The sequence below is a fragment of the Granulosicoccus sp. 3-233 genome (assembly GCF_052681095.1).
In genome coordinates this window covers 173,015-230,685 of sequence record NZ_JBQYLE010000005.1, presented here as the reverse complement: position 1 = coordinate 230,685, position 57,671 = coordinate 173,015, and the positions used below count along the sequence as shown (strand labels likewise).

Genomic DNA, 57,671 nt, shown 5'->3' with positions numbered 1-57,671 from the left:
CACCCGCCTGATTGATGAAGCTGAAGGCGTCCTCGTTGTGGATCGTGACGCGCGGGTCGTCGAGGCTGTGCTCGTTCATCTCGGCCAGCATGGGCAGGGTGCGACTGATGCGCGTCATCTCCGGGTCGATATCGACCAGGTCGATCTGCTGCACATCGTCGTATTTCAGCAACTCGCGAATGGCCAGACCATCGCCGCCACCGAGCACCAGAACACGTGCACGACTGCCCGGAGCACTCATGACGGGATGTACCAGAGACTCGTGATAGCGGTATTCATCGCGCGATGAAAACTGGATATGCCCGTCGATGAACAGGCGGGTATCCTGATGGGATGCCGATTCGGTCACGACGATGCGCTGGTACTGTGTCTGCTTCTGGTAGATTATCTGGTCGAAATACAGGTGCTTTTCGGCGAAACTGCTGAGCTGGCTGCCGAACAGGGTGAATGCAACCAGCAGAATCAGTACGGCAAGGCTCAGGAAGGTCATCAGTCGCACTGATTTCAATTGCCGGCGAAAGAACCAGATATTGATCAGAGCCGTGAATATGCTGATCAGGCCGATGGCGAAGGACGAGCGAATCAGACCCAGATGCGGCAGCAGGAACAGAGGGAAGGCGACAGCACCGATCAGTGCGCCAATGTAATCCAGCGACATGACATTGGCAATGGAATCACGAATGCCCTGCTTGTGCGTCAGGATGCCGGTGAGTATCGGGATCTCCATGCCGACCAGCGCACCGATGATGAAGATCAGGCTGAACATGGTGGTTTCGTACAGCGCACGGGCGAACGGAAACGCCAGCAGCAGCAGCAGGCTGCAGACGCCGCCGACCAGTGATATGGCGATCTCTATCGCTATGAAATTCGCGAGAAGATCCTCACTGAGCATCTTGGACAGGTAGGAGCCGACGCCCATCGCGAACATGAAGAAGCCGATGGTGAGGGAAAACTGGTAGACACTGTTACCCAGCAGATAGCTGGAGACCGTACTGATGATCAGCTGATAGGCAATGCCGCACAGGGCGACGATCAGAATCGACAGGAGCAGTACGGAGGTCTGGCGGGCACTGAAGCCGGCGTATTCGGGTTGGGTCACGTTGAGTTTGAAACGATGAGGGAATGATGAGCGAGGCCTGCGCCAGGCGAGTCGTATTTCGGCGCCGCAGGAGGCGCGTCGTCGCCCTCGTCATCGCTCCATCGGTAATCCGGTGTGGGGGAGAACCACAAGGGAAGGTGCCGGGCAGAGTCTTCCGACACGCTTGGCCTGGCACCTTCCTGCAGACGATCGATTACTTGCCGACTGAATGGCTGCCAGACCCGGCACGCGAGCGAGCGCTCGGCGCTGGACCAGCCTTGCGTGAGGCCGGGTTGACGCCGGCACTGCGCTGTCGACTCAGCATGTTGCCCAGCATCATGCCCATGAACAGCCCACCCATCGAAAAGCCACCCCCTTCCTGCACCACGCCTTCCGAAGATGCCAGCAGTCGATTGTTTTCCGTGTCCACTTCCACCTTGAACAGCTCATTCTCGCCACCGTCGTAAACGCTGTCACTGTCGGCGTCATTGAAGCCCAGCAGGGATCCATCTTCCTGTGGGACAACCCCGATGTAGCCGTCATACAGTGGCGGTTGGGCATCGTTCAGGTCGTAGCCGAGCAGGACCGAGAACTCATCCATCGCATTCTCTTCGTTTACATCACTGGCACGGGCGTCGAAGCTGTTCATGGTTTCGCCAGCGATACTCATGACGCGATCGAGATCGACGCGTGGCTCGGCTGTGGATTGCACGCCGCAACCAGCCAGCACCATGGAGGAAAAAAGAGCAATGGCGGTCAATTTGCCGCCGATAGCTGATCTAGTCATGTCCGAGTAGCAATTCCTGAGGGAAGTTGTAGGTGTAGTGTTGTTCGTGAATACCGTCTTCGAAATAGTCATCGAGTACTCCTGAGTTTCGGAAACCGGCGGCGAACAGCCGTTGATCGATATCCTTGTAGTCTGACGGAAAAGACAGGAAGACGGCGCGTCCGTGGCGTTTTTTCACCTCCTGCAAGCCGAGTTCCACATCTTCGACGGAAAAGAGTTTCTTGCCGTCATCGCTCCAGCCAAAACTGAAAGCGCCGTCAGTCTCGGCAATCTCGAATACGGCATTGAATTGTACAGGCCGTGCCTGCAGCAATGGCGACGTTCCGAGGTTTGAAAAGGTGGCGTCACCGAAATCGGCGTCCTTGAAGCCGGCATCGCCTTCTTTCAGGCGCAGGCCCAGCACGATCATGGCCTCGCCAGCGTCATAGTAGTCCTTGTGCGTCAGCTCGATGGCAAAGCCCATGCTCTGATAGAGGTGCAGGGCGGCAGCGTAGGTCTCCACTCGTTCACCCGATTCATCGATCTCGGCATAATCACTGACCTTGACGAAGACCTTGCGACCGCCCATATCCTTGAGGTGTTGCAGCATGTCATCAAGCATGCGCCGGCCGTGCCCCTGGTTGACATGATCGTCGTGGATGTAGGTCCAGGACAGCCAATGGGTCTGATCGCAGGCAGGCGGTGTCCGAAAACCACTTACCCCGATGATCTGGCCGTCGATTTCCAGCACAAAGTAGTCGTCGATACCATCGCTGCCGGTGAAACCGGCTCGTGCGTCCTCGGCGTCGTCTTCATCGTGGCTGTCTATCAGGTTCACCACGGCATCGATATCGGCCGTTCGCATGGCTCTGAGCAACTTCATGAGGCAGTCCTCTGGTTGCCGGTAGACGAGTCTGACGCGGGATTGGCCGCAGCCCCGCGTTGATGCGTGCTGAGCTGAATGGTGTCGGTGCAGAAGGCCCGGGCGAAGACGGGTACGGTCTCGTGCGGATGTGTCTCGCCACACATGAAGACATCCAGGGCGGCATAATCCCGTTCGGGCCAGGTGTGGATACTGATATGGGATTCAGCGAGTACCGCCACCCCCGACACACCGCCATTGGGGGTGAAGTGATGCAGATGGATATGCAGCAGGGTAGCGCCACTGACGGCAACAGCTTCACGCAGGGTGGCTTCGATGTGGGCAATATCGTCCAGACGGCTCGCCTGCCAGCAATCGATCAACAGATGGGTGCCGGCAAAGTCGGCTTCGCCAGCTGCCACATCTGCAGTCGCACTTGCAGTCGCACTCGTTCTGTTCAGGTCAACATGTCTTGGCCAGTCTGTGCTGCTGTCATTGCTCATATCGGAATCGATTGACTCATCTGTGTCGAGTAGGTGGGTGCCCATGTCTTGTACGATTGAACGTCAACTCGGGATTGCCTGAACCGGGTCCGGGAATGGTGGAAGTTTGCGGCTGCATGCCTGCAGACCGCAGTTCCCCATGGTAGCTGAAAAGCGTTGATGTCGTGAAGATACAGTCATCATTCGAGAGGTTGCGACAGTACATCCCAGCAGGCCCCCATGGTGTGATAATCGGTTTTTCCCAGCGGGGATTTCCGGTCATCGATGGCGGAGCCATCCCGGTTGCGCACGCGGAACCAGGCACCGTATCGGTGATCCACCAGATGTTCCCAGCTCCACTGCCAGATTCGGCGGTAGTCGTCGAGAAATCGCTGTTCTCCGGTCAGCCTGTAGAGCCGCCAGGCTGCGGCAAACGCTTCGGACTGCACCCAGAAGTATTTCTCGGCCGCACAGAAGTCGCCATCGGGGGCTACGCCATAGACCAGGCCACCGTGCTGTGTATCCCATCCCGAGCTCATGGCTCCGTCGTACAGATCGCGTGCCCTGGGTAGCCACTTCTCATCGGGTCGTTCGCCGTCCAGAATCAGCAACAGCTTGCTCCATTCCACCTGATGACCGGGCTGAAATCCCCAGGGCTTGTATCGGTCGTTCGGCTTGTCGATGTTGTACTGCATGTCGACCTGCCAGTTCTGGTCGTAGTGCTCCCAGATCTGACCACCTGACTGACTGGCCAGATCCAGGGCAAAACGTTCGGCCAGTCGTTCGGCGCGGTCGAGAAACGAGCTGTCCGCCGTTGCCTGCCAGGCTGCCAGCAAGGCTTCACACATGTGCATATTGGCGTTCTGACCACGGTAGTCGTCAAGTTGTTCCAGGCTTGCATTACGCTCGTCCGCATAGGCACAGGCCGTGTCATCCCAGAAATACCGTTCCATGAATGCATGCACCTCGTAGAGCGTCTGCCTGGCGCTCTCGACACCGGCGCGCAGGCAGGAGGCCGCAGCCAGCAGGACAAAGGCGTGTCCATAGGCCATGACACGATCGTCGACAACCTCGTCCTTCTCCAGCAGCCAGGCATAGCGGCCGTTTTCCTGCCGATGTACCTGGGTCAGGTAGTCCAGTCCGCGCTCAGCCCACTGCCGATGGTTGGTCTTGCCATACAGTCGATACGCGGTTGCGTAGTTCACCACGTAGCGGGCAGAACCCACCAGTTGCCGGCTATGCGGATCGAAACAGTCACCGTTGTCCAGAAAGCAGGAGCGCAGACCGGCTTCCGGGCCGATGACTCGGGGTTCGTAGAAATCCAGGATTGAGCGGATGTGCTGCTGCAGGAAATCCGGACTTTCGAAAGCAGGCGAATCTGGTATCGACATATCGGTAGGTGGGGATGCTTGGCTGAACGATGGGAATGGCTGCCAGCGTTGTCAATGCCGGTAGTGCGGGTATCGGCAGGCAGGGTGAGGGACAACACGAATCCAGGGGGACTTTTCACTGTGTTGATGCGCCCGATGCTACCAGAGCCATTGGTCACCGGTAAGCCGGTCATGCGCAAGACGGTTTGCCGGCCTGCGCCGGCCTGCAGTTGACAGGGATCGGTAATTCTTTATAATGGGAATCAGTATTCTCAAATATGGGAAAACCGGTGTCCAAGAACTTTGTCAGAATCCTCAGGCTGGCTGAATCCCTGTCCGATGCTCCCAGCAACGGATTCAGCAAATCCGAAATCGTCGAGCGAGTGGGCTTGCCTTCTTCCACGGTCTATCGACTGCTGAGCGAGATGGAACAGACCGGCTATGTGTACGCCACGCCGGAAGGCCGACTGCTGCCGAATTTCTCGTTTGAGAGGCGCATCGGCATCGGCAATATCTCGCCCATTCAATTGCGCCAGGCCTGTGCATCCATTTCAGCCAGTCTGGAATCGGCTTCGGAAATCATCCTGTTGCGCGGTCACAGCCTGCTTTGGCATGTCACCGATGAACACCCGCTGCAGCCGATCAAATTGCGTGCGCATCCCGGTTATGTGCGATCCACCTACGAACTGGATTCCATCTCGCGTCTGGCCCTGGCCTATTGCCGAATCGAGGACATCGAGAGTAGCTGGGATCTGTCCAGCTTTCACGAGGTGGGTGTGCAGGGCAAACGTCTGGACTGGGGCGAAGCCCGGCAACGCATCCTCGACACGGATCGACAGGCCATGCAGTTCGACATGCTCGGCAATGCCAAGGGCATACGACGTTTTTCCATCGCGATAGCGTCACCGGGGGGCGAGCTGGTCTCGCTGCTGACGGTGGCGGAAGCAGCAATTCCCGTGCGAGATGAGAAAGAGCATATCGCCCGAATACGGGAGACGCTGGAAAGTACCCGCAAGGAGCTGGAGTTGGTCAGTGCCAACAGCCAGCCACATGCGGGTTTGCAGTCTGTCTCCTCACCAAAGAAGACTGGCTAGTCTCGTTCACCCATTGGAGGAACTCATGAGGTTCTTGAAGAAAAGTTCTATCGCTCTTGCCACCGCGACGACCCTGCTGCTGAGTGGAGTCTCCGTTGCCGATGATCTGGTGCTGTCCATCGGCTCTCGTGGTTATGGAGCTGCGGTCGGTCCGGCCATCGAGAGTTTCGAGGCGGACAACCCCGACATCAAGGTCGAATGGTTGAAGATCTCCGACGTGCCCAGCGAATCGAGAAAGCTCTATGTCACCAGTCTGATGGCGCGCAGTTCGACCCCTGACGTTTTCGCGGTGGATGTCATCTGGCCCGGAGAGTTTGCCCAGCGCGGCTGGATCGCACCGATCGGAGACGCCTTCTCGGAAGAGGAACTGGCGAATTTCAATGCCTCGTTTCGGGAAGCCGCCACCGTCGATGGCCAGCTCTATGGTGTACCACTGTATGTCGATGGCACGCAGTTCTTCTATCGCAGTGACTTGCTGGAAAAGTACGATCTCGATGTTCCGTCAACCTGGGAAGAGGTCATCAGTGCCTCCAGAACCATTCTGGATGGCGAGAACAATCCGGACCTGACAGGCTTTGTCTCCATGTGGGCCAAGATCGAAGGACTGTTCATGAACTGGCTGTCATTCACCTATGGCAATGGGGCGACATTTTTCGATGAAAACGGCAATGTCAACGTGAATTCGCCGGAAGCCATCGCGGCCACACAGACCATGGTGGATATGCTTTACAAGCATCAGATCGTGCCCGAGTCCATACTCAACATGCGCCCTGACGATGCGCGTACCCTGTTTCAGCAGGGCAGAGCGGTGTTCATGATGGTTCAGGATTTCGTCTATGCACCGCTCAGTGCTGACGACAGCCCGGTGAAGGGCAAGTTCGATTTCACCCGAAACCCCTATTTCGAAGGGCATGAAGATGCGCCGGCTACCGCCATGGGTGGTTTCCTGCTGGCGGTAAATGCCAATACCGAGAACCGGGATGCCGCGATCAAGCTGCTCAAGCACATGACGAGCTATGAGATGCAACTCTCAGCTGCGGTCAATGCCTCCAAGAGCCCCGGGCTGATGAACGTCTATGACGATGCAGCCATGCAGGATGATGAAGTGCTGCAGAAGTTCGGCAAGGCCTACGCGGCGGGTGTTGTTCGACCCTCTGCCGGTACCGGCAGCCTCTACCCCAAGGTCTCCGATGTCATGCAGGTAGCCATCACCAGTGCCCTGCATCAGTCGAAAACCGTTGAAGAAGCCCTGAACGATGCACAGGCCAGCCTCGAGAAGCTGTTGGCGAAGTGAACCCTGAACCCTCTGTCCGGGCGTGTCTTGCGCCCGGCAGTGGGTCTGTGACAAGTGCCTTGCGGAACGGACCTCCGCTCCGCCTCAAACCCGTTCGCCTTCATTGGCGGACCCTTACCCGGGACCTGTTGCCTTGAACGCATTCAATACCCTGGAACGACGAACCCAGTTCGTCGGCATTGGCTTCGTGACGCCGACATTCCTGATCATCGCTCTGATACTGGTCTATCCGGTTGTGCAATCGATCGTGCTGAGTGTCGGTCAATCGAGTGTCGACGGATTCGAACCCTATCGATTTGTCGGACTGGAGCATTACGTGACGCTGATGCAGGAAGATCGCTTCTGGCGTTCTCTGTCGGTGACCCTGATATTCACGGCAATCTCGATTCCCCTTGAGTTGATTCTGGGAGTAGGGCTTGCCTTGTTGATGAACGAGTCCTTTCACGGAAAAGGCCTGGCTCGACTGGCCGTACTGTTCCCCTGGGCGTTACCGACAGCCCTGAATGCGCTGATCTGGCGCTGGATGTACAACGCCGATTATGGCCTGTTCAATGCCATCGGTCTGGAGTCCGGCATTGTCAGCGAGCCGGTCAACTGGCTGGGAGACGAGACGCTGGCAATGGCGTCCATGGTGATCGTTTCGGTCTGGAAAACCAGTTCATTCATGGCCCTGATCATACTCGCTGGTCTGCAATCGATTCCCCGCGACCTGTATGAAGCCGGGCGCATGGACGGCATGAGTCGCTGGCAGGAGTTTCGCGAAATCACCTTGCCACTGTTGAAGGGCTCCATCATGGTGGCCTTGATCATTCGCTCCATGGATGCGCTCAGGACGTTCGAACTGCCCTTCAGTCTGACCGATGGCGGTCCGGACTCCGCTACCGAAACCCTGTCCCTGTATGCCTACAAGGTGATTTTCGAATTTGTCGAGTTCAATGCCGGCTCAGCCATCGTGGTCGTGCAGTTCGCTGTCATCTTCTCGCTGAGCCTTCTCTATATCTTCACGCTGCGGAGCAAGGACTGAATCATGAGCAATCGTCCACGCATCATTCTGTATTCACTGGTCGGCCTGTCGGTGGTGATCTCGTTTTTCCCGATTGTCTGGCTGATACTGACGTCGCTGAAGAATACCGCTGGCATCTATTCCTGGCCGGTTCAGTACTGGCCCGATCCGCTGACCTTTCAGAACTACTGGTCCATTTTCACCGAAACGCCGGAGTTGCTGCGTTATGTGCTCAACAGCTTCATCGTCGGTGTCGGCTGTACCGTACTGACCTTGTCGGTGGGTGGACTGGCAGGCTACGCCTTGTCGCGCCTGCGCATGCGCTTTGCCGGGGTGCTGATGGTCATCATCCTGTCGGTGTCGATGTTTCCACCCATTGCCTTGTTGCCGGCGTTGTTTCAGACCTTTCTGAATCTGGGTCTGCTGAACAGCTTTACCGGGCTGATCCTTGCCCATACCGGACTGTTCCTGCCCTATACCGTCTGGATGCTGGCCAGCTACTTCCGCACTTTGCCGGTGGAGATCGAAGAGGCGGCAAGGCTGGATGGCATGGGGTTTCTGCGCATCTTCTTTTCCATCATCCTGCCACTGTCCTGGCCCGGCTTCGTGGCTACGGGGTTGATCGTGTTCATCTTCTCCTGGAACGAGTTTCCGCTGTCGCTGGTGTTGATGACGCAGGACGCCATGCGAACCGCGCCTGTCGGCATTTCGCTGTATCCCGGTGAATTCGCGTTTCCCTGGGAAACCATTTCGACCGCCACGGTCATCGCAATCATTCCGGTTCTCGTCATCACCGCGATTTTCCAGAAACAGATCCTGGGCGGCCTCACGGCCGGCTCGGGCAAGTAGGAGTTCAGCTAATGGCAAATGTTTCACTTCAGCAGATCGGCAAATCCTATGGCGGCAGTGTGGCGGTCGAGGCCTTCAATCTGGAAATCCGGGACGGCGAGTTTCTGGTATTGCTTGGACCTTCGGGCTGCGGCAAGTCCACCACTCTGAGAATGATTGCCGGCCTGGAGAGCATCACCAGCGGTGAGCTTCTCATCGGCAATACCAGGATGAACAATGTCGATCCGAAAAATCGCGGTGTGGCGATGGTTTTCCAGAACTATGCCCTGTACCCGCACAAGACGGTTTCCGAAAACATGGGCATGGCCCTGAAGCTGCAGAAGATGCCCCGGGCGCAGATCGAGGAGCGTATTGCCGGTGTCGCCGACATGCTGGGTCTGACCGACTATCTGGATCGCAAGCCGGGTTCACTCTCCGGTGGGCAACGTCAGAGGGTGGCGATCGGTCGCGCCATCGTGCGAACTCCCGAGGTCTTTCTGTTCGATGAGCCTCTGTCGAATCTGGATGCCAAGCTGCGTGTCAAGATGCGCATGGAGCTGCAGGAGCTTCACGATCGCCTGGGTGTGACGTCGGTCTATGTCACGCATGATCAGGTGGAAGCCATGACGCTGGCAGATCGCATCGTCATCATGGAGGGTGGTGTCATTGCCCAGGTGGGTACACCACGAGAAGTCTATGACAAGCCTGCCACCGAATTCGTTGCCGGCTTCATCGGCAGTCCGGCAATGAATTTCATGACGATGCAAGCGGGCACTGATGGCAGCTGGCGTTCGACCGACTCGGAACTGGAACTACCCGGACTGCCGGGTTTCGATACGAAGGGGGCTGACACCGTACGGGTAGGCATCCGCCCCGAGCACCTGACGATTCTGGAGGCCTCGGCTACGGGTGATGACCCCTGGGTGCTGCCGGGCAAGGTCATGCTGGCGGAGCTGCTGGGAGCCGATGCCTTGCTGACCCTGTCGGTGTGCGGAGAGATCATGACCGCGCGCGTCAATGGTGTCGACTATCCCGAACAAGGTCAGCAGTTGGCCGTCCGGTTGAACCCCGAACAATTACATGCGTTTGATCGCGAGAGCAAAAAGGCACTGCAGGTATGAGCAAGCAACCCAATATCGTTTTCATCATGGCCGATGATCACGCCTCCAAGGCGATCAGCTGTTATGGCGCGGGTATCAATCAGACGCCCAATCTGGATCGTCTGGCGAACGAAGGCATGCGCTTCGACCATTGTTATGTCAGCAACTCCATCTGCACCCCGAGTCGGGCGGCGATACTCACGGGCACCTACAATCATGTCAATTGCGTGTCGACGCTGGATACCCATATCGACAATCGCCTGCCCAATGTGGCCAAGCATCTGCGCACCGGTGGATACCAGACGGCCATCATCGGCAAATGGCATCTGGGCGAAGGTCGACAGCATGAACCCACTGGCTTCGATTTCTGGTCGGTATTGCCGGGGCAGGGCGAGTACTTCGACCCCCTCATGATCGAAATGGGGGAAGAGATCGAGGTGCCCGGTTATGCCACGGATGTCATCACCGACAAGAGCCTGAACTGGCTGGAGCAACGGGATGAGTCGAAACCCTTCTTTCTGATGTGCCACCACAAGGCACCGCACCGAGAATGGGAGCCGCATCCGAAGAATCGGGGCCTGTATCAGGATGATATCGAGATTCCGCCAACCTTCGATGATGATTACAGCCATCGGGCGAAGGCGGCCGCGGAGGCGAAGATGCGTATAAAGGACGACATGAAATATGCTGACCTGGGGCTGGTGCAACCCGAAGGTGGCTCCGAGGTGGGAGAGCGCACCATGCGCAGCAGTACCAATCGCAAGATACCCAATCCCGAGGATGTCTCGGGTTTGCGGTTGATCGACAAGGATACCGGTGAAGTGTTCACCTTCGAGTCGCAGCAGGAACTCAGCCATTTCAAGTATCAGCGCTACCTGAAACGCTATCTGCGTACCATCGAGTCGATCGATGAAAGCGTTGGCCGGGTACTGGATTATCTGGAAGAGAACAATCTGGCTGACAATACCATTGTCATCTACACCTCTGACCAGGGCTTCTTTCTCGGCGAACATGGCTGGTACGACAAGCGATTCATGTACGAAGAATCCTTCCAGATGCCATTTCTCATTCGTTACCCGGACAAGATCAAGGCCGGTGAAGTGTGTGAGAACATCATCTGCAACGTGGATTTTGCCCCGACTTTTCTCGACATGGCAGGTCTGACCATACCCAGCTACATGCAGGGCAAGAGCATCCAGCCTCTGCTCGAAAGTGAAACTCCGCAGGACTGGTCCGAGCTGGCCTACCATCGCTACTGGATGCATCGCGATCCGGATCACAACGCCTATTCGCATTACGGCGTCCGAGACCAGCGTTACAAGCTGGTCTACTGGTACAACGAAGGGTATGAGCTGCCTGGTACCAACCATGGCGGGGAAGACCGCGAGTGGGAACTGTTCGATTGCGAGAAAGATCCGCTGGAACTGTTCAACGTCTACAACGATCCTGCCTACGCCGAAGTCGTGCAGGACATGACACGCAAGCTGGAGAGGAAGATGGCGGAAATCGGTGATGAGCCGGAGCACCCACGCGCTGCCTGAGGGTCGACGCTGCGCCGATTCGCTGTCCTGCGATCGGCTCAGCGTCGATTCGCCAGTGTCTGCCAGGCAGTGCTGCCGGAGCTCGAAGTGTGCATGGACCGATGATGGGCGACGCGGTATCCGGCATGGGGCAGCGTAAAACAATGTCAAGTGTGAACTTGATGCGGCTGCATGAAGGGTCGGATCGACTCTGCTGTTGGACCCTGCCCATCATTGTTCGTTAGAATCGGTCCGCGCGATGCGCCCTGGTTGCGCTGATGATCGCAGCAGAGCCTTTCGGCATCGCCTTTTTCCCATTGGCTGGACTCCAGAAGCATGAATACGCGTAAATTTTACATTGATGGCCAGTGGGTCGATCCCATCCTCGGCCAGCCGCTGGATGTCATCAATCCGTCCACCGAAGAGGTGTATGCCACGATCAGTCTGGGTAGTGAGGCCGATGTCGAAGCCGCTGTCACCGCGGCCAGGCGGGCCTTTGTTGACTGGTCGGTGACGGACAAGACCGAGCGCCTGGCCCTGATGAGACGCATCCTGACGATCTATCAGTCGCGCAGCGATGAAATGGGCGAGATCATCAGTCGGGAGATGGGTGCCCCCATCGATATGGCCGAAGCGTCACAATCGGGATCGGGCTCTTACCATATCAAGGCCTTTATCGATGCACTGGAAGAGTTCGAGTTCGAACGGATTTTGCGCCCGAATACACCTGAAGATCGCATCATTCACGAGCCCATTGGTGTCTGCGGACTGATCACTCCCTGGAACTGGCCAATGAATCAGATAGCACTGAAGGTCATGCCGGCTCTGGCCACCGGTTGTACCATGGTACTCAAACCCTCGGAACTCTCTCCTGTATCGGCCATGCTGTTTGCCGATATCCTGCACGAGGCCGGCGTGCCAGCCGGTGTGTTCAACCTGGTCAATGGTGATGGTGCCGGGGTGGGAACCATGATATCCGGCCATCCGGATATCGCCCTGATTTCCTTTACCGGTTCATCACGAGCGGGTATCGCCATTTCCAGAAATGCGGCCGACAGTCTGAAGCGCGTGTCGCTGGAACTGGGCGGCAAGGGAGCCAATATCGTGTTTGCCGATGCCCCCGAGGAGGCAGTTCAACAAGGCGTGGCTCGTTGTTTCAACAACACCGGGCAGTCCTGCAATGCCCCGACGCGCATGCTGGTCGAACGATCACGCTATGAAGAGGCTCTGGCGGAAGCCTGCGAACAGGCAGAGCGAACAGCGGTGGATCTGGCGGAAAAACGTGGCGGTCATATCGGTCCGCTGGTCAGTCAGACACAGTTCGACAAGGTTCAGGAAATGATCCAGCGCGGAATCAGCGAAGATGGTGCGCGTTTGCTGGCAGGTGGGCTCGGACGGCCAGACGGACTGCAGCGAGGCTACTACGTGCGGCCGACCGTGTTTGCCGATTGCCATAACAACATGAGCATCATGCGCGAGGAAATATTCGGACCGGTGTTGTCGATGATGCCATTCGATACCGAAGAGGAAGCCATCGCCATCGCCAACGACACGGCTTATGGGCTGACCAACTACATACAGACCCGCGACCCAGAAAAGGCCCGACGGGTTGCCAGACGCTTGCGTTCGGGCATGGTGGATATCAACGGCAAGGCACGCTCGGCCGGTGCGCCATTCGGCGGCTACAAGCAGTCAGGCAACGGCCGCGAAGGTGGCAAGTGGGGTCTGGAGGAGTTCCTGGAGGTCAAGGCCGTTGGCGGATGGATGGCCTGAGTCATTGATGACAGGAAGCCGCGAATCACAGTGGACCTGACAAGCCAGAGCAACACTTTCCCGTGTCGATGATCAAATCCATCATGCTGGAGCTGGGTATCACCGATATTCGTTCCCTGTTCACCAAGAGGACCTTCGTACGTGCGCAGGGAATACTGGCGAGAGATGATGTGCTGTTGGTGGAGTGGATCGACGATCTGGATACACTGATGGGCGTGGTCGAGGGCACTGCGCCCGAACCCTATGTAACGCGAATCAGTCGCGAAGGCAGGCGTCTCGTCTGTCGCTGCGACTGCCCGGTAGGCCGTGACTGCAAGCATGCAGCCGCCACTCTGCTGCAGACGCTGGCCAACGAAATCAGTGTTGCCGACCTTGCGCCAACCGCCGTAGTCGAGGCGCCGATCGATGTCTGGATGAAGCGGCTGAACGGATTCCAGACGCGGCAGGACAAGCAGCGACATGGCACTGGCGGTGGCAGCAATGAATGCATGTTGTACAGCCTCGAGCCCTTGTCGGATGTGGCAGGGTGCTGGCAAGGTGCCGAAGTCAAGGTCTATTCTTCCAGGCTTCTGCAGAACGGCAAACTGGGCAAGGGGCGTTTGTACCGGATCAGCAGCTACAGTCATTTTCACGGTTTCGGATCGCGGCCGGAAGACGATATGCTGATCGATCTGGTACGCACCATGGCCGTTCATTCCGGCAACAAGTCCAGTCTGGAAGTCTCACCACCCTATGTCCTGTCGGGACATCTGGGGGCCAGCGTGGTGCAGTTGCTGTTGAGGTCCGAACGCCTGTATCCGGGTGATCGTCGAGATGTGCCTCTGGAGCAGGGCGTTGCCCGGGAGTTGCAAAGCGAGTGGTTGCCGACAGACGATGAGTCATCGCTTCGTCTGCATCTGTTTCTGGACGATGTCGAGAACTGGTATCCGATATTCACCGATCCTCCGTATTACGTCGACATGGATCGCAACTCGGTGGGCAGCTTGCAGGTCGGAATCGATTCTCAGCTGTTGCCTTTCATGTTCGATATGCCGGCAGTGCCGCAGGATTCCGCGGTGAAACTGGCCAATGAAATGAGCGTCATGCTGCCCGATGGTGCCATGACGTTGCCTGCAGAGCCCTCGATACACCTGTTGCAGGAGCCGCTGGTGGCTGAAGTCGTGATTCGCTCTGTCAACCAATCGCCCAGTATCGATCATTGGGTGGTGGCCTGCGTGATGAGATACGGGGAACATCGGTTTGCTGTTGATCTGCGGCGTTCCGAGTTGCATGCCAGTGTGATTGATGAGGATGGCAACGAGGTTCTGGTCGAGCGAGACCACGAGGCAGAGTACCAGTATCACCAGCGGTTTCAGGAGATGCTGCCGGATTTCGAACCTTGTCTGGCGAGAGATCCATCCTTGTATCATGTGGCAGAGTACCAGCCTGTCAGGCGTGATCCGGATGGCAGGCTGGAAGCCTTCGAAAGACTGTTCAGTGTGAAGGAGCTCATTGAAAGCCGAGGGTTCACGCTCATCATCGAGCCGCCGGTGGGGGTCGATGTAAGACAGGTCAGACAACTTTCTGCCAGCCTCAAGGCCGATTCGACTGGTTGGTTCGAGGTGGGTTTGATGCTGGAGCACGATGGCGTGCGCTACGAACTCATGCCGCTGATCATCGACTGGTTGCAGCGAACGGGAGGGGATACACCCTTGCGCTTCCAGGCCGAGGATGGCAGCTGGCTGGAGGCCTCGGAGCAGATGCTGGCGCCCATTGTGGAAACGATGAGCGAGTTGCTGGATGAGCAACAGCCAGATACGAAATTGATCATCTCCCGTGCACGAGCCCTGAGCCTGGCACGACTGCGTGATGAACTTGAAGAGACGGGTGTCGATACGCACTGGCACGATAGCGAGCAGCTGCTGCAGTTGGCAGACACACTGCGCCAGTTTGCCAGTCAGGCCGAGTCGGCAATGACGTCCGCCCGGCAACCAGCAGGCATGCTGGGCGAGTTGCGGGAATACCAGTTGATCGGCATGGGCTGGTTGAACTTTCTGGCACAGGCCGGACTGAACGGTATCCTTGCCGATGACATGGGCCTGGGCAAGACCGCTCAAACCCTGGCCCACCTACAATCGCTGAAGAACCAGACGGCGAGAAAGCACCGCAAGAATCGCAATGGCCCGTTTCTGGTGGTTGCCCCAACCAGTCTGTTGAGCAATTGGGAACGCGAAGCCAGGCAATTCACGCCCGGCTTGTCGACACGTATCTGGCATGGCAGCGATCGCCATGACCGACCACTGGTGGACAACGCCGTGGATATCGTGATCACCAGCTATGCCCTGGCACTGCGCGATCATGAGCTGTTGAGTTCACACGGCTTCAGGACGCTGGTGCTGGATGAGGCGCAGACCATCAAGAACCCCAATGCCAAGATCACACAGGCACTGAAGACGATGCCGATTGCGCATCGTTTGTGTCTGACGGGTACCCCGCTGGAGAATCATCTGGGAGAGCTCTGGTCCCTGTTCGATTTTCTGATGCCCGGCATGCTGGATAGCCAGAAACGCTTCAGCCAGCATTTTCGCACGCCGATAGAACGGCAGGGCAATCAACGTCGCCAGGCCAGACTCAATGCCGTGGTGCAGCCATTCATGCTGCGCCGCCGCAAGGAACAGGTTGCCAGGGAACTTCCCGAGAAAACGGAAGTGGTTCGTACCATCGTGTTGGGCGACAAGCAGGCAAGACTCTACGAGAGCATTCGTCTGGCCATGCAGGCGCGCGTCAAGAAGTTGCTGGAGCAGCGCGGCCTGGCTCGCAGTCATATCGAGATGCTGGACGCGCTGCTCAAGCTGCGTCAGACCTGCTGTCATCCACAGCTGGTCAAGGTGCCTGCGGCACGCAAGGTCACCGAGTCGGCAAAGACCGAGTTCGTGCTCGAGATGATCGAGGAGCTGGTGGCCGAAGGGCGCAAGATTCTGTTGTTCTCGCAATTCACGGAGATGCTGGGCTTGCTGGAAGCCGAGTTGCGCAAGGCCGGAATTCCCCATGTGAAGTTGACCGGCAGGACACGCAAGCGGGATGTCGTCATTGATGCCTTTCAGGAGGGTGAAGTGCCCTTGTTCCTGATCAGCCTGAAAGCCGGTGGTACTGGTTTGAACCTGACGGCGGCAGATACGGTCATCCACTACGATCCGTGGTGGAACCCGGCGGTCGAACGACAGGCAACTGACCGCGCGCATCGGATAGGGCAGGACAAACCGGTCTTCGTCTACAAGCTGGTGGCCAGAGATACGCTGGAAGAGAAAATCGTGGCGATGCAGGAACGCAAGCAGGCACTGGCAGATGCCACGGTGGAAAAGCGTGATGGCGAGGCCTTCAGTGCGTTCTCGGCCGATGACATGCTGACCCTGTTCGAGGGTGATTGACGGTGTTGGTGGTTGTCGAGGTGGTAGCTCAGAGTACGAATTCAAAGTTTACCTCGTCGGTATCCACGCCATTGATGCGCAAGGCAATGGCATGAGTGCCGGCGTGGTAGCGACGGGTTGTCACGGGTCGAAACGTGTGAGTTCGCGAAAATGACAGGCTCTGTCCGGGGTTCAGGGTCACGGTACCGCCCTTGAACACCTTGGCGGAACGCTTGCCATTGGCCAGTCGATGAAACACCGAGTAGTCGATGATCAGTTTCTGGGGCGTGGCGGCAGTGGATATCAGCTCGGTGGATAGCTGCAGGGATTCACCGAGACTCAGCTGTTGTCTGGACAGGATCAGAGGACGGTGCTCGAGTCGAGGTGTTTCGTACCCGAACAGCGTCAGGATGTCCGGATGCCCTGCCTTGATCAAGGTGCGACAGCCATGACGTATCAAGGCGGTTCGGTTCCTGTCCGCCTGCTTCATCCAGCGTCTCGCCATCCTGATCGCCACCGCCGGATTATCTCGGGAAATATCATTGAGATGATTGGCGACCGACCGGCGAACATACTCGGACGGATCGTCTTTCAAGCCTTCCAGCAACACCAGGGTTGGCGTCGGGTCCTTGCACAATGCCTGAAGTTTCATGCCCCAGGGCAGGCGAGGTCGCGAGCCTTCGGACACCAGTCGACGCGCATGCTCGTTCGGGTCGTCGAGCCAGCCCTCCATGATCTGCAGAGCCCGTGCCTGATCGGCCAACAGGAAATGGCGTATGGCAAACTCCGATGTGCTGCGTAGGGTCATTTCACGCAACAGGTCCATGGATGCATCGAATTCATCCAGGCCGTGCTGACCCACGATCAGCGAGAGTGGCCAGATACCCCATCCGGCAATGCCCTGTTCATCGGACTCGCGAACCAGCGTTTCCGAGCGCGTGTCCGGGTGCAGCATGGCCCGCAGAATGTCATTGCGCTGACGGGTATCCACAGGAAGCACCTTGAACATCTCATCGGCAATCAGTTGTACGCGTGCCTTGAGTTCCAGCTTGCCGAGTTCCGGTAACACCGCATTGGCAAAGGATGGCGACGCAGATGAGGTCAGATGCCGGTCAAGATGCCTGGCAAGGCACGTGACCAGTTCTGGCGAAATCAGGTTCTTGAAGGCTTCAGGCATCGAGTGCTCCTGATCCGGGTTGCAGGAGAGGGGTGGTTGAGATCGAACAAATACTGTTCAATCATACAGTGTCAAGGTGGTGTTGAAAACTGCCGTGAAAAGCCGGTCAGGTGCGCTTGTGGAATTCGTCACGGTGAATCGGACAAGGTCGCTTCAAACAAGGATAATCGCGCAATATCCTTCAACCGACCACCTGCGCGGCAACCGATGACAGAGAACAAGACCCGGAACGACAATCTGCGCGGTAGTCTGTGGATGATTGCGTCCATGGCAGGATTTGCGGTGGAAGATGCCTTTGTCAAGGCTGCAGCGGTGCAGCTCCCGGTTGGCGAGGTTCTGATGATTTTCGGGCTCGGCGGAGCCATCGTCTTCGGCTGCATGGCCTTTGTGCGAAAGGAACGTCTCTTCACCACCGATGTGGTGTCGCGCGCCATGCGTATTCGAGTGGTCTTCGAGTTCGTTGGGCGTCTGTTCTACGTGCTGGCGCTTGCCATGACCCCACTGTCTTCCACCACGGCCATTCTGCAGGCAACACCGATCATCGTGGTGCTGGGCGCTGCTGTCTTCTTTGGCGAGAAGGTCGGCTGGCAGCGCTGGGCGGCTATCGTGGTGGGTCTGCTGGGTGTGCTCGTCATTCTGCGTCCATCGTCTGACAGTTTCTCGTGGCTCTCCCTGTTGGCCGTCATCGGCATGATCGGTTTTGCCGGACGAGATCTGGCCAGCCGGGCAGCCCCCTTGTCGCTCAGTACGTCCATCCTCGGACTCTACGGTTTTCTGACGATCGTGCTGGCCGGTGCCTGCTATGCCGTCTGGGAGGGCAGGCCGCTGACGATGCCCGATGTGAAGATAAGTGCCTTCATGATCGGCGCCATCGGCATGGGCGTGTTTGCCTACAGCTCCCTGATGAAAGCCATGCGCACCGGTGAGGTATCGGCCGTCACGCCCTATCGTTACACGCGCCTCCTGTTTGGTCTGAGTCTGGGCGTGCTGTTGTTCGGTGAGCAGCTCGATCTGCCGATGATCATCGGATGTCTGTTGGTCGTCTTCTCCGGATTGAGCCTGTTACTGCCTGGCTTTCGGCGTTCGGCAATCACGATTCCGGAGTGAGATTCGCAGGGCGGAATTTTCTTGCAGTCAACACCGTTCGATAAGGCCCGTACTGCCGAAGAGGTCATGACAAGGGCGTCATCCTGCTCACCAAGGTGTCATTGTCACTTGATCGATGCAGTCAATTTGTCGTATGATATACGTGTATCATCGCTGATTACGGACAACACGATGCTTTTTTCCATTCAACGACACAGGGATCAATCTTCATGACTTTCAAGGATCAGACAGCCGTCATCACCGGTGGTGCGCAAGGCATCGGTGGAGCGGTGGCCGAGCAATTGGCAAAATCGGGTGTGCGAGTTGCCCTGTGGGACATGGATGAGGCACTGGCACAGGAAACGGCCGATCGCATCGGCGGAGGCGCCATAGCCGTAGCGGCCAACGTGGCTGACTGGAGCAGCGTGGAGAAGGCCATGGCCACGACGCGCGAGGCCTACGGCCGAGTCGATATCATGGTCAATTCCGCCGGTATTGCGGGCAGCAACGGTCCCCTGGCCGACTATTCGGTAGAGGAATTCCAGCAGATCGTGAACGTCAATCTGATGGGAACCTTTCACGTCAATCGTGCTGTTGTGCCACTGATGCGTGAAAACGGCTACGGTCGAATCGTCAATGTGGCTTCGGTGGCTGGCAAGGAAGGCAATCCCAATGCATCGGCCTATTCGGCGTCCAAGGCGGCCGTCATCGGACTGACCAAGTCACTGGGCAAGGAACTGGCAGACATGGATATTGCCGTGAATTGCGTGACGCCGGCAGCCGCGCGCACCCGCATTTTCGATCAGATGGCGCAGGAACACATCGACTACATGCTGTCGAAGATCCCACGCGGTCGTTTCCTGGAACTGCATGAAGCCGCGGCCATGATCGTCTGGTTGTGCTCGAAGGAAAACAGCTTCACGACAGCAGGCGTCTTCGATCTGTCCGGTGGTCGTGCAACCTACTGATGTCCTCACCGCCACGCCAGTAGCAAGAGGCTGATGAGGCGGCGAACCATGCCACGCAAGGTTCGCCGCCGTTCTGCCTCTACGGGTCGACGCCTGCCAGCAAGGTGTCAGGCAGGTTCACCGCGGTGTTCAGATTGGCCGACGGCCGGGGTGTGCCGTAAGTCGACTCGATGGGAATGACCCCGGCCCAGTGGGGCAGGTCGAGATCCTCAGCATCGTCGATGGGGTCTCCGGTACGAATCTTCACCGAGTATTCATCCAGGGCCAGGCGGATCAGTGCCGTGCCCTTCAATTCCTTGGCAAGGTAAGGCCGATAATCGTCCAGACTTCCCGGAATCAGGCGCTCGGTAAATCGGTCCAGCAAAGCGGCCTTCTGCTCGGCAGCAACGAGCTCTCCGGCACCGAAGACCACCGCACTTCGATAATTCATCGAACAGTGAAACGCCGAGCGCGCCTTCACCAGTCCATCCACCCGACAGGCAGACACACAGACTCGCTCCCTTCTGGACAGGGCCAGATAGAGTCGGCTCTTGGGATGGCCATGCAAGTACAGATGATCTTCGATTCTGGCAATGGCGGTGGGTACCGACTGAGGCCAGCCCTCATGCACAAAGCTCACGTGACCGATGGGGCAGGCGTCGAGCACGTGGTACAGATCCTCCCGTTCGTAGCTTGCGCGGTTGGCAGACTGCCGTACCAGTCGCTTGTCGCCTCGTGGGGGTGGTGGTGTGCCTGCTTCTATCCTGCTGCTCATTGTTCCGGTTTCATCTGCATGGACTGGTCACAGATTCTCATACAATGGTTCCTTCTGACAGATACAATATGGGTCTGTTGAAGGAGCCAAAAATGCGATGAAGAATTCTCGACGGGTGACGGTGGCTGCACCGGCCATTTCCGCAGAGCTGCTGGAATCGCTACGCATTCGAGAATCGAGCCCGCTGCCCAAGCTCCGGCAGTTGTATCTGAACCTGTACGGTGTCATTGAGGGCGGGCAAATGCCGTTCGACAGTCGTTTGCCTTCCAGTCGCGATCTGGCCGCGCAACTGGATCTGGGGAGGAACACGGTCATAGGTGTCTATGAGCAATTGACTTCGGAGGGCATGCTCAAGACCGATGGTCGCCGCGGTACACGAGTGGCCAGAAGACTCGGTAGCCGTCGAGATGAAAGCGGCTTGCCGTGGCCGCATTCGGATCGCGCTGCCGGGAATCGAGTCGTGTCTTCCACCGGCAGTGCCTTGTCACCGGGAGAGCCTGATACGCGCCTGTTTCCGCATGCAGTCTGGCGCAAGGCGCAATCCAGGGCGGTTGACAGAGTGGCCGGCAAACTGGGCTACCGCAACTCGGGTCTGCCTGAAACCCGCGAGGCCATCGCTCGATATCTGGCCAATTACCGTTCGTTGTCGGTGGATGCCGAACAGATCGTGATCACCTCGGGAACTCGCCAGAGCCTGGCTCTTGCCGCACACCTTTATGCCGATCCCGGTGATTCGGCCTGGGTGGAATGTCCGGGCTATCTGGGGGCTGTGGATGCCTTCCGGCAGTCCGGCTTGTCGGTGACACCCTGCCGTGTGGATGCCGAGGGACTGGTGATGCCACCGACGGACACGATGCTGCCTCGTCTGATCTACGTGACGCCATGCTTTCAGTATCCGACTGGCGTACCGCTGGCAACCGGGCGCCGCGCCGCCTTGCTGCAGTTGTCTCGGGAACAGGGTTGCATCGTGTTCGAAGACGACTACGACAGTGAATTCAGGGATGATACCCAGCCGCGCCCCGCACTGGCTGCGGATGCCGCCGGTGCCAGAGTCCTGCACGCCGGCACGTTTTCCAAGCTACTGTTCCCGGCCATGCGAGTTGGCTGGCTGGTGCTGCCACAGCATGCCGTTGAACAGGCGGAACGCTGTCTGCGCGTCATCGGGGGAGGCTGCAACACGATTGCTCAGGCGGTCGTCACCGAACTGCTGGACAATGGTTCGATCGGTCGACATCTGCGGCAGGCACGGCATATCTATGGGCAGCGACGCCAGGCCCTGATCAGCGCATTGCAGGATTGCGATCTGTTCGAGCCGATCGACGAGGTGTCAGGCAGTCTGAGCCTGGTGCTGCAGCTGAAAGACAGTGTGTCTCTGACTGCCCTGCAGGCCGCATTCACAGAAGCGGGAATCGGTGCGCAACCACTGGAGCATCTGGACTGGCAGCTTGCTCGTCCCACTCGTTGCAAGGCTATTGTCATCGGGCTCGGCAACGTGGATACTCTGGCGATACCGGCGACCTCCCAGTGCCTGGTAAAAGCCCTGGCGTCGGTATCAAGAGCGGCGCATTGATATTCCCCCGGCGTTACGGAAACCACAAGATCATGACCTCGCTGTTCCTGAAGTCTCTCATTGGTGCAGCAGCAGTCCTGCTGATCGCCCTGTTGTCGAAAAGCAAGAGTTTCTTCATTGCAGGGCTGGTACCGCTGTTTCCCAGTTTTGCACTGATTGCCCATTACATCGTGGGTACCGAGCGTTCCATGGCCGACCTGCGCGTAACAGCATTGTTCGGACTGTTCTCGCTCTTTCCCTATGCGGCTTATCTGCTGGCCGTCTATCAGTTGAGTTATCGCTTTTCCCTGGTCATTACCTTGTTGCTGGCAACGCTCATCTGGTTGTTCTCGGCCGGATTGCTGCTGGCGATCTGGGTCAGGGCGCAGCCGATGGTGAGCTGAGCGTTTCCTGACGCGGCAGGGAATCAGTCGTTGTCGCCTCCCGCTGCGCCCGCATTGGCTCTGGACGCGGCAGAAGCGGGTACCGTTGTGCGCAGAGAGAGTTCATGGAGGAATGCCAGAGCGTCTGCTGCAACGGGGGCGGGCTCCGCCGCGGAAGACGGTTGCGCGGCCCCCTCGATTGCCGGCCTTGCATCCAGTGCGATGATCAGTGTTGCCTGCTCTGCCTGGAGCAGAGTCGACAGATTTCCCGTAACGGTTCCGCTGACATCCATACGCAGTACGTCATCATGCAGGCGCACACTGATGCCTTGTTGGCGCGCAGCCACTGCCATGGCCAGGAAGGGTAGTACCAGAGCCGGAGAGCTGACCTCCCCGACACGTAGTCCAGCGCCATCGAAGAGTGTGTCATCGACACAGAAATGATCGCTCAGGGTGGCACCCAGCGCGATCGGACACAGTGTCTGATTGTTTGATAATGCAAGCCACGCACCTGCTTCGACGACAGGGCAGATATCCGACCAGGATTTGCCCTGTGCGTTGCGCAAGTGTCGAGCCAGCATGCTGGCACCATCGTGGCCATTGGCCAGCAGCCAGCCGGCGGCATAGCCGGCCTCCTCGGCGAGCCCCCAGCTCATGCCTGCACCTCGCGCTGCCTTGGTACAAATCGACTCGACTTCGTTGCGAGAAAGTCGGAGCGTGGTACCGGGAGGTACGATCAATGGCGGCCCGCTGCGCGCAGGATCATTCACACTGCTGTTCATGTGCGGGGCTCCGAGTTCAATTCATCAGGGTAGGGGGCGCCTTTGAACAGGCTGATGCGCACCCAGCGGTCCGAGCGCGGATCAAAATGGCTGGCGCCGAAGAATGCCAATTTGCAGCGCATCAGATCGATCGGCAGAATATCTTCTGCAATCAGGTTGTCGCGAACTTCGGCGTATGGAAAGCGGGCCCCCAGTTGCGCACGGCGAACCATGAAGCGATGCTCGGGGTGTCGCAGCAGGAAATCGGCGACCGGGGTCTCCTCGCTCCATGGCTGCAGCGCAACGTGTAGTGCCTTGGCCAGGCGTGCCACGCAAAGCGGTTGTTCAAGTTCGGCACCTTCCTCCCTGGCACGATCTCCCAGCCGTGGTTCGAGTTTCTCTTCGGAGACGTACCAGAATCGTGCGCTGTTTTTCGGGTCGTCGAAATCGATGTCGAGGGCCCAGTTGTAGACCGTCTCCAACAGTGCGCGCAGTCTGGCAACACTCATCGCACCATCGAGACGAAAGGCGACCGATTCATCGGCGCTCAGACAGGCAGACAGGCCGTCGACCAGATGCCCGTGCGGTTCCAGCAGGATCGACAGCAAGGCTTCCTGACCTTCGAGTGACAAGGCTTGTTCGCCCCACTGCCAAAGTACGTTCCACGGTCTGAATACCTTGAAATCGACGCTCTCAAGATGCTCCGCCAGCTTGTCCAGGTCGGTTCGCAAGGCCGCCAGTCTCGGAACCTGCACAGGATGTTCCGAATGCCAGCTGCGGGCATTGGCACGTGCCTGTTCGAGTGCGTCACGCAGCGCAGCCACGGTGTTCGAATCCACTGTCTCGCAGGAGCGAACGCGCGAAAGAGCCTCTTCGCGAACGACCATCCAGTTGTGCAACAGAACCGGATGACGCACGATGAAAGGTGCCATACCGAGACCAGTGGAATTGCCCACACCGAGGCGATGACGCAGCCCGGGGTCAAGCCTGACGGCCTGCTGGCCACCGCGGGAAGCTGCAAGGTGTTCTGCGATATCGACCACGAACTGTCGTGTCAACCAGACCGACAGCATCTCCACCTGAAACGGCTCGGTGAATTCGGCTCGATCACACAGGTCCCGACGATCGGCGGCACCGAATTTTCCGGAACCATAGACAGCGGTGGTGCGCATCAGATAGCCCACGGCATCGATCTGCGCCACATCCGGTTGTTGCCCCTGAGACAGACACTCCACCACATGTTCGAACAGTCTCACCGAACGATTGGCGCGACTGAGAGACAGTTCTCTGGCGCTTATTCGACCTGCCTCCTGCAAGGGCACGTTGCGGGACAGGCGTTCTATATCGGCCGATGAGGGCTCGCCGTCGAACAAGGTGAAGGTTGCATCCCAGGCCGTAGCGATGACTCGGTCAGACCGCATGTCGTCTGGCAAGTCGTGGGCAAAGGCAATCAGGGAGTAGCTTCGGTCTGGACCGATGGCCCGATAGACGCCGACTCCGACACCGGTGGCGTCCACCTGCCAGAGCGGTCTGTCGAAACGCCAGGCGTCCTGCTGCATGCGGCGCAACAGGATACGCAGGAAGGACAGACGCGTCGGGTGAGCACTGCCGAGTCGATCCAGTCGCATGACCTGCTCGGGCAGGCGTCGAGCTACGGGTTCCGTGGCGCTATTGACGGGCGTGAATGCGGACATCTCATTACCCCTTGTTCAATGACAGTGTAATGCGTAGTGCGTCCCACAGCGAGGGCAGCAGTACCAGTGATACGGGCACGGCTGTCACCACAATGAAACTCTGCAGTTTTCCGATGCCGCCTGCACCCGTGGATATCAGAATAAGGGCCATGACTGCCATGGCAATGCCCCAGAAGGCGCGTAGTCCCACTGATGGGTTGTCACCCGACATGGCCGTGGCGATGACATAACTCATCGAGTCGCTGGTGGTTGCAACAAAGAACATGGTCAGCACCAGAAAGGCCAGCGACAGAAGGAAACCCGCTGGCATGTTGCGGGTGATGGCCAGCAAGCCGGCAGGCAGGTTGAATCCTTCGAAGGGACCGGAGATGACACCCGGAGTTGCCAGCTCGAAGGCAATGCCGGAGCCGCCGATGATGGTGAACCAGAAATGGGTGACCAACGGTGCAATCACTGACAGGGTGATGATGATGCTGCGAATCGAGCGTCCACGACTGACGCGCGCGATGAAAATGGCCATGAGTGGTCCGTAGCCCAGAAACCAGCCCCAGAAGAACACTGTCCACCAACCCAGCCAGCCGGGTGCACCAAACACGCCGGCATCACCGCGATACAGCGCCATGCCGAAGAAGTGCTGGAAGTAGGTTCCCAGCCCGCCGAAGAAGCTGCTGAAAATGAATTCGGTGGGGCCGGCAATCAGAATGAACGCCAGTAACAGGAAGGCGAGGATGACATTCAGCTTCGACAGGAGCTGGATGCCCCTGGACAGGCCTGAAATGGCCGAGAGGGTGAAGACCGCTGTCAGCGTCAATATCATCACCGCCTGAGTCGCAAAGGTATCGGGAATACCAAACAGCGCATTGACGCCATACGACATCTGCAGCCCCAGAAAACCGATGGGGCCGACCGTGCCCGCAACGACGGCGATAATGCAACTCGCGTCTGCGAAGATGGCAATGGGGCCATGCAGCGCACGTTCGCCGAATACCGGGTAAAGCAAGGTGCGTGGTGCCAGCGGCAAACCCTTGTCGTAGTGATAATGCATCAGCATGAGGGTGGTGAGCGAGCCCAGTATGGCCCAGGCCAGAAACCCCCAGTGCAGAAAGGATTGCGCCATGGCAATCCGTGTGCGCGCCAGATTGTCGCTACCGAGTTCACCGAACAGCGGGGGAGTGGAGAGAAAGTGTGCGATGGGTTCGCCGGCGGCCCAGAACACACCGCCACCTGCCAGCAAAGTGCACATGATCATCGAGCCCCATTGAAACGAGCTGAATTCCGGCCGTTCCAGATTGCCGAGAACGGTGCGGCTGCCTGGCAGGAAACAGATGAAAATGCCCATGAGAAACGTAGCGAGCAACAGCAGTTGCCAGTACAGGCCGAACCAGGTGGCTGCGAATTCGAATCCCCAGTCAACCGCGGCTGACAGTGCGTCGATATCGACAAGAGCCAGAGTGCAGAACAACAGGATGAACCCGCCTGTCAGGGCGAACAGAGTCTTGTCCAGAGGCTGTGCGTTTTGTGCAGCGTCCACGGTTGTGTCTCTGTTGTTGTCGGGAACTGATACAAGGGTGGACTTTGTTTCGCTCATGGGAGTTGATCTCTCCAGGGTAGTGGTCAATCAGGCGGCGCGTTACCGCCGCACCGGCTGCAGATCGGATTTTTTCTGCTGGTGCCGCTATTGCTGCTACTGCAGCTATTGCTGCTATTGCTGCTGTCGTTGCTGAATCCCGGGTATTCCTTGCTCGGTCGGATACCCCTCGGTTGAGGTAAAACTCTCCGCATAGAATCGTTGCCAGTTGCCACCCATGACGCCCGCAATGTCCGAATCGCTCATGCCGGCGTTCTTCAGGCCACTGGCTATCTGGCCGAAGTGGCGGTTGTCAGAGAACCAGTCGGGCATGTCCGGAAAGCCGGGCTCGGAGGCACTGCCTTCGCCGAAGTCGATGGATTTCGTCCAGCGCCCCGTGCGCATCCATTCGACGACACTGTCGGGCTGGTCCTGACACAGATCGCTGCCGATGCCGATACAGTCCGGGCTCATCAGTTCGGCCGTGCGACAGATCATGTCGCAGTAGCCTTGCAGGGTGCAGGCACTCCCGTGTTGCAAATGGTGCGGGTAGAGGGAAAATCCCAGCATGCCGCCAGTGCTTGCCAATGCTTGCAATACGGCATCCGATTTGTTGCGACCTGCCGCATGCCAACTCGCCGGATTGGCATGAGTGATCGCCACAGGACGGGCGGACAACTCGATGGCTTCGAGTGTGGACCGCTCGCCGGAGTGGCTCATGTCAATGACCAGGCCGACCCGGTTCATCTCGGCAATGACCTCTCGCCCCATGCGAGTGATGCCGCTGTCGACAGCCTCGTAACACCCCGAGGCCAGCAGCGACTGGTTGTTGTAAGTCAGTTGCATGAAGCGCAGCCCGAGGGTGTGCAGGATTTCCACCAGGCCGATGTCATCCTCCATGCAGGAGGGGTTCTGCGAACCGAAGAAGATGGCGGTACGCCCGGTTTTACGGGCCAACGCGATGTCACCAGCCGTTCGGCCTTGCATGATGAGTTCGGGAAACTGCTCGAACCAGCGATTCCAGCGTTCGATGTTCAGTACGGTTTCACGAAAGTTCTCGTGATAGGTGATGGTCACATGCACCGCATCAACGCCGCCTTCGCGCATTTGCCGGAAGATCTTCTCGGACCAGTTGGCATACTGCAGGCCATCGATCAATGGTGCCTTGCCTGAGCCTGCTGCCACGCCCGCAAGTTCATGAGTACTCACAGTGGATCACCCGCGGCGACATAAGCGGTCTTCACTACAGTATAGAATTCGGCTGCGTAGCTGCCCTGTTCACGAGGCCCATAGGATGAGGCGCCGCGACCTCCGAAGGGCACGTGGTAGTCGGTGCCGGCGGTTGGCAGATTCACCATCACACAGCCGGCCCGTGCGTTTGCGCGAAAGTGCGAGGCGCGTGCCAGCGATTGCGTCATGATGCCTGCAGTCAGGCCGAATTCACTGTCATTGGCCAGGCTCAACGCTTCTTCATAACTGCCGGCCTTCATGACACAGGTAATCGGTGCAAACATCTCTTCGCGGTTGATACGCATATCGTTGCGGGTGCCAGAGAAAACCGCTGGTGACATGTAGTAGCCATCGCTTGCACGCTCCAGTCGCTCACCACCACAGAGCAGGCTGGCACCTTCGGCCTTTCCAGTCTCGATATAGGCAAGGTTCTGCTGCAACTGGGCATCGCTGACCACGGGGCCCAGCTGAGTATCTGCATCCAGAGCATGGCCCACTGTGAGTGCTTCGGCAGCTTCCACCAGGCGCTCGACAAAAGCATCGTGGATCGATTCATGTACGATCAACCGGCTGGCGGCGGTACATTTCTGTCCGGTTCCACCAAAGGCCGCACCGGCAGCACAGCTTACCGCCAGGTCCAGATCGGCATCGTCCATGACCAGTAGAGGATTCTTCGACCCCATCTCCATCTGCAAGCGGGTCATGTTGCCGATGGCTGCAGCAGCAATACCACGTCCGACAGACACCGAACCGGTGAAACTGATGGCATCGACACGGTGACTCTCGATCAGTCGCTGACCGACGTCGCGTCCCGGCCCGGAGACGAGATTGAACAAACCGGCAGGGATGTCCTGATGCGTGATGATATCGGTAAGGGCGACGGCACTGGCCAATGTGAGGTTGGCAGGTTTCCAGACGACGGCATTGCCGAAGGCCAGTGCCGGTGCGATCTTCCAGGCCGGTGTGGCCACCGGAAAGTTCCAGGGACTGACGATGGCCACCACACCCACGGGTTCGCGGCGCACATCCACTTCGACACCGCTACGCACGCTTTCGGCGAGGTCGCCCTGGTTGCGCAATGCCTCGGCGGCGAACCAGGTGAAGAACTGTCCCGCGCGGTAAACCTCGCCCTTGCCCTCGGCTACCGGTTTGCCTTCCTCGCGGGCAATCAATTCACCGATTTCTGCCGAGCGGTTCATCAATTCCGTGCCGATGGCCATCAGCACATCGTGGCGCTTCTGCACGCCGGCGGCCCACCAGATATTCTGTGCCTTGCGCGCTGAATCCAGCGCTTCTTCCAGGTGCTCGCTGCTGGCCTGAGCGTAATTGCCGATCAGATCCGAGACATCGGACGGGCTGCGATTCTCGATATGAGTGGCACCGGCATCCCAGCGCCCGGCGATATGAATTCCTGTTTGTTGCATGTCAAGGCTCCACGTAGTCGATGCGCGAATGTTGACGAGAGCCTCATATTCAGTCAATCTAAAATAATTGACCCTATTTCAATAAAAGTTGAAATGATGATGAAGCTGGAAATGCTGCGTGTCTTCAGGATCGTTGCGGAGAAGGGCAGTCTGGCAGCCGCCGCCGACGCACTGCATCGAACCCCTGCAGCCATTTCGATGACACTGGCTCAGCTTACCGAGAGCATCGGCGCACCGCTGTTCGAAACCGATCGCAAGAATCGGCTGACACCACTGGGTAGACTGGTATTGCAGGAGTGTCACCGAGCCACGGATACCTTTGATCGCTGTACCGATGCCATTCAGCGACATGTGCGGGCCACGGCAGGTACGGTTCGGATCGCGGCAGTCCCTTCAGCCGCCGTGAGCCTGCTACCGTTGGCAATCGCCAGCTTTCGGCGGGACCATGCGGACGTGCGCCTCGAGATCAGCGATGTGGACAGTGCCGCCGTACGTCGCCGGATACACACAGACGATGCCGATATCGGCATCATTTCGGCAACACCGTCAGATACCCGGAAAGAGGATGTCATCCTGACAGACAGACTCGGTATCGTTCATGCAGGGAACGGCGCCATTGCCGAGGCCTTGCGCGATCCTGACGTCCGTCCCGGCTGGCATTTGTTGTCACTGGAACCGCTGATTGCCAACCCTCTGTGTGACATGATCGACCACCCACAGGTGGCGTCGCATCTCGCACGATGTACCTTGCAGGCACGCAGTACCACGGCATTGCTGACTTTTGTTCAGAATGGTCTGGGAACGACGGTGCTGCCAAGCAATGCCATCACCAGCGGCATGGTCAATGTCGCCTTCGTGCAACCCGATGATCCGCCGGCCTACCGTGAACTGCGCAAGATCCGCCATGAGGAGAAACGTCTCAGTCCGGTGGCCGAGGCGTTCTGGAATGCCTTGAGTGCATGAGATGCATGACGGCCTCATACCCGAGTCATTGGCACACTACATCAACGCGAACAAGCCTCCTTCAACGGTCACCATTCGGATCTCCGTGTCATACAGTTCCGACAACACGCCCGAATCAAGCACATCGGCTGTCTCACCGGCCCTGAAGATCTTGCCGTTCTTCATGGCCACGATGAAATCGGCATGGCGGGCGGCATGGTTCAGGTCATGCAATACCAGCGCGAAGGTCCGACCCCGGTCGGCGTGCTGGCGGATCAGCTGCATCAGCAGGCGGGCATGGCGCAGATCCAGATTGTTCAGTGGTTCATCGAGCAGCACCATGTCGGTGTTCTGGGCAAAATTCATCGCAAGCAGAGCGCGTTGCCGCTGGCCACCGGAAAGGGTTTCGAGAAAACGGGCGGCAAGGTCATCCAGGTCGAAGTCGGACAGGGCCTGATCGACGATGACATCGTCGGCGGCAGTGCTGCGCCCCTTGTTGTGAGGGTAGCGACCGAAGGCCACGAGATCGCGTACCCTCAGGCGAGAACCAATGGTGCTGTGCTGGCGTAATACCGACAAATGTCGGGCGAGTTCGTCGAAGGCGTATTCCCCGAGCAGGCGACCCGCCAGTTCGATCTCGCCGCTGTCCTGGTTCTGCAACCTCGAAAGGGTATGCAGCAGGGTGGACTTGCCTGCACCGTTCGGACCGATCAGCGCAGTGACCTTGCCGGGTGGAAGCTCGATGGAGACCTGTTCGAGAATCCGGCTGCCATCCAGCGTCAGATCGATATCGCGGGTCTTGATCATGGCCGTTTCATCAGAAGCAGGTAGAGGAACAGAAGACCACCAAGCAGTTCGATGACGATACTGATGGTGATCTCCATGTGCAGCAGGCGCTCCAGCACCAGTTGGCCGCCAAGCAGCACCAGCATGCCGGTGACAATGGTCAGTGGAATGAGGGTGGCGTGCCGGTGATCCGGGCTGAGCGCATAGACCAGGCTGCTGATGAGCAGGCCGAGGAATACCACCGGACCGACCAGAGCGGTGGCCGTTGCGACCAGTACGGCAGTGAGCGCGAGAATCTGGAATGCGCCCTTGTCATGATCGACGCCAAGGCCGATGGCCAGGTCGCGACCCAGTGCCATGACATCCAGCTTGCGCCGCAGTTGCCAGGTCAGCCACAGCGCCACGATGACAGTCATACCTGCATAGCCAAGTAGCGATTCGTCGATATCGCCGAAGCGGGCAAAGCTGGCTGATTGCACCACGGCATAGTCATTGGGCGCCAGTACGCGCGCCATGAAGCCGGATAACGAACGAAACAGCACGCCCACGATGATGCCGGTGAGTAGCAGGCGAGAGAAATCGGATTGACCACGCTTGAGCAGTGTGCTGAACAAGGCCAGTGCCAGCACCGTCATGATGCTCAGCTCGGCCAGGAATTTGGCAGAGGTGGGCAGGGCGACGTAGTGACTGCTGCCGAGAAAGAATACAACACTGGTCTGTATCAGAACGTACAGGGAATCGAAGCCCATCAGGGATGGCGTCAGTATGCGATTGCCGCTGAGGGTCTGGAACAGCAGGGTCGATATACCAATGGCCGAGGCAGTGATCAACAGGCCCAGCAGAGTGGGTAGCCTGAACGCCATGATGAAAGGCAGATTACCGTTGGCGCCTTGAAAGAGGTAGACCGCTGCAGCCAGCACGGTGGCCAGGCTCAGTACGACAAGCAAGCAGTAGAGTTGCCTGTGCTGGCTACCTCGCGTGTCCGAGAGCTTCATGAGTATCGCATCGCCGGCTTGCTGTACAGCAGCCACAGTGTGATGGCAGCGCCGACAACACCGAAGACCGTACCAACCGGGATTTCATACGGGGCGATGATCAACCTGCCGGCCATGTCGCTCAGCAGGGTCAGCAAGGCACCCAGCCAGGCCACCAGTGGCAGTGAATGACGCAGATTGTCGCCTCGCAAGCGGCTGACGATATTGGGTACCACCAGACCGATGAACGGAATGATGCCGACAGTGACGATGGTGACTGCGGTCACCACCGATATCACCAGCAGCCCCAATGCCATGATGGTGCGATAGTCCAGACCCAGATTGCGCGCATGATCGCGACCGAGGCTGGCGATGGTGAACTGATCCGCCACGAACCAGGTGAAGACGGCAAGGGTTCCGGCAATCCACAGCAGACCATAACGTCCGCGCACCATGCCGGAAAATTCACCGGTCATCCAGACATCCAGCAGTTGCAGCAGATCTGCCTGCCATGCCAGCCAGATGGCAACCGAGCCAACCACGCCACCGTAGACGATACCCACCAGTGGCACCAGATAGGTCTCCTGCGGCGGCAATCGCCGGATCATCAACAGAAAGAGCAGGGTTCCCAGCAAGGACATGATGCTGGCGGCGATCATCGTACCGGCAATGGAGCTATCAGGAACGAACAGTGTCACCAGTACGATGCCCAATACGGCGGATTGCCCACTGCCGGCCGTGGAGGGTTCGACAAAGCGGTTCTGCACCAGTACCTGCATGACTTGACCGGCTATGGCAAGCGACATGCCCGTCAGCACGACTGACAGGGTACGGGGCAATCGGCTGACACTCATGAGCCAGAGTGCTTCCGGGTCTGACAGCAGTTCTGCAGGGTGCATGTCGATGACACCGATGAACAGGCTGGCCATGACACAGAGCAGCAGCGCCGCAATGGCCAGCCCCGATTGTGCGGAGAGTCGGAACTGCGTCGGCCAGGTACTCATGAGCGATGAAGGTCAGGACGTTTTGCCGGGGATGGCGGCGTGCGGGCAGCGAAACGTCAGTTGCTGATGCCGAACGCGTCACCGATCTGGTTCAGGGTGCGGATCTGGGATTGGATGCCACCACCAGCGATGTAGACATCGGCACTGTTCAGGTAGACGAGGTGCTGGTTCTGCCAGGCTTCAGTCTGATGAATCAGTTCATTGTCCAGGGTCTGTCGAGCGCTGTCGCCTTCCTGACCAATGGCGGCGGTACGGTCGATAAGCAGCAACCAGTCCGGATCGTACTGCAACACGAATTCGAACGACACGGCGTCACCATGGTCTGCAATGGCCAGGTCATCGACCGCGGGTTCCAGTCCCAGTTCGGTGTATATCCAGCCGAAGCGCGAGCCGGGCCCGAATGCCGAAATCTTGGGACCATTGGTCATCAGAACCAGCGCCTTGCCCTTGCCGGCAACTGCTGACCGGGCCTTTTCGAGAGCAGCGTCCAGTTGTGCCAGTAGTTCACCGGCCTTGTCCTGCCTGTCGAACAGTTCGCCATATTGCAGCGTGCGTTTGCGGGTCTGCTCGATCAGGTCAGTCCCATCGATGCTCATGTCGATGGCGGGCGCCAGTTTGGCAACCGAATCCAGGGTGCCTGCGGAACGGCCACCAACGATGACCAGATCGGGTTGCAGGGTAGACAGTGCCTGGTAGTCGGGATCGAACAGGCTGCCGACCACCGAGGCGGATTCGGCAACCGGGTCCAGATAATCGACGAACAGCTTGTTGACAGTTCCCGCAATCGGCACGCCCAACGCATCCAGTGTATCGACCGCAGGAATATCAAATACTGCAAGTGTGGTGGGTGTGTGCTCGATAGTGACGGGGCCGCGAGCCGTTTCGAGTTCGAGGGCGATCGCTGTCAGCGGAGTGATCACTGCGCTCAGCATCAGCGCAATGCCGGCGCTCAGGGGTAAGGATTTCATGAGGTGCAATCCACGGTTGTTGTTGCGGACAGATGGCTGTCAGAGAAAACCGGCACGCCAATCTGATTGATGTCGATTGATTTCGGAAATTACCTGTGTATCATAATACAAATGCTAATTATTCGCATTAGCATTAACAGAAATTCAATTCACTTCACATTGCCGCGCACGGCGCGCAATTGCTCATAGGGAAATCCATGTCCGCCATACAATCTCAGACAAGACCATTGTCGCGAGCTTCGGTGTTCGTTCTACTGCCCCTGGTGCTGTCGATGCAGCAGGTTCATGCACAGGAACAAACAGATGAAGAGGAACTGACCGTGCTCGGACCTCTGGTGGTCTGGGGCACGCAGGTGCAATCGTCATCCGTCAAACTGGGGAGTGAAGGCATTGGCATCAGGCAGGCGGACCATATCAGCGACCTGTTGCGCTCGGTTCCAGGCGTGGATGTCGGCGGGGCACATTCGCTGAACCAGCGCATCACCATCAGAAGCATGGATGACAAGGATCTGCGCATCAGTATCGACGGGGCCAACCAGAATACCTATATGTATCACCACATGGGCAATCTGCAGATTCATGCGGACATTCTGGAGTCTGTCGATATCGATGTCGGCAACAACAGTGTGATCAACGGCGGACTGGGTGGTTCGGTGCGGTTCAGGACTAAATCGGCAGAGCAGTTGCTGGAGGAAGGGCAGCGTGCCGGCGGTCGCGTGCAGCTGAGCCATGGCGACAATTCCGGTTCCAGCGCTGCCATCACGGGCTATGGTCGTCTGACCGACTCGGTGGATGTCATCGCTTATTACAATGGCGTCAAGCGGGACAACCATGAGGTCGGTGGCGGTGAGATCAGGGATTTCAGTGGCAATGCCATCGAGGGTACCGATGGTACCGTTCGCGGACTGGAAGGGGACCTGAGTGATGCCCTGGTCAAGTTCGGCTGGGACATCAATGACAACCATCGTATCAGTCTGGGTGTTGAAAGCTATGTCGATGAAGGCGACTACAGCTACCGACCGGACATGGGACTGGCCACGGATCTGGCCATCACCAACAATCTCGGTGTGCCCTTGCTGTGGCCTACCGAATTCAGTCGAGATACCTTCACGCTGAACTACGAAGGAGAGTCGATGCAGGCAGGTAGTATCAATGCAACCCTGTTCCACAATGACAGTACATTGCAACGTGACGAGAGTGGTTGGGCTGACAACGAAGCCTTTGCCGATTCAGCCGCACAGGTGGAAGGGGAGGCCCTCAACACCGGGGTGAATGTCATCGTACGCAAGGATCTGGGAATGCACGGCATCACCTACGGTGCGGAGGTGACGAAGTACGAGACGGATTTCAACGCGGCCTATGACAACGGCACTCGGGACAGCGCCTCGGAGAACATCGTCGATTCCGCCATTTTCGTACAGGATCGCATCCGCCTGAACGAACGTTTTTCCCTGACACCGGGTTTGCGCTACAACGTGCAGGAAAACGATACGACGGTTAGCGATGACACCTTCGATGACGTCACGGCGGCCCTGGCAGCGGACTTCGATCTGACGCCTGCCATCCACTTGCGCGCCAGCACAACGCAACTGTTCAAGGGGCCGGAAATTGGTGAAGTGTTCACCGGTGCCGGTCTCTACGATACAGCCAATGCCGATATCCAGCAGGAAACCGGTCTCAACACCGAGCTGTCGGTGGCTTATGCCGATGCCGTATTGGGTGCGGATGAGTTCAGTGCGGGTATCACGCTGTTCAATACTCAACTGAACGATTACATCTATGATTACGCACCGATTGCGGAGGCCGATGGCGGTGGCAACTGGAAGGACAATATCGGTGACATGAATATCCGGGGGGTCGAGGCTTATGTGGGCTATGACATCGGACAGTTCGAGGCTCTGTTCAGCTATTCCATTGCCGACAGTGAGCTGGACGCCGACAGCGATTACCTGGCGCTGGATGAAGCGCGACTCGATCGCAAGCAGGGCGATACCTTCGCCATCGGGCTGGATTATCATCTGGCAGATGCTCGTCTGGCGCTTCACTGGGATACCCTGGTGGTGGATTCCCTGAGTGCCGGTGTCGATCTGGATGGTGCTACCGAGAACAATGCCAAGGATGGTTTCGCCGTTCACAATATCTCTGCAAGATGGCACCCTGCGGCTGTCGATGGGCTCTCCCTGACTGTCGGGGTCGACAACCTCTTTGATGAATACTACGCATCCCAGTCATCGCGAACTGGCCTGAGTCTGCATCCGCGTTTCGGCGAGCTCTATCTGCAGGACTACGAGCCGGGTCGTAACGTCAAGATCACGGCTGAATACACCTTCTAGCCTCAGTGAGACATAAAGACGCGCAGCAGAAACGCCATAGACCGGTGAATACAGTCGCGCACGGAGTTGTTTTCGGGGCGGCCCTCCGCAAACCGTGGCTTGGTTACTCCAAGTGAGGTTTGGAAATAACGAGTACGCGGCTGTAGACGCCGGTATAGCGCGAGCCGCAGGCGGTTTCTGGTCGTGGACTTATGTCTCATTGAGGCTTGAGCCCGCGTCCATCGTATCCTTATCCCGAGACCGACATGAACTACCGATCCAGCACCCGTGTCCATGCAGAGAAGGCGAAGCGCTATCACGCGTCTCTGGCCAGACATTTTGCACGCAAAGTGCCGGTCGACGTTACCGAAGACAGTGCCCATGTGCAGTTCGGCATGGGTAGCTGCCACATGTCGGTTACGGGAAACTGCATGCAGTTCGAGTGTACTGCCGACAGCGAGGAGGCACTGACGACAGTCAAGTTCATCATCGGCTCGCACATCATCAAATACGGCGAGTTGCAGACTGTCGAGGTGCGATGGCAGGACATGAACGATTGACTGCGGAATCAGGAGTCTGCGCTGACTGATTGACAGACAAGCTGCACTCGCGTATCGTTATTTTAACGTTAAAACCACCGAGATCCGTCAGGTTCCCACTTGAGACGCAAGGTTACACTCAGTGAAGTCGCTGAATCGGCTGGCGTGTCGGTACAGACGGTCTCCAATGTCGTCAACAACAAGCCGGTTGTCAGTGAGGAGACCCGCCAGCTGGTGCTGACACACCTGAGTCAATGCGGGTATCGCGGCAATGCCGTGGCTCGTTCGCTCAAGACCAACAAGTCCCGGCTGATCGGTCTGGTGGTGCCCAGCATGACCAATTCCATGTACGCAGAGGTGGCCGAGACCGTCGTGCGTGAAGCCGAGAGGCGCGGCTACACGGTCATGATGGCGGTGACCATGCGTGACGCCAAGACCGAGCTGGAACTGGTCAATACCGTTGTGGATCACAACGTTGCCGGTGTTCTGATGTCCTCATCCGATCCCGAGGCACAAGCCAGCAAGATGGTGCTCAATCTTGGCGTACCGTATGTCGAATTGCTGAACAGGACCGGTGAAGAGGGCTGTGATGTCTTCGAAGCCGATAATCGTCGTGGTGCCCAGGATGCCGTCGAGCATCTGATAGCGCTGGGTCATCAACGGATTGCGCATATCTGCGGCCTCCCGAATTCCACCGGCAGCCGGCGGCGTGAGGGCTATGAGCAGGCACTGGCCGACGCCGGACTCAAGGCTGAATCCGGACTGATGATCAGCGGAGAATATACCCGTCAGGGAGGGCGTGCTGCCTGTGAAAGACTGCTGCAGAGCGGACTGTCTTTCAGCGCCATCTTCTGTGCCAGTGATCTCATGGCCTATGGCGCCATGGAGGCCCTGATGGCGCATGGCCTGAAGGTACCCGATGACCTGTCCCTGGTCGGCTTTGATGACATGAGCATGTCATCCCTGCCGGGCATCAATCTGAGCACCGTCTCGTTCGACCCGGTGAAGACGGGGCAGCGAGCAATCGAACAATTGATTCGGCGCATCGAGTTTCCGACGACCATGAAACATGCCGCGGTCCATGAGATCGCTGCCTGTTCCCTGGTCAAACGCGGCACGACAGCCACCTTGTCCGATCCCGTTCGAAGGAGCCGAGCATGAAAGAAGCCATGTCCGTTCCTGAGACATCCCGTAGAGAGAATTCCGGAGTACACCCATGAAATTACGTTCTCAGCAGTGGTTTGACAACCCTGACAATCCGTCGATGACGGCGCTCTACCTCGAACGGTATCTGAACTACGGCATCACTCTGGAGGAGCTTCGTTCCGGCAAGCCGATCATCGGCATTGCGCAGACGGGCAGCGATCTGTCACCGTGCAATCGGCACCATATCGAACTGGCCAAGCGTGTGCGTGAGGGTATCGTTGCAGCCGGTGGCATCTGCATGGAATTTCCGGTGCATCCCATTCAGGAAACCGGCAAGCGACCCACCGCGTCTCTGGATCGTAACCTGGCGTATCTGGGCCTGGTCGAAAGCCTCTACGGTTATCCGCTGGACGGCGTCGTGTTGACCATCGGTTGCGACAAGACCACTCCGGCCCTGCTGATGGCTGCCGCAACCGTCAACATTCCCGCGCTGGCCTTGTCGGTAGGGCCCATGCTCAATGGCTGGGAAGGCGAGGAACGCAGCGGTTCGGGAACCATCATCTGGAAATCCCGCCAGCGGCTGGCGGTAGGTGAGATCGATCAGGATGAGTTCCTTCGTCTGGCGGCCGGCTCGGCACCCTCGGTGGGCTACTGCAACTCCATGGGGACGGCCAGCACCATGAACAATCTGGCAGAGGCGCTTGGCATGCAGTTGCCGGGTTCCGGTGCCATTCCGGCTCCATACAGAGAACGAGGGCAGATTTCCTATCTGACCGGTCGTCGCATTGTCGACATGGTGCACGAGGATCTCAAGCCATCCGATATCATGACGCGTGAGGCATTCGAAAATGCAATCGTGGTGAATTCCGCCATAGGGGGGTCTACCAATGCACCCATTCATCTGAATGCGGTGGCCGCTCACATGGGTGTGCCGTTGGACAATGCCGATTGGGAGGCGTTTGGTCACGAGATTCCACTGTTGGTGGACATGCAGCCGTCCGGGCAGTATCTGGGAGAGGATTTTCATCGGGCAGGTGGGGTGGCGGCCGTCATCGGCACCCTGTTGAAGGCGGGTGCGCTGCCGAACCCCGCAGCCGTCACGGCAACCGGCCGAACGGTTGTCGATGAGTATCAGGGTATCGAGTCCAGCAACGAGAAAGTCATTCGCGCCTATGACAAGCCGCTGAAGGGCAAGGCCGGTTTTCTGAATCTGGGGGGTAATCTCTGGGACAGCGCGATCATGAAAACATCGGTGATTACCGAGAGTTTCCGCAAGAGCTATCTGTCCAATCCCGACGATCCGGAAGCGTTTGAAGGGCGTGCCATGGTCTTCGATGGCCCCGAGCACTATCACGATCTCATTGAAGATCCGGCGCTGGAAATGGATGAGAACTGCATACTCATCATGCGTGGTGCCGGACCCATCGGGTATCCCGGCGGTGCCGAGGTTGTCAACATGCAGCCTCCGGCCTACCTGATCGAGCGTGGCATCACCGAACTGCCCTGCATTGGCGATGGTCGTCAATCCGGTACCTCCGGCTCGCCGTCCATTCTCAATGTGGCTCCGGAAGCGGCGGTGCAGGGTGGGCTGGCCATACTGAAGATGGGAGACCGTATTCGTGTCGATCTGAAGAAGCGTCGCGTGGACCTGCTGGTCAGCGATGAAGAGTTGCAGTCACGCCATGCCGAACTGGCAGCGGCAGGCGGCTATCAGTATCCGGCCGACCAGACACCATGGCAGGAGATTCAGCGTTCGCTGGTCTCGCAGTTCGACAAGGGCATGGTTCTGAAGAACGGCCCCGACTATCAACGCATTGCACAGTCCAAGGGTGTGCCGCGCGACAACCACTGATCCGATTTCACCAACCGTAGCGCGTCAATGGGCGCGTCACACCATTCTCAAGGAGTTTGCACGATGAAATTTGTAAGATTTGGAGATAGAGGGCAGGAAAAGCCCGGTCTGATCGATCCGGAAGGCAACATTCGCAGCCTGGAAGGCAAGTGCGATGACATTGCCGGCGATGTGCTGGCAAACCTGGAGCAGTTCAAGGACATCGACTGGAAATCACTGCCACAGGTCGATGCGGATACACGCCTGGGTGCTTGCGTGGGCCAGACTGGCAAGTTCATCTGCATCGGTCTGAACTATGCCGACCATGCGGCCGAGAGCGGTCTGGATGTGCCCAGCGAGCCGGTCATCTTCATGAAGGCGACCAGCGCCATCTGCGGGCCCAACGACCCGATCATCATCCCGCGTGGTTCCGAAAAGACGGATTGGGAAGTCGAGCTGGGCGTGGTCATCGGCAAGGCTGCCAAGTATGTCGATGAAAGCCAGGCACTGGAACACGTCGCCGGCTATTGCGTCATCAACGATGTGTCAGAGCGTGCCTTTCAGATCGAACACGAAGGTCAGTGGACCAAGGGTAAATCCTGCGACAACTTCGGTCAGACGGGACCGGCACTGGTGACGCGTGATGAAATTGCCGATCCGCAGAATCTTTCCATGTGGCTGGAAGTCAACGGTGAGCGTGTTCAGGATGGCTCCACCAAGACCATGGTGTACGGTGTTGCCCATCTGGTCAGCTACCTCAGCCGTTTCATGACACTGCATCCGGGAGACATCATTTCCACCGGTACACCTCCAGGTGTTGGCCTGGGCTTCAAGCCACCTCGCTATCTGAAGGCGGGGGATGTGGTCGAGCTGGGTATCGAGAACCTGGGTCAGCAGAAGCAGGTTTGCGAAAACGACGAGTAACTGCTCGCCAGTGATTCAAGGCCCGGAAACACCGTGTTTCCGGGCCTTGCGTAGCAGAGACCACCGTGTCGGAAGAGATGATTCAGCGGCTTGTCGATCGATGGCTTGCTTGCGGAGGCTGAATCAGTCCACCGTCAGCTGCAGATCCCCGACCCCTGCAACGTGAGCATGCATCCTGTCACCACGCTGAACCGGACCGACACCGGCAGGAGTTCCGGTCATGATCACATCTCCCGGCTGAAGGGTAAACAGGGTGGAGAGAATGGCAATCATTTCCGCGGTTTTCCAGATCATCTGATTCAAATCGCCGCTCTGGCGCATATCGTCATTGATCTTCAGCCAGATATCTCCTTCAACCGGGTGACCGACTTGCGATACGGGATACAGCGGCCCCGCTGGTGCCGACTTCTCGAAGGCCTTGCCGATTTCCCACGGCCGGCCGAGTTTCTTCATTTCGCCCTGCAGATCCCTGCGCGTCATGTCAAGTGAGACGCCGTAGCCGTAGACACAGTCGAGTGCATCGGCAACCGCGATATCCTCGCCTCCGGATTTCAGCGCCACCAACAGTTCCACTTCGTGGTGCACATCCTTGCTGGCCTTCGGGTACGGGAAGGAGCTTGCATCGGGGATCAGATTGTCCGGGTTCTTCTGAAAGAAGAAAGGCGGTTCCTTGTCCGGATCATGTCCCATCTCGACGGCATGAGCCGCATAGTTGCGCCCGACGCAATACACCCGATGAACCGGAAACTGCTCCTCGCTACCTGCAATGGACAATATCGCCTGGGCAGGCGGCGTAATGACATAGCCGTCTGGCCGAGACTCGGTGGCTACGGTGTTCATGGTCTTTCTCCTCGGGGGGTTGAGCGCCATGACATCATGGCGAAATGCGAAAGGGCAATGTACCCTGAACTGCTAATCCAGACTGGCATCGAATTCATACAGCTGCGCGAGTGCCAGTAGATCCTCATGCAGTGCACCATTGAGTGACAGACCGTTGCGGCGGCGCTCGGCGGCCGCTGTGGTCTTGCCATCGCCCGGCAGCCGCACGGGATCGTGACCCGGCAAAGGCTCCGAGGCGCGCATGTCGGCAAATATGCCAGCGACGGTACTTCCGAAGTCGGAGCCCATGCCGAATGCAGCGGGGTCCAGTGCCATGACGAACTGACCCGTATTGGTCTCGCTTGTCGTATCGCTGGTGAAGTCCACGACATCCGAGCCGAAAGCGGCGCCATTGAGTACTCCCGCCATCAGGCCGATGGCTACCGACAGTCCAAAGCCCTTGGGCCCTCCGATGGGCAGCATGTAGCCTTCGGATTTTCGTGCCGGATCTGTCAGAGGAGCACCGTCCCGACCGACCATCCAGCCTTCCGGCATCGATTCGCCGCGTTGTGCCAGAACCTTTATCTTCCCCATGGCTGCAACGGTTGTGGCCATGTCCAGAACGAAGGGGTCATCGCTGCCATTGGGGGCGGAGAAGGCGATCGGATTGGTACCCAGCAACAGATCCGTACCGCCGAAGGGAGGGACATGATTGGCGCTGCCGACAGAGGCCGCCATACCCAGCTTGCCGGCTTCTGCCTGTGGTCGGACATAGAGTGCCAGAGGGCCGGCGTGGTTGCCACGACGAACACCCACCCAGCCGATACCGGCCTCTCTGGCCTTGTCGATGGCCAGCTGGCTGGCCCTGGCCATGGCCAGATGTCCCAGGCCGTTGTCGCCATCGATCAGTGCCGTGGCTGCAGTTTCATGGACGAGCGAGACATGGGCTCGCGCATTGCAGCCACCGTCATGCAGACGTGCCATGTACTGACGAAGGCGGAAGACACCATGAGTCTCGTGCCCGTACAGATCGGCATCGACCATGAGCGTTGCCACGGTACGGGCATCCTGTTCGGGGACGCCCTGAGTGGCCAGTGCATTCCGAATGCAGGTAATCAGACTGTTGGTGCTGACATGTACAGTCGAGCTCTTGTCACTCATGGTTGCCTCCAACCGTATCCTTTTGCCAGAAGACCGCGCGACGCTGTGTCCAGGTTACCAGGGCATAGAGCGCCAGACCCAGCAGGCTGAGGTACAGGATCAAGGAAAAGACACGAGGGGTATGCAGTTGCGAGGCAGCGACCCGGATGAGTTCTCCGATACCCTTGCCTCCACCCAGGAATTCACCGGTGATGGCACCGGCCATCACGCCCACGGCGCCGATCTTCAGCCCGGTGAATATCTGCGGCAGGCCCATGGGCAGCTTCAACTTGATCAATGTCTGCATTCTGCTGGCGCCCATGGTCTTGAACAGCATGCGGGCATTTTCATCAGCCGCATGCAGACCGGCAGCCGTACCCACCACGATCGGAAAGGTTGCGATGAAGGCGGCCAGCGCAACCTTGGACTCGATGCCGAAACCCAGCCAGGCAACGAACAGGGGAGCGAAGGCGACCTTGGGCATGGTATCGATGGCCACCAGATAGGGCATGACGGCGCGTTCGCCGAATGCGGTTTCGCCAACCAGTACGCCGAGCGAAAAGCCGATGGTGATGGCCAGGGCAAATCCGAAAATGACCTCCTTGACCGTGATCCACAGTGCCGCCAGCATGTAATCGCCACTGAGCAGGTTCTTGCCGACAAACACCAGATCATTGAAGGTCTCGACAGGTGTCGGCAGTATGATCGGTGAGACCAGGCCGAGACTGGTTGACAGTTGCCAGGCACCGACAAAGACTGCAAACACGAAGGCCATGGAAACACTGCGAGGAATCCGGTCGATCAGGGATTCATGTTCTACCCAGATGGTCTCCTCATCGCTGCCGGGAACCGCATTGCTTGTTATCTCGCTCACAGGTCTGCTCCCTTGTCCAGTAATGCACGTATGTAATCGACAATGGCGCCGAACTTCGGTGTTGTCATCATGTCCAGTGTGCGCGGTCGGGGTAGATCGACGGTGACGACTTCGGCCAGTCGTCCCGGGCGAGGTTTCATGACGTAGATGTGATCGGACAGGATCACGGCTTCGGCTATGGAGTGTGTGACCAGAAAGGCGGTGGCGTTCTGCTCGGTACAGATACGCTGCAGCTCCATGTTCATCATGTCGCGGGACAATTCGTCCAGTGCACTGAAAGGCTCGTCCAGTAGCAGAACAGCCGGTTCGGTGATCAGCATGCGACAGATGGATGCGCGCTGTGCCATGCCGCCGGAGAGTTCATTGGGATAGACGTTTTCAAATCCCTTCAGGCCCACCACATCGAGCAGATCGTGAGCTCGTGCCTTGGCCTTCTCGGCGGCTGCACGACCGTCACGAATTTCAATCGGTAGGACGATATTTTCCACAGTGGTACGCCAGGGAAAGAGCGTGGCGTGCTGGAACATCATGCCGATGTCCCTGCGAGGGCCGGTAACCGGCTTATCCTGCAGGACCACTCGGCCTGTGCTGGGCGGAATCAATCCGGCCATGATCTTCAACAGAGTTGATTTCCCGCAGCCGCTCGACCCGATGACTGAGGAGAAGCTTCCCTTGGTCAATGTCAGGCTGACGCCTTCCAGTGCAACCACCTTGTTGCGCGCATAGGTCTTGCCGACATTCGCCAGTTCATAGACGGCTTCGTCGTTCACGGTGGAGAAATCCGGTGCGGCTGCGAGAGCATTCATTTAGTTGATTGCCTCGTTCCAATCGCTGATGAATTCGTTGGTGTAGGCCTCTTCCAGATTGTCGAGTGGTGCGGGGATCTCGCCGCCTGCCACGAGGCTTGTCTGCCATTCATCCCATACCTCCGGTGGCAGATAGCCCAGACCACTGGCCATGTCGACCGGTATGGTCTTGGAGCGAATGGCGTCGAACAGTGCTCCCTGGAATTCCGCGTCTTCGCCTTCCTGCGGGTTGCCCGCTTTCAGGTGCGCCAGGACCGCTTCCCGGTTGGCATCATCCAGTGCAAAGGCATGTCCGCGCATGAAGGCACGGCCGAATTTCTCCACGAGTTCACGATCATTGCGAATGGTGTCTCCCATGGTTGCCAGACCGTTGCCGAAGAAGCGGGCGAATTTGGGAGGTGTGATATCACGCACCTTCATGCCGCGTTGATTGAGTACCGCGGAATCGGCTGTGGAGGACGAGTAGGCGGACATCTCTCCGCTGTTGAATGCAACGGTTGCCGGACCGCCATCACCGACAGTCAGAAACTCGAAGTCCGTACCGGCGACCATGTTGGCGTCGGACATCACGTTGCGGGCAAATCCGACTTCGGCGCCATCGGCCGTTCCGGTACCGATGACCGTGCCGCGCAAGTCTTCCAGGTCCTGAATATCGGAATCTTCCCTGACCACGATGCCGAAGTTGCTGCGTGCCGCGACATTGTAGAAAAACACCGCATCGACTCCGCGTGAACGTGCGGCCAGTACCGGTCCGGGTCCGGGACGACCGAAATGCGCCTGTCCGGCTGCCAGTGCCTGCAGTACGGCGCCCGACCCATTGATGGCTTCGACGGTGACCTCGAGTCCTTCCTCCTCGAAGTAGCCTTCACCGATGGCAACGAACACCGGGTAGGAGTTGATGGCAGAAGGGCTCGGTTGAACGAAGGTGATCTCTCGCAGGTCCTGAGCCTGCGCCGGAGACCCGCTCATCAGGGTCAGTGGAATTGCCGCAGCCAGGGCGGCTGTGAACAGACGTCGGGTGATCATGGTGTATTCTCCTTGTGGTGGTCGTGGGTGCTACTGTGGTGTTATTGCAACTACTGTCCCTGTTGTCAGGCGGTACGAATCGTGTTTTCGAGCCGCCCTATACCCGCTATTTCACAGACTACCGTGTCTCCATCCTTGAGGTATTGTGGTGGATCCATGGCATAGCCAACACCTGAGGGAGTGCCTGTGGCCAGCATGTCGCCCGGCTCCAGCGTCATTCCTTCCGACAGCGATGCAATCAGGGTCGGGATATCGAAGATCATGTCAGAGGTTGAGCCGCTCTGGCGCGTCTCACCATTGACCGACAGGCCGATGGCCAGGTCATGAGGATTGTCAATGGCATCAGCCGTGACTATCCAGGGGCCCGTGGGGCATGAGCCATCCAGACCTTTGCCCTTGAAATACTGACCGCCGTGTCGGCGCTGGATGTCACGGGCCGTGATGTCATTGATGATGGTGTAGCCGAAGATGTGCTGGTAGGCGTCTTCACGAGAAATGTTTCTACCGGACACGCCGATGACCAGAGTCAATTCGACTTCGTAGTCGATGCATTCCGAAACGGAAGGGAAGATGGGTATTGGTGCGCCCTGACCGATGACAGCTGTGGGTGGTTTGGTGAAGAAGACCGGGTGCTCGGTCACGCCGACTTTCTGATTCTGCGCCTTGTCGCCTTCGGCGATATGTTCGGCGTAGTTTCTGCCGACACAGAACGTGTTCTTGCGTGGGCTGGGCAATGGGGGGAGGAAGGTCGAGCTTGACGCATCGTGTCTGGCGTCGGCATGTTGGCCCGACTCTGCTTCGCTGACCAGCTTGCGAATGACTTCGAGTAGCTCAGGCCCACCTTCTATGATGGTCTGCAGCTTGCCATCCTTGAGTGATGCGCCAGAGGCGCCAGCAACGGAGGAGGCTGCTCTGGCAATGTCCAGCAAGGAACCATCGTTGAGGCGAACCACCGCGACGGAGGACTCGTCGACGGCTATGGTGGCGAGGTGCATGGGTTATGGACTCCACGGTCTGTAACAGGGTTGATTGAAAATTGGTGTATTAATACAAACCAATCTGATGTGGGACAGACCATAATCCATTTTCTTCTCTGGCACAAGATCTTTTCCAGAAGTGGAGAGGTTGGCAAAAAATGTCCCATTTTCATATAGGCTGTTGAAATTTAAGTGAAAATATATGCTTTCAAGAAACTGGAAAGCTTTTCAGAGCGAACTTTCTTTCAATCGTCATTGTGAAGAAGCTCGTTTCTCTAACGATTGGTTTTGTTTGGTTGCAATTGAAAGATCAATTTGTAAATTGGTTGATCATTGTTTAAGATCCGGTGACAGTGGCGAAGCAGCAGACAGGCAATGAAGAGAGAAAACAGCGAAGGTGCCCTCATCCAGTTACGTGCCTACATCGCACAGGGAGAGTTCGCTACCAATGACAGACTGCCTGCCGAACGTGAGCTGTGCGAAACACTGGGTATCGGACGGTCGGAGTTACGCAAGGCCTTTGCAGTACTCGAGTCGGAAGGGGCCATCTGGCGACACGTCGGTCGGGGCACGTTTGTTGGCAATGGTCGAGGGCAGGGGCCGGACTATCTGTCAATAGCCGATATTGCCAAGCGCACCACGCCTCGGGAGGTCATGCATGCGCGCCTGGTGCTGGAACCGATGCTGGCACGTGAGGCTGCCATGCACGCCACCGCCGAGCACGTGGAGCAGATGAGTGATAGTTGCGCCAAGGCGCGTGAAGCGACAACCTGGCGGCAATATGAGTCGATCGACAATCAGTTTCACAGCCTGGTGACCGAAGCGACACAGAACACGCCGCTCATCACCATGTACGAGCAGCTGAATGCCTTGAGAAGAACGATTGTCTGGGGCTGTCTGCATCGTCGAACAGAGGTGCCCACGCCAGAGCATCACAGTTTCGTCGAGCATGAGGCCATACTCGATGCCATAGAACATCGCAATGCCGATGCCGCTCAGGCGTGCATGAAGCGTCATCTGCAGGCGGTGAGAGATGACATGTTTCCTGCGGATTGATAGTTCGTTCAATATCCCCGATGCATCTGCTGGTATGGCTACACCGGCAAGGCCAGTGTGTTGATACGCATCGAGAGAAGTGAAATGCAAGTCAGGAACAAAAAAGATGGGTGTACCTTTGTGTTGAGAGAAATCATGGTATCTGGTGTAGCAGCATATACACAGGCGTAGATTGATCCATTCATCGTCTTTTTGTTGGTGGCGACTTTGCTTCGTGTTTCGACAAGGGACGCTCTTGGCATGTTGTGGTGTGGAGTTGTATTGACGAGTTCGCTCAGGTGACAAGGTGTTAATGCAATGCGCGTTGTCTTCCCGGATAAACAGGCGTTAGTATGTTGACGCTTCACGGGCCGGACATCCGAGCGTCGGCCATATTCCCGTCACTACCATCAGAGCCCCCTGTTCAATGACTATCTGCAAGACGACGTCTGCGCGCCTGTTGTTTGCGTGCCTGTTTTTCATGCCACCCGTTTTCGCGGATACCTTCCTCGAAGAAGACGGTATAGTCGTGATGGAGGCCGAGTCTTCCCCGGCCAACGGCGACTGGAAACTCGAGAGATCGATCAGCGGTTATACGGGGCGTGGTTATCTGAAATGGAATGGCGCCGATTCCTTTGCAGTGCGAACGGCAGGCAGAGGAACCATCACGTACCGCTTCCGAATCCAGCGAGCAGGCAACTACGAACTGAGATGGCGATCACGTATTACACGCGGCAACAGTTCCAGTGAGCACAATGACAGCTGGGTACGATTTCCCTCCGGACGCAATGTCAGTGGTGAGCAGTCCCTGAACGGCTGGACGAAAGTCTTCATGAACACGCTCAACAAGTGGGCATGGAAGTCGGCGACCGTGGATCATGTCAACCGACCCGTCAGGCAGTATTTCTCTGCCGGCGAGCATACGATTCAGATTTCCGGACGGTCGAACGGTCACGCGATCGATCGCATAACGCTCTATCGTTATGCCGACGTGAAATTCTCGGATTCACGCTTTGCGAGTCTGTCGCAGTCTCGGACAGTGAATGGCTCATCACCGGTGGTCACGCCTGAAGAGCCTGAAGCGCCAGCAGTGCCGGAAGCACCCGCAGAACCGGAAGCACCCGCAGAGCCTGAAGCGCCCGCAGAGCCGGAAGCACCCGCAGAACCGGAAGCGCCCGCAGAGCCGGAAGCACCCGCGGAACCGGAAGCACCTGCGGAACCGGAAGCGCCAGCAGAGCCGGAAGCACCCGCAGAACCGGAAGCCCCCACCCAGCCCGTATCCGTCAGCGCACCGCTGGTATCCGTTTCAGGAAATACCCTGGTTTGGGATGCGGTGGATGCCATCGTCATCAACGTACATCGCGGCGATGGCTCCTGGATTGAATCGCTGCCAGCCAGCCAGACTCAGTGGCAGGCGAGCGAGGCGGGAGAATACTATCTGGTCGCAACAGGACCAGGCAGTTGGGAGAGCTGGGGACGATCGGCAACGGTCAGTGTCATTGCCCAGTCAGACCCCGATAGCGATCTTGCACTGAGCGGACAGGCCTATTCCGGAACGGCCCTGGAGCTGTTCTGGGTCTCCGATGATCCAGCTGCAGTCAGTTTCGAGGTTCGTCGTGAAGGAGAGCTGCTGGCAATCACTGATGGTCGCAGCCACTTCGACAGTGCGTTGCAGCCCGGAACCCTGTATCGCTATACAGTGACGGCAATCAGCCGTGCTGGTGACGCATTGGGGCAGGAGTCTGTCAGTATCACGACGCAGGGAGAAGAGGTCGGGCAGTCGGATTCCTCAGGAATGAACACACGTGCTTCCACGTATTCCCAGTCGGCGATCGAACTTTTCTGGGACACAGCCTGGTTGGGTAATGACCTTGCCGATTATCGCTTCGATGTCTACCTCGATGGCAACCTGCAAGGTTCAACCGAGGGGCGTAGCTGGTTCGCCGAAGGTCTGCTGGCCGGTACCAGTTATCAGGCCTCCGTGGTTGCCGTAAACCGCAACAACGGTTCGACATTTGCCGATGTTGTCGCTGTCGAGACGCTGGCGCCCGATACGCCTTGATGGGTGAGGTCGGTGGCAGGGACGCCACTGGCAACACTGATCTGTATCGGTAACGGGTTGATGATGACAGTCGAGGGCAAGAGGCCTGGTTGGTCCGATTACCCTCGACAGTCGTCAAGCCGCCTTGTCCCGAGGGATCTCTTCCGAGGACAGATCCGATGCCTGCCCTGATCCGCTGTCGTGTAGGGCAACCGGGCTGAATCGGTGAATGTAGGGCAGGCGTCGCTCCAGTTCATGCGCCGGCAGCGGCCTGCACAGAAAGTAGCCCTGTACCTGATCGCAATGGATGGAGCAGAGAAAGTCCAGCGCTGCTGCATCCTCGACTCCCTCTGCCACCATGGTCAGACCCAGGTTGCGAGCCAGTTCCAGCGTTGCGCGTACGATGACAGCATCCTTCTCACTGCTGCCCACGTGAGTGATGAAAGCCCGGTCCAGCTTGAGCTCGCTGACAGGCAGCTTGTTCAGGTAGGACAGGGAGCTGTATCCGGCGCCATAGTCATCCACCGAAAACGTGACGCCGAGACTCCGAACCTGTGAAAGAACTTCGCAGGCACGTTCGATATCGGTCATGACCGTACCTTCCGTGACTTCCAGTATGAGTGCAGAGGCCGGTAGGCCGGTAGTGCTCAGACAGTTGCTGATCAGTGTCGGCAAGGTTCCGTCGTGCAGGTTCATGGCCGACAGGTTCACCGACACGGTCAGATCGAAACCCATCTGGCGCCATCGCTGGCACTGACTTGCGGCGTTGTTCAGTATGAGCGAGGTCAGATCATTGATCAGACCGACATGTTCTGCCAGTGATATGAAGACATCCGGTGGTACGAATCCGGCGCTGGGACTATGCCATCGAGCCAGAGCTTCAACCCCTGTCATCCGACCAGTGTTCAGGCAATACTTGGGCTGGTAATGTACGTCAAGGGTGTCGTTTTCAATGGCTTCTCGCAGTTCGTCCTTCATCACGAGGTTGGAGACGGCATTGGTATCACTGGCCGGGTCATACCAGGCGAATGTCAGAGGACCGTTCTTTGCCGTGTACATGGCCACATCGGCACAACGCAACAGTTCGGACGTGCTGTGAGCATTCTCCGGAAACAGAGCCGCGCCGATGCTGACCCCCAGCGAGAGTTTGTATCCCTCAACCTCGTAGGGTTGGATGATCGAATCCGCTATCTGGCCGGCAATCGCGTTGACCTGCTCTACGGACTTGCCCGGCAGGACGACAGCAAACTCATCGCCTCCGAGTCGCGCGACAAATCCGTCAGCGGCCACCGCCTGCGCGATGCGATTGGCCCCCATGGTCAGAACCTTGTCCCCGGTTTCGTGCCCCAGCGTGTCGTTTATCTGCTTGAAATTGTCCAGATCCAGAAAAACCAGTGTTGCTGACTCACCCCGGGCCTGTTCCTCGTTCTCCATGACGAGCTCGTTCAGAGTCGATTCCAGGGCAAATCGATTCGGCAGGCCGGTCAGAGAGTCATGGTTGGCGTGAAACGCCAGTTTCTCTGTTGCTGCATGCGTTCTTGCGACATCGTAAAAGACGATGAAGCAGACACCACAGACGCCGATGATGGTGATTCCCAGCACGATGAGCAATCCATCGCGCGTCTGCTCCCTGGCCAGTGCGGCCACGCGATCGAGCGGGATCGTGATTTCGATAGCGCCCAGCAACTCATGCAATTGCCACTGATTGCCCGGTTTCACCCCACTGGCAATACGTTTCGCTATGACGTCTGCTCGTTTTTCCAGCGCATTGTGGCAGTTGACACAGGATGGGCTGGCAGCGGGATCGGCGGTGAGGTAGCGCAGAACCTTTCCCTGTTCGTCCTCGCTGATTCGCCAGACGGGTGTCCACTCGAGTGGAGTCTCCGGGGCGCGGCGGTTCTGGGATTCGAGTTGTTCCCATGCCCATTCCTGAAATTTGTTCCGAATGCCATGTTCCGGAGCCAGATTCCATTTGCTGATGGGACGAAAACTGAACAGACCGTTGTTGTCCTGTTGGCTTCTGAAGGACAGATCCTTGAGAAACTGCGCCGGCAGAGGGATATGGCCCGGTTGATCCGCGGAGAACTCAGAGGCACCCAGGCCGTCTGCCTTCAGCTTGGAGACGGCCAGGCTGGAATAGGCCGAGCGTGCAGATGCGGCCTGGTTGACGACGATATCCGCCAGCTTCAGGGCTTCGAACTGAATGACCTGTTCCTGGCTTCTCGATACGATGATCCAGGTGACAAGCGACACGACCACGACAAAAGAACAGCACATGGCTGTAATCTGTATTCGCAGGGGAATACCTGACAGTTTCCCTGTCAACCTACGGACCAGGGGTAGATTGATTGCTGTCATCGCAAAGTCGGTTGTAACAGGAGGCTATCTGACGTCGTGCATCATTGAATTTATCGGCACGACAGGGTAGACCTTGAGTCAGGCCCTCTGTCCGTTCGGGGCAGGTGCGCTTGTCATGCAGTCACGAATCATGCGTTCGCCAGGCTCTGCCTGTCTGAGGCTGGTTCGTGTGTTCATCCGTTCACATCGGGCTACGGTCCGGAGCCAGGCCGTTTCATGAAATTGCTGATTGTCCGTGTACTCATGCTGCTGCTGTCGCTGGCGGCGCCAATCGCCTCTGGCGATGTCATCGATGATCTGCTGGGTCAGGAGAGTGCTGCCGAGGCAGACGTCGAGCCGGGCAGTATCGAAGTTGAAAACGACGTGCGTTCCGATGATGCGATTCGCCAGCGGCTGCAGGGCATCTACGCTGAGCTGGAGGCGCTCGAAGGTGTGACTGTGTCGGTCAGTAATGGTGTGGTGACGCTGGGTGGCGTGGTGGTCTCCGCACAATCGGGGGAGCGGGCTTCGCGGCTGGCAGCGCAGGTGGTAGGCGTCATCGAGGTGGTGGACGAGATGACGGTCGATACGGATGTCACGCGGCGCGTGGAATCCACGGTGGAGCGATTGCAGGCAATTCTGTACAACTTCATTGGTTCGTTGCCGATACTGCTGCTGGCGCTGAGCGTCATCGCCCTGTTCTGGTGGGCGGGTCGAAGAGCAGGAGGTCACCGGCGGCTGTTTCTGCTGATAGCGCCCAATGGATTCATTGCCGAATTGCTGGCCACCCTCACTCGCATCCTGCTGACCGTGGCTGGATTGGTTCTGGCGCTGACCTTGCTCGATGCGACTTCCATTCTGGGCTCTGTGCTCGGTGCGGCAGGAATCGTCGGTCTGGCAATCGGATTTGCGGTTCGCGATACGGTCGAGAATTTCATTGCCAGTATTCTGCTCAGCCTGCGTACGCCGTTCCTTGCACGGGACCATGTGCGTATCGGTGAACACGAGGGAGCGGTCGCAAGGCTCACCTCCAGAGCAACCATCCTGATTTCACGCGATGGCAATCATGTGCGTGTGCCCAATGCGATCGTCTACAAGTCTGTCATCGTCAATTACACGAGGCAGCCGGAGAGACGCTTCGAGTTCACGGTGGGGGTGGATACGGATCTGGATCTGAACAGGGCGCAGCAGACCGCCATCAATGCGATACAGCGGGTCGATGGTGTGCTGAGCAGCCCCGCACCGGCCGCCTTGATCAAGGAACTGGGCGATTCCAGTGTTTCCCTGTTGGTGGCGGCATGGATCGATCAGACACGCAGTGATCTGATGAAAGTACGCAGTGAGGCGATCAGAGAGGTCAAGCAGGCGTTCGATAGTGCCGGTATCGTCATGCCGGAACCGATCTATCGTGTGCATCTGCGAGAAGGTTGGGGGAAGCCGATCCTGTCACAGGATGCGCCTCCGGAAGTCTTGCCTGAATCGCAGTCTGTGGCTCGGGAAGCGGGTGTCATCGGTCGCGATGTGGTCAGTGATACCACCGTGGATCAGGCAATTCAGCAGACCATTGATCGTGAACTGGCGGAGTCGGATTCCGAGAATCTGCTCGCCGGTAAATCCCGGCAGGAGTGAGGCAGGGCAAAGGGTGAAACGCCTCGACCTGAAGACATAATGCAGTATGATCGGAAGGTACGAACTCGAGACAGCAATCGTTCCTTCAATGGTCAAGAAATCACAACTGCTGCAATTCATTCTGGCGCTGCTGCTTGGCCCGCTCGGGCTGTTCTATTCAAGCGTGGCGGCTGCACTGTTCTGGTTGCTGGCGGTAATCGGTGTCGGCAGCGTCACCTTTGTACTCGGCGCGCTGCTGTTGTGGCCTTTCATCATTCTGACCGGTGTCTATACCGTCAACCGCCATAATCGAGCCGTGCGTCTCGAGCAGCGCAGACACGAAGAACTGCTGGAAGTGAGTTCCCGTTCGGCATCGCGCTGAACGCCTGCCTCCGGCGGCGAATGGTCTGTACGGCCTCTCTACTCGGCCTTCTTGACGCGAATCACCAGATCCGCAACGCTTGTGCCATTGAGCTGCTTCATCGCGGCCTTGGCTTCACCCGGCACAGGCATCTCGACGAAACCGAATCCCTTGGATACGCCTGTCTTCGGGTCCATGACGATGGTGCAGGACTGGATCCTGCCATAGGCTTCGAACATCGTTCTCAGGGTTTCTTCATCCAGGGTTCGGTCGAGGTTGCGGACAAGCAGTTTCATGGTGGTGGGCAGCTGGATAGGTGGTCGCTGAGTGTATCCGATCCCGCGACGGCACATCAGTGCTGCAGAGCGATGCCGCCTGTTGCTGGCTGCACGCCAGCTTCATTTCCTGCAGCAACCCGCTATCGCTGAACCGCTAATTGCTGACAGGAGCGCGACGCTTGAGTCGATCGCGCTGCAGTGTGTAGATGCCGGCGGCCACGATGATGGCCGTTCCGGTCCAGGTCCATCGATCGGGCAGTTGCTCGAACACCAGATAGCCGTACAGGGTGCCCCAGATGATCAAGGTGTAGTGTACCGGGGCCACGACAGCGGTTTCTGCCGTCTCGAGTGCCTTGATCACGAGGATTTCTCCAACGCCGCCGCAGAGCGCGACGCCCAGCAGTGCCAGCCACTGAAAGCGGGTTTCCGGCCACAGCCAGAAAAAGGGCAATGCCAGAGAGGCGATGAGACTGGCCGTGAGCGCAGTGTGGGCGATGGTCGTCGTACTCTTGTCCGTGTCTGCCAGCAGGCGTCCGAGCACTTGCCTGATGGCGTAGCAAGCCGCGGCCAGCACGACCAGCATGACGGCAGGGTGTACGCTGTTCATGCCGGGGCGCACGATGATCAATGCACCGAGAAATCCGACGACTACGGCCAGCCAGCGTCGCAGACCCACCTTTTCGCCCAGCAAGGTGGCGCCCAGGATCGTGAGAAAGAAGGGGGCCACGAAACTTGCGGCCACGGCATCAGCCAGTGGTACATGGCGGACGGCAAAGATGAACAGCAGGCTGGAAACGACCACGAGGGTGCCGCGGGTGATCTGCAGCAACCGTCGGCGGGTGTGGAGAATGGCGCTGCCATGAATGCTCAGCATTGTCAGCACGCCCAGCAGCAGTGCCAGCTGTCTGAACCAGAATATCTGTATTGGGTGGAAGTAGTCGGTGAGCAGCTTCGACAGGACGTCTGCTCCGGCAAAGAAGAACATGCCGCCGAGCATGAAGAGCATGCCCTTGTGGCTGTTGGCCTGTCGGGTGGGGATAGAACTGGGAGTGGCAACATCGACGCGCATGGGCTGGATGAGACTCGGGCGAAGAATGAGGGAAAGATCTGTCAGTGTTACATTCCCCTGCAACGATTGCAATTTATTGCATGGACTGGCCGAGTGGCTGACGCCTGGGGCACAATGGCGTGACAAGCAGCTGAACCCATTGGCTGTGAGCTTCCGCTTCGGATACCGAGCCTGCCGGTTCGCGAGTCGAAGTACCGCTGCCCGGTAACAGGTGAATTCACCATGAAGACATCAGATCTGCTCGTCAAGGCGCTGGAAAACGAGGGTGTTCGATATATCTATGGCATTCCCGGAGAGGAAAATCTGGATTTGCTGGAATCGCTGAGAACCTCCTCCATCGAACTCATACTGACTCGTCACGAGCAGGCGGCAGGGTTCATGGCGGCCACCTATGGACGTCTGACCGGTGAGCCCGGCGTCTGTCTATCCACGCTGGGGCCCGGTGCCACCAATCTGGTTACCGCTGCTGCCTATGCGCAGCTGGGCGGCATGCCGATGATCATGATCGGTGGGCAGAAGCCGATTCGCACAAGCAAGCAGGGGCGCTTCCAGATCGTCGATGTGGTGAATCTGATGAAGCCTGTCACCAAGTATTCCCGGCAAGTGGTGGATGGTTATCACATGCCATCGATGATCCGTGAGGCATTTCGTGTGAGCATGGACGAGCGGCCGGGTGCGGCCTATATCGAGCTGCCAGAGGATATCGCCGAGGAGGAGAGCTCGGCGACGGTGTTCGATGTCGTTGGACATCGGCGTCCGGATGCCAGCGAGCAGTCCATCGATCTTGCCGTGGAGATGATTCGCAAGGCGCAAGCGCCTCTGGTGCTGATTGGTGCAGGTGCCAATCGCAAGCGAACGGCGGAGTCCCTGCGGGCCTTGATGGATTGCACGGGCTTGTATTTTTTCGATACTCAGATGGGCAAGGGAGTGGTGGACGAAAGGCATCCTCAATACATTGGCACCGCTGCCTTGTCGGACAATGACTATCTGCACAGTGCCATCGAACGAGCCGACCTGATCATCAATGTCGGTCATGATGATATCGAAAAACCACCGTTCTACATGCACAAGGGTGGACGGCAGGTGATACACATCAACTTCGATGCCGCCAATATCGATGAGGTGTATTTTCCGCAGCTCAATGTGGTCGGAGACATATCCAATTCGGTGAATCGTCTGGCCGACAAACTGGGCAGATTGCCACAGGAGTTCGATTTTTTCGCCAGAGTTCGTGATGAGGTGGATTCACATCTGACGCGCTACTTCAACGACACCCGGTTCCCGATACTGCCTCAGGCACTGGTCAGTCTGCTGCGTGATCATCTGGATGCGGAAGACATCGTCACGCTGGACAATGGCATCTACAAGATCTGGTTCGCCCGCAATTACGAGTGCCATGCGCCGAATACTCTGTTGCTGGACAATGCCCTGGCCACCATGGGGGCCGGTCTTGCGTCAGCCATGACGGCAAAACAACTCAACCCGGACCGGAAAGTGGTATCGGTCAATGGCGACGGGGGATTCCTGATGAACTGTCAGGAGCTGGAAACTGCTGTGCGCATGGGACTTGATCTGGTGGTGATCATTCTCACCGACAAGGCCTATGGCATGATCAAATGGAAGCAGGAGGGCATCGGGTTCGAGAACTTCGGGCTGGATTTCAACAACCCCGATTTCGTGCAGTTCGCCAACAGCTTCGGTGCGACCGGTCATCGGGCAGAAAGCCATGCAGACTTCGTCGATATACTCGAAGCAGCACTGGCAGGCAAGGGGGTGCATGTCATCGATCTGCCAGTCGATTATTCGATGAATCACGCGATCCTGAACAAACTTCTGAAAGAGAGTGCTGCTATCGACTAGGTCAGGCTGGCGGCCCCTCGCACCTCGGCCGGCCTGACGCTCTCTGAGTCACTGGCTGGCTGTCGTCCCGGTCATGACAGACCGGGACGATGGCCTTGCATCGGTGAAGATCAGGCGCTGGTGGTTTCGGGTGGCAGTTCGCCGGTCTCATCAGAGTCTGTCCCAGAGCCAAGAACCAGGACGCTATCCTCGGAACGGGACAGGAACAGGGCAATGCTGGCGGCGGCTACCACGATCGACGCGGCAAACAGATGGTTGGTGGATCCTTCGTACGGTGCCAGTATCTGGCGGTAGGATACCAGCAGAGTCACGACGTTCATGAGCATGACCAGGCCATAGGTTACCGTCTTGAACTTGCCGGCGACGAAGAGCAGCAGGATCGCTGTCTGCACGGCACCGATGAGAAAGATCAGTGATTGCCCTGCATCGAATCCGTAGAACGAGCCGAAGATGGACTGATACGCCTCAGGTCTGATGAATTTTTCCAGAGCCCAGACCATCATGAACAGAAACAGACCGATGCGCAGAGTTGCCAGGCCGATGCGGGAGGAGGATGTCATGACTGTATTTTCCTGTAGCGAGTGAGTGATTGACCCGGAGTTAAACAGCGCTCATCCGAATTGGTTCCATCGTTTTTCCCGTAGCCTGCCGCAGACGAGAAGAATGCGTGCTGCAACCGAATCTCGCTGCCTGACAGTAATGAACCATCCGTGTGTCGATGGGTCGAACCTTGGACGGAGCTACGTGTTGCGGCTTATAATCGCCTCTGGTCCGGGTTCTCGCCGATATCACGGAGTCTGCCTGCCCAATCTCCCACCAACCTGCAGAGATCGAGTCGCCATGAACCTGTCAGCCTCCCTGATTT

Annotated in this window: 50 protein-coding genes (2 of these 50 running past the window's edge); 24 read left to right on the top strand and 26 right to left on the bottom strand. The window is 57.9% G+C overall.

The annotated features are described in order from the left end of the window. The 5 genes from ACUNV4_RS15145 to ACUNV4_RS15125 form a co-directional block, all read right to left on the bottom strand. On the bottom strand, positions 1 to 1,099 hold the 5' portion of the coding sequence (locus ACUNV4_RS15145) for a polyamine aminopropyltransferase (RefSeq protein WP_430879419.1). Its footprint begins 437 nt before the window's first position; only the first 1,099 of its 1,536 coding nucleotides appear in the window; its start codon is at positions 1,097 to 1,099; its stop codon lies off the left edge, out of view. Positions 1,100 to 1,292: 193 nt separating this feature from the next. After that, a complete protein-coding gene (locus tag ACUNV4_RS15140; protein ID WP_430879418.1) occupies positions 1,293 to 1,865 on the bottom strand; it encodes a hypothetical protein in 573 nt (190 codons plus the stop codon). Further along, positions 1,858 to 2,727, bottom strand: a complete 870-nt coding sequence (locus tag ACUNV4_RS15135; RefSeq protein WP_430879417.1) for a GNAT family N-acetyltransferase — start codon at positions 2,725 to 2,727, stop codon at positions 1,858 to 1,860. The genes ACUNV4_RS15140 and ACUNV4_RS15135 overlap by 8 nt, the downstream gene beginning before the upstream one ends. After that, entirely contained in the window at positions 2,724 to 3,128 is a 405-nt protein-coding gene (speD, locus tag ACUNV4_RS15130; RefSeq protein ID WP_430879416.1) for an adenosylmethionine decarboxylase, read from the bottom strand. Before speD ends, ACUNV4_RS15135 begins: the two co-directional genes overlap by 4 nt. Before the next feature lie 260 nt (positions 3,129 to 3,388). Beyond that, positions 3,389 to 4,579 (bottom strand): AGE family epimerase/isomerase, encoded by a 1,191-nt coding sequence (locus ACUNV4_RS15125; RefSeq protein ID WP_430879415.1) that lies wholly within the window; start codon positions 4,577 to 4,579, stop codon positions 3,389 to 3,391. 269 nt (positions 4,580 to 4,848) lie between these two features. Here ACUNV4_RS15125 and ACUNV4_RS15120 point away from each other — a divergent pair, with 269 nt between their 5' ends. The 8 genes from ACUNV4_RS15120 (at position 4,849) to ACUNV4_RS15085 (ending at position 16,577) form a co-directional block, all read left to right on the top strand. Further along, a complete protein-coding gene (locus ACUNV4_RS15120; protein ID WP_430879414.1) occupies positions 4,849 to 5,652 on the top strand; it encodes a helix-turn-helix domain-containing protein in 804 nt (267 codons plus the stop codon). 34 nt (positions 5,653 to 5,686) lie between these two features. After that, complete coding sequence (locus ACUNV4_RS15115) at positions 5,687 to 6,946, top strand: ABC transporter substrate-binding protein (protein WP_430879413.1); 1,260 nt, start codon at positions 5,687 to 5,689, stop codon at positions 6,944 to 6,946. A 133-nt stretch (positions 6,947 to 7,079) separates the two neighbouring features. Beyond that, positions 7,080 to 7,970 carry a carbohydrate ABC transporter permease gene (locus ACUNV4_RS15110; RefSeq protein ID WP_430879412.1) on the top strand — a complete coding sequence of 297 codons (891 nt, stop codon included), beginning with the start codon at positions 7,080 to 7,082 and terminating at the stop codon, positions 7,968 to 7,970. Between the two features lie 3 nt (positions 7,971 to 7,973). Then, positions 7,974 to 8,798 (top strand): carbohydrate ABC transporter permease, encoded by an 825-nt coding sequence (locus ACUNV4_RS15105; RefSeq protein ID WP_430879411.1) that lies wholly within the window; start codon positions 7,974 to 7,976, stop codon positions 8,796 to 8,798. Between the two features lie 11 nt (positions 8,799 to 8,809). Then, complete coding sequence (locus ACUNV4_RS15100; RefSeq protein ID WP_430879410.1) at positions 8,810 to 9,898, top strand: ABC transporter ATP-binding protein; 1,089 nt, start codon at positions 8,810 to 8,812, stop codon at positions 9,896 to 9,898. Then, positions 9,895 to 11,418 (top strand): sulfatase family protein, encoded by a 1,524-nt coding sequence (locus tag ACUNV4_RS15095; protein ID WP_430879409.1) that lies wholly within the window; start codon positions 9,895 to 9,897, stop codon positions 11,416 to 11,418. Before ACUNV4_RS15100 ends, ACUNV4_RS15095 begins: the two co-directional genes overlap by 4 nt. Positions 11,419 to 11,733: 315 nt before the next feature. Then, the gene (locus tag ACUNV4_RS15090) at positions 11,734 to 13,170 is read left to right on the top strand and encodes an aldehyde dehydrogenase family protein (RefSeq protein ID WP_430879408.1); all 1,437 of its coding nucleotides are present in this window, start codon (positions 11,734 to 11,736) and stop codon (positions 13,168 to 13,170) included. Positions 13,171 to 13,238: 68 nt separating this feature from the next. Continuing rightward, positions 13,239 to 16,577 carry a DEAD/DEAH box helicase gene (locus ACUNV4_RS15085; protein ID WP_430879407.1) on the top strand — a complete coding sequence of 1,113 codons (3,339 nt, stop codon included), beginning with the start codon at positions 13,239 to 13,241 and terminating at the stop codon, positions 16,575 to 16,577. 28 nt (positions 16,578 to 16,605) lie between these two features. Here ACUNV4_RS15085 and ACUNV4_RS15080 read toward each other — a convergent pair whose 3' ends face one another. Further along, a complete protein-coding gene (locus ACUNV4_RS15080) occupies positions 16,606 to 17,733 on the bottom strand; it encodes a hypothetical protein (RefSeq protein ID WP_430879406.1) in 1,128 nt (375 codons plus the stop codon). A 207-nt stretch (positions 17,734 to 17,940) separates the two neighbouring features. Between ACUNV4_RS15080 and ACUNV4_RS15075 the strand changes: the two genes are divergently transcribed. Together ACUNV4_RS15075 and ACUNV4_RS15070 are read left to right on the top strand one after the other, a co-directional pair. Continuing rightward, on the top strand, positions 17,941 to 18,840 hold the full coding sequence (locus ACUNV4_RS15075) for a DMT family transporter (protein ID WP_430879405.1): 900 nt from the start codon (positions 17,941 to 17,943) through the stop codon (positions 18,838 to 18,840). 209 nt (positions 18,841 to 19,049) lie between these two features. Then, positions 19,050 to 19,787: an SDR family NAD(P)-dependent oxidoreductase gene (locus ACUNV4_RS15070; RefSeq protein ID WP_430879404.1), complete on the top strand. Its 738-nt coding sequence runs from the start codon at positions 19,050 to 19,052 to the stop codon at positions 19,785 to 19,787. A 79-nt stretch (positions 19,788 to 19,866) separates the two neighbouring features. On the opposite strand, the gene ACUNV4_RS15065 is transcribed toward ACUNV4_RS15070, so the two are convergent. Further along, positions 19,867 to 20,541, bottom strand: a complete 675-nt coding sequence (locus tag ACUNV4_RS15065) for a pyridoxamine 5'-phosphate oxidase family protein (protein WP_430879403.1) — start codon at positions 20,539 to 20,541, stop codon at positions 19,867 to 19,869. A gap of 97 nt (positions 20,542 to 20,638) precedes the next feature. On the opposite strand from ACUNV4_RS15065, the gene pdxR reads away from it, so the two are divergent. Continuing rightward, positions 20,639 to 22,111, top strand: a complete 1,473-nt coding sequence (pdxR, locus tag ACUNV4_RS15060) for a MocR-like pyridoxine biosynthesis transcription factor PdxR (protein WP_430879402.1) — start codon at positions 20,639 to 20,641, stop codon at positions 22,109 to 22,111. A 32-nt stretch (positions 22,112 to 22,143) separates the two neighbouring features. Continuing rightward, entirely contained in the window at positions 22,144 to 22,494 is a 351-nt protein-coding gene (locus ACUNV4_RS15055) for a GlpM family protein (RefSeq protein ID WP_430879401.1), read from the top strand. A gap of 23 nt (positions 22,495 to 22,517) precedes the next feature. On the opposite strand, the gene ACUNV4_RS15050 is transcribed toward ACUNV4_RS15055, so the two are convergent. The 5 genes from ACUNV4_RS15050 to ACUNV4_RS15030 all read right to left on the bottom strand — a co-directional run bounded on the left by ACUNV4_RS15050 (position 22,518) and on the right by ACUNV4_RS15030 (position 29,149). Then, on the bottom strand, positions 22,518 to 23,255 hold the full coding sequence (locus tag ACUNV4_RS15050) for a DUF3726 domain-containing protein (RefSeq protein WP_430879400.1): 738 nt from the start codon (positions 23,253 to 23,255) through the stop codon (positions 22,518 to 22,520). Next, positions 23,252 to 24,928, bottom strand: coding sequence for a hypothetical protein (locus ACUNV4_RS15045; protein ID WP_430879399.1), 1,677 nt, complete (start codon positions 24,926 to 24,928; stop codon positions 23,252 to 23,254). Before ACUNV4_RS15045 ends, ACUNV4_RS15050 begins: the two co-directional genes overlap by 4 nt. 4 nt (positions 24,929 to 24,932) lie before the next feature. Continuing rightward, positions 24,933 to 26,516, bottom strand: a complete 1,584-nt coding sequence (locus tag ACUNV4_RS15040; protein WP_430879398.1) for a BCCT family transporter — start codon at positions 26,514 to 26,516, stop codon at positions 24,933 to 24,935. A 114-nt stretch (positions 26,517 to 26,630) separates the two neighbouring features. Next, on the bottom strand, positions 26,631 to 27,704 hold the full coding sequence (locus ACUNV4_RS15035; RefSeq protein WP_430879397.1) for a membrane dipeptidase: 1,074 nt from the start codon (positions 27,702 to 27,704) through the stop codon (positions 26,631 to 26,633). After that, positions 27,701 to 29,149, bottom strand: coding sequence for an aldehyde dehydrogenase family protein (locus tag ACUNV4_RS15030; protein WP_430879396.1), 1,449 nt, complete (start codon positions 29,147 to 29,149; stop codon positions 27,701 to 27,703). Before ACUNV4_RS15030 ends, ACUNV4_RS15035 begins: the two co-directional genes overlap by 4 nt. 96 nt (positions 29,150 to 29,245) lie before the next feature. Between ACUNV4_RS15030 and ACUNV4_RS15025 the strand changes: the two genes are divergently transcribed. Continuing rightward, positions 29,246 to 30,112, top strand: a complete 867-nt coding sequence (locus ACUNV4_RS15025; protein WP_430879395.1) for a LysR family transcriptional regulator — start codon at positions 29,246 to 29,248, stop codon at positions 30,110 to 30,112. Positions 30,113 to 30,148: 36 nt separating this feature from the next. Here ACUNV4_RS15025 and ACUNV4_RS15020 read toward each other — a convergent pair whose 3' ends face one another. Genes ACUNV4_RS15020 through ACUNV4_RS15005 form a run of 4 tightly spaced genes read right to left on the bottom strand, consistent with a single transcriptional unit; the run spans position 30,149 to position 33,823 of the window. After that, positions 30,149 to 30,898: an iron ABC transporter ATP-binding protein gene (locus tag ACUNV4_RS15020; RefSeq protein ID WP_430879394.1), complete on the bottom strand. Its 750-nt coding sequence runs from the start codon at positions 30,896 to 30,898 to the stop codon at positions 30,149 to 30,151. Next, entirely contained in the window at positions 30,895 to 31,872 is a 978-nt protein-coding gene (locus ACUNV4_RS15015; RefSeq protein WP_430879393.1) for an iron chelate uptake ABC transporter family permease subunit, read from the bottom strand. The genes ACUNV4_RS15020 and ACUNV4_RS15015 overlap by 4 nt, the downstream gene beginning before the upstream one ends. Continuing rightward, on the bottom strand, positions 31,869 to 32,855 hold the full coding sequence (locus ACUNV4_RS15010) for an ABC transporter permease (RefSeq protein ID WP_430879392.1): 987 nt from the start codon (positions 32,853 to 32,855) through the stop codon (positions 31,869 to 31,871). Before ACUNV4_RS15010 ends, ACUNV4_RS15015 begins: the two co-directional genes overlap by 4 nt. 56 nt (positions 32,856 to 32,911) lie before the next feature. Then, positions 32,912 to 33,823 (bottom strand): siderophore ABC transporter substrate-binding protein, encoded by a 912-nt coding sequence (locus tag ACUNV4_RS15005; protein ID WP_430879391.1) that lies wholly within the window; start codon positions 33,821 to 33,823, stop codon positions 32,912 to 32,914. A 197-nt stretch (positions 33,824 to 34,020) separates the two neighbouring features. Between ACUNV4_RS15005 and ACUNV4_RS15000 the strand changes: the two genes are divergently transcribed. The 5 genes from ACUNV4_RS15000 (at position 34,021) to ACUNV4_RS14980 (ending at position 40,575) form a co-directional block, all read left to right on the top strand. Then, the gene (locus ACUNV4_RS15000; protein WP_430879390.1) at positions 34,021 to 36,156 is read left to right on the top strand and encodes a TonB-dependent receptor domain-containing protein; all 2,136 of its coding nucleotides are present in this window, start codon (positions 34,021 to 34,023) and stop codon (positions 36,154 to 36,156) included. Positions 36,157 to 36,401: 245 nt separating this feature from the next. Then, entirely contained in the window at positions 36,402 to 36,695 is a 294-nt protein-coding gene (locus ACUNV4_RS14995; RefSeq protein WP_430879389.1) for a DUF2218 domain-containing protein, read from the top strand. A gap of 99 nt (positions 36,696 to 36,794) precedes the next feature. Then, positions 36,795 to 37,835 (top strand): LacI family DNA-binding transcriptional regulator, encoded by a 1,041-nt coding sequence (locus ACUNV4_RS14990; protein WP_430879388.1) that lies wholly within the window; start codon positions 36,795 to 36,797, stop codon positions 37,833 to 37,835. 55 nt (positions 37,836 to 37,890) lie between these two features. Then, the gene (locus ACUNV4_RS14985; protein ID WP_430879387.1) at positions 37,891 to 39,672 is read left to right on the top strand and encodes an IlvD/Edd family dehydratase; all 1,782 of its coding nucleotides are present in this window, start codon (positions 37,891 to 37,893) and stop codon (positions 39,670 to 39,672) included. Between the two features lie 63 nt (positions 39,673 to 39,735). Next, positions 39,736 to 40,575, top strand: coding sequence for a fumarylacetoacetate hydrolase family protein (locus ACUNV4_RS14980; protein ID WP_430879386.1), 840 nt, complete (start codon positions 39,736 to 39,738; stop codon positions 40,573 to 40,575). Between the two features lie 123 nt (positions 40,576 to 40,698). Here ACUNV4_RS14980 and ACUNV4_RS14975 read toward each other — a convergent pair whose 3' ends face one another. The 6 genes from ACUNV4_RS14975 to ACUNV4_RS14950 all read right to left on the bottom strand — a co-directional run bounded on the left by ACUNV4_RS14975 (position 40,699) and on the right by ACUNV4_RS14950 (position 46,235). Next, complete coding sequence (locus ACUNV4_RS14975; RefSeq protein WP_430879385.1) at positions 40,699 to 41,415, bottom strand: fumarylacetoacetate hydrolase family protein; 717 nt, start codon at positions 41,413 to 41,415, stop codon at positions 40,699 to 40,701. A gap of 72 nt (positions 41,416 to 41,487) precedes the next feature. Further along, on the bottom strand, positions 41,488 to 42,555 hold the full coding sequence (locus tag ACUNV4_RS14970; protein WP_430879384.1) for an Ldh family oxidoreductase: 1,068 nt from the start codon (positions 42,553 to 42,555) through the stop codon (positions 41,488 to 41,490). After that, positions 42,548 to 43,408, bottom strand: a complete 861-nt coding sequence (locus ACUNV4_RS14965; protein WP_430879383.1) for an ABC transporter permease — start codon at positions 43,406 to 43,408, stop codon at positions 42,548 to 42,550. Before ACUNV4_RS14965 ends, ACUNV4_RS14970 begins: the two co-directional genes overlap by 8 nt. Continuing rightward, entirely contained in the window at positions 43,405 to 44,214 is an 810-nt protein-coding gene (locus tag ACUNV4_RS14960; protein WP_430879382.1) for an ABC transporter ATP-binding protein, read from the bottom strand. Before ACUNV4_RS14960 ends, ACUNV4_RS14965 begins: the two co-directional genes overlap by 4 nt. Beyond that, the gene (locus ACUNV4_RS14955; protein ID WP_430879381.1) at positions 44,215 to 45,240 is read right to left on the bottom strand and encodes an ABC transporter substrate-binding protein; all 1,026 of its coding nucleotides are present in this window, start codon (positions 45,238 to 45,240) and stop codon (positions 44,215 to 44,217) included. A 65-nt stretch (positions 45,241 to 45,305) separates the two neighbouring features. Next, positions 45,306 to 46,235, bottom strand: coding sequence for a fumarylacetoacetate hydrolase family protein (locus ACUNV4_RS14950; RefSeq protein WP_430879380.1), 930 nt, complete (start codon positions 46,233 to 46,235; stop codon positions 45,306 to 45,308). 357 nt (positions 46,236 to 46,592) lie between these two features. Here ACUNV4_RS14950 and ACUNV4_RS14945 point away from each other — a divergent pair, with 357 nt between their 5' ends. Both ACUNV4_RS14945 and ACUNV4_RS14940 read left to right on the top strand, forming a co-directional pair. After that, positions 46,593 to 47,273 carry a FadR/GntR family transcriptional regulator gene (locus ACUNV4_RS14945; protein ID WP_430879379.1) on the top strand — a complete coding sequence of 227 codons (681 nt, stop codon included), beginning with the start codon at positions 46,593 to 46,595 and terminating at the stop codon, positions 47,271 to 47,273. Positions 47,274 to 47,679: 406 nt separating this feature from the next. Further along, entirely contained in the window at positions 47,680 to 49,314 is a 1,635-nt protein-coding gene (locus ACUNV4_RS14940) for a hypothetical protein (RefSeq protein WP_430879378.1), read from the top strand. Between the two features lie 114 nt (positions 49,315 to 49,428). Here ACUNV4_RS14940 and ACUNV4_RS14935 read toward each other — a convergent pair whose 3' ends face one another. Beyond that, positions 49,429 to 51,570, bottom strand: a complete 2,142-nt coding sequence (locus tag ACUNV4_RS14935; RefSeq protein WP_430879377.1) for an EAL domain-containing protein — start codon at positions 51,568 to 51,570, stop codon at positions 49,429 to 49,431. A 297-nt stretch (positions 51,571 to 51,867) separates the two neighbouring features. Here ACUNV4_RS14935 and ACUNV4_RS14930 point away from each other — a divergent pair, with 297 nt between their 5' ends. Both ACUNV4_RS14930 and ACUNV4_RS14925 read left to right on the top strand, forming a co-directional pair. Continuing rightward, positions 51,868 to 53,259 carry a mechanosensitive ion channel family protein gene (locus tag ACUNV4_RS14930; protein ID WP_430879376.1) on the top strand — a complete coding sequence of 464 codons (1,392 nt, stop codon included), beginning with the start codon at positions 51,868 to 51,870 and terminating at the stop codon, positions 53,257 to 53,259. 88 nt (positions 53,260 to 53,347) lie between these two features. After that, positions 53,348 to 53,620: a hypothetical protein gene (locus ACUNV4_RS14925; protein ID WP_430879375.1), complete on the top strand. Its 273-nt coding sequence runs from the start codon at positions 53,348 to 53,350 to the stop codon at positions 53,618 to 53,620. Positions 53,621 to 53,658: 38 nt separating this feature from the next. Here ACUNV4_RS14925 and ACUNV4_RS14920 read toward each other — a convergent pair whose 3' ends face one another. Next, positions 53,659 to 53,895, bottom strand: coding sequence for an RNA recognition motif domain-containing protein (locus ACUNV4_RS14920; protein WP_430879374.1), 237 nt, complete (start codon positions 53,893 to 53,895; stop codon positions 53,659 to 53,661). A 136-nt stretch (positions 53,896 to 54,031) separates the two neighbouring features. Beyond that, positions 54,032 to 54,946, bottom strand: coding sequence for a DMT family transporter (locus ACUNV4_RS14915; protein ID WP_430879373.1), 915 nt, complete (start codon positions 54,944 to 54,946; stop codon positions 54,032 to 54,034). Between the two features lie 222 nt (positions 54,947 to 55,168). Here ACUNV4_RS14915 and ACUNV4_RS14910 point away from each other — a divergent pair, with 222 nt between their 5' ends. Continuing rightward, entirely contained in the window at positions 55,169 to 56,806 is a 1,638-nt protein-coding gene (locus ACUNV4_RS14910) for an acetolactate synthase large subunit (RefSeq protein WP_430879372.1), read from the top strand. A gap of 110 nt (positions 56,807 to 56,916) precedes the next feature. Here ACUNV4_RS14910 and ACUNV4_RS14905 read toward each other — a convergent pair whose 3' ends face one another. Then, positions 56,917 to 57,366 (bottom strand): hypothetical protein, encoded by a 450-nt coding sequence (locus ACUNV4_RS14905; protein WP_430879371.1) that lies wholly within the window; start codon positions 57,364 to 57,366, stop codon positions 56,917 to 56,919. Between the two features lie 280 nt (positions 57,367 to 57,646). On the opposite strand from ACUNV4_RS14905, the gene ACUNV4_RS14900 reads away from it, so the two are divergent. After that, positions 57,647 to 57,671 carry the beginning of a sulfurtransferase gene (locus tag ACUNV4_RS14900; RefSeq protein WP_430879370.1) on the top strand. The gene runs 908 nt beyond the window's last position, so only the first 25 of its 933 coding nucleotides appear in the window; it begins with the start codon at positions 57,647 to 57,649; its stop codon lies off the right edge, out of view.

Bases quoted from the DNA above. Each gene is read 5' to 3' on its own strand.
- ACUNV4_RS15140 (WP_430879418.1), bottom strand. From the start codon at position 1,865: ATGACTAGATCAGCTATCGGCGGCAAATTGACCGCCATTGCTCTTTTT.
- ACUNV4_RS15000 (WP_430879390.1), top strand. From the start codon at position 34,021: ATGTCCGCCATACAATCTCAGACAAGACCATTGTCGCGAGCTTCGGTG.
- ACUNV4_RS14955 (WP_430879381.1), bottom strand. From the start codon at position 45,240: ATGATCACCCGACGTCTGTTCACAGCCGCCCTGGCTGCGGCAATTCCA.
- ACUNV4_RS14945 (WP_430879379.1), top strand. From the start codon at position 46,593: ATGAAGAGAGAAAACAGCGAAGGTGCCCTCATCCAGTTACGTGCCTAC.
- ACUNV4_RS14910 (WP_430879372.1), top strand. From the start codon at position 55,169: ATGAAGACATCAGATCTGCTCGTCAAGGCGCTGGAAAACGAGGGTGTT.
- ACUNV4_RS15125 (WP_430879415.1), bottom strand. From the start codon at position 4,579: ATGTCGATACCAGATTCGCCTGCTTTCGAAAGTCCGGATTTCCTGCAG.
- ACUNV4_RS14960 (WP_430879382.1), bottom strand. From the start codon at position 44,214: ATGAATGCTCTCGCAGCCGCACCGGATTTCTCCACCGTGAACGACGAA.
- ACUNV4_RS15045 (WP_430879399.1), bottom strand. From the start codon at position 24,928: ATGTCCGCATTCACGCCCGTCAATAGCGCCACGGAACCCGTAGCTCGA.
- ACUNV4_RS15055 (WP_430879401.1), top strand. From the start codon at position 22,144: ATGACCTCGCTGTTCCTGAAGTCTCTCATTGGTGCAGCAGCAGTCCTG.
- ACUNV4_RS15100 (WP_430879410.1), top strand. From the start codon at position 8,810: ATGGCAAATGTTTCACTTCAGCAGATCGGCAAATCCTATGGCGGCAGT.
- ACUNV4_RS15050 (WP_430879400.1), bottom strand. From the start codon at position 23,255: ATGAACAGCAGTGTGAATGATCCTGCGCGCAGCGGGCCGCCATTGATC.
- ACUNV4_RS15015 (WP_430879393.1), bottom strand. From the start codon at position 31,872: ATGAAGCTCTCGGACACGCGAGGTAGCCAGCACAGGCAACTCTACTGC.
- ACUNV4_RS14940 (WP_430879378.1), top strand. From the start codon at position 47,680: ATGACTATCTGCAAGACGACGTCTGCGCGCCTGTTGTTTGCGTGCCTG.
- ACUNV4_RS15075 (WP_430879405.1), top strand. From the start codon at position 17,941: ATGACAGAGAACAAGACCCGGAACGACAATCTGCGCGGTAGTCTGTGG.
- ACUNV4_RS15010 (WP_430879392.1), bottom strand. From the start codon at position 32,855: ATGAGTACCTGGCCGACGCAGTTCCGACTCTCCGCACAATCGGGGCTG.
- ACUNV4_RS14925 (WP_430879375.1), top strand. From the start codon at position 53,348: ATGGTCAAGAAATCACAACTGCTGCAATTCATTCTGGCGCTGCTGCTT.
- ACUNV4_RS14920 (WP_430879374.1), bottom strand. From the start codon at position 53,895: ATGAAACTGCTTGTCCGCAACCTCGACCGAACCCTGGATGAAGAAACC.
- pdxR (WP_430879402.1), top strand. From the start codon at position 20,639: ATGAAGAATTCTCGACGGGTGACGGTGGCTGCACCGGCCATTTCCGCA.
- ACUNV4_RS14930 (WP_430879376.1), top strand. From the start codon at position 51,868: ATGAAATTGCTGATTGTCCGTGTACTCATGCTGCTGCTGTCGCTGGCG.
- ACUNV4_RS15065 (WP_430879403.1), bottom strand. From the start codon at position 20,541: ATGAGCAGCAGGATAGAAGCAGGCACACCACCACCCCCACGAGGCGAC.
- ACUNV4_RS15085 (WP_430879407.1), top strand. From the start codon at position 13,239: ATGATCAAATCCATCATGCTGGAGCTGGGTATCACCGATATTCGTTCC.
- ACUNV4_RS15105 (WP_430879411.1), top strand. From the start codon at position 7,974: ATGAGCAATCGTCCACGCATCATTCTGTATTCACTGGTCGGCCTGTCG.
- ACUNV4_RS15040 (WP_430879398.1), bottom strand. From the start codon at position 26,516: ATGAGCGAAACAAAGTCCACCCTTGTATCAGTTCCCGACAACAACAGA.
- ACUNV4_RS15030 (WP_430879396.1), bottom strand. From the start codon at position 29,149: ATGCAACAAACAGGAATTCATATCGCCGGGCGCTGGGATGCCGGTGCC.
- ACUNV4_RS14995 (WP_430879389.1), top strand. From the start codon at position 36,402: ATGAACTACCGATCCAGCACCCGTGTCCATGCAGAGAAGGCGAAGCGC.
- ACUNV4_RS14935 (WP_430879377.1), bottom strand. From the start codon at position 51,570: ATGTGCTGTTCTTTTGTCGTGGTCGTGTCGCTTGTCACCTGGATCATC.
- ACUNV4_RS15020 (WP_430879394.1), bottom strand. From the start codon at position 30,898: ATGATCAAGACCCGCGATATCGATCTGACGCTGGATGGCAGCCGGATT.
- ACUNV4_RS14985 (WP_430879387.1), top strand. From the start codon at position 37,891: ATGAAATTACGTTCTCAGCAGTGGTTTGACAACCCTGACAATCCGTCG.
- ACUNV4_RS14905 (WP_430879371.1), bottom strand. From the start codon at position 57,366: ATGACATCCTCCTCCCGCATCGGCCTGGCAACTCTGCGCATCGGTCTG.
- ACUNV4_RS14975 (WP_430879385.1), bottom strand. From the start codon at position 41,415: ATGAACACCGTAGCCACCGAGTCTCGGCCAGACGGCTATGTCATTACG.
- ACUNV4_RS15095 (WP_430879409.1), top strand. From the start codon at position 9,895: ATGAGCAAGCAACCCAATATCGTTTTCATCATGGCCGATGATCACGCC.
- ACUNV4_RS15080 (WP_430879406.1), bottom strand. From the start codon at position 17,733: ATGCCTGAAGCCTTCAAGAACCTGATTTCGCCAGAACTGGTCACGTGC.
- ACUNV4_RS15005 (WP_430879391.1), bottom strand. From the start codon at position 33,823: ATGAAATCCTTACCCCTGAGCGCCGGCATTGCGCTGATGCTGAGCGCA.
- ACUNV4_RS14970 (WP_430879384.1), bottom strand. From the start codon at position 42,555: ATGAGTGACAAGAGCTCGACTGTACATGTCAGCACCAACAGTCTGATT.
- ACUNV4_RS14980 (WP_430879386.1), top strand. From the start codon at position 39,736: ATGAAATTTGTAAGATTTGGAGATAGAGGGCAGGAAAAGCCCGGTCTG.
- ACUNV4_RS14915 (WP_430879373.1), bottom strand. From the start codon at position 54,946: ATGCGCGTCGATGTTGCCACTCCCAGTTCTATCCCCACCCGACAGGCC.
- ACUNV4_RS15025 (WP_430879395.1), top strand. From the start codon at position 29,246: ATGATGAAGCTGGAAATGCTGCGTGTCTTCAGGATCGTTGCGGAGAAG.
- ACUNV4_RS15135 (WP_430879417.1), bottom strand. From the start codon at position 2,727: ATGAAGTTGCTCAGAGCCATGCGAACGGCCGATATCGATGCCGTGGTG.
- ACUNV4_RS15070 (WP_430879404.1), top strand. From the start codon at position 19,050: ATGACTTTCAAGGATCAGACAGCCGTCATCACCGGTGGTGCGCAAGGC.
- ACUNV4_RS14950 (WP_430879380.1), bottom strand. From the start codon at position 46,235: ATGCACCTCGCCACCATAGCCGTCGACGAGTCCTCCGTCGCGGTGGTT.
- ACUNV4_RS15090 (WP_430879408.1), top strand. From the start codon at position 11,734: ATGAATACGCGTAAATTTTACATTGATGGCCAGTGGGTCGATCCCATC.